The 43,773-nt window shown below is 61.0% G+C and carries 47 protein-coding genes; 25 read left to right on the forward strand and 22 right to left on the reverse strand.

All coding sequences use genetic code 11. The features are described 5' to 3' along the window. Together ACQ7C1_RS29705 and ACQ7C1_RS29710 are read right to left on the reverse strand one after the other, a co-directional pair. On the reverse strand, positions 1 to 1,256 hold a 1,256-nt coding region (locus ACQ7C1_RS29705), incomplete at its 3' end, for a D-tagatose-bisphosphate aldolase, class II, non-catalytic subunit (RefSeq protein WP_430960897.1). 3 nt (positions 1,257 to 1,259) lie between these two features. Further along, complete coding sequence (locus ACQ7C1_RS29710; RefSeq protein WP_430960898.1) at positions 1,260 to 2,243, reverse strand: tagatose kinase; 984 nt, start codon at positions 2,241 to 2,243, stop codon at positions 1,260 to 1,262. 300 nt (positions 2,244 to 2,543) lie between these two features. On the opposite strand from ACQ7C1_RS29710, the gene ACQ7C1_RS29715 reads away from it, so the two are divergent. The 4 genes from ACQ7C1_RS29715 to ACQ7C1_RS29730 all read left to right on the forward strand — a co-directional run bounded on the left by ACQ7C1_RS29715 (position 2,544) and on the right by ACQ7C1_RS29730 (position 6,960). Continuing rightward, positions 2,544 to 3,857, forward strand: coding sequence for an ABC transporter substrate-binding protein (locus ACQ7C1_RS29715; RefSeq protein ID WP_430960899.1), 1,314 nt, complete (start codon positions 2,544 to 2,546; stop codon positions 3,855 to 3,857). 148 nt (positions 3,858 to 4,005) lie between these two features. Then, positions 4,006 to 4,776, forward strand: a complete 771-nt coding sequence (locus tag ACQ7C1_RS29720; RefSeq protein ID WP_430960900.1) for an L-iditol 2-dehydrogenase — start codon at positions 4,006 to 4,008, stop codon at positions 4,774 to 4,776. Between the two features lie 38 nt (positions 4,777 to 4,814). After that, positions 4,815 to 5,825, forward strand: a complete 1,011-nt coding sequence (locus tag ACQ7C1_RS29725; protein ID WP_430960901.1) for a zinc-dependent alcohol dehydrogenase family protein — start codon at positions 4,815 to 4,817, stop codon at positions 5,823 to 5,825. 124 nt (positions 5,826 to 5,949) lie between these two features. After that, positions 5,950 to 6,960, forward strand: a complete 1,011-nt coding sequence (locus tag ACQ7C1_RS29730; RefSeq protein WP_430960935.1) for a LacI family DNA-binding transcriptional regulator — start codon at positions 5,950 to 5,952, stop codon at positions 6,958 to 6,960. Positions 6,961 to 6,969: 9 nt separating this feature from the next. Here the strand turns inward: ACQ7C1_RS29730 and ACQ7C1_RS29735 are convergent, their stop codons facing one another. The 5 genes from ACQ7C1_RS29735 to ACQ7C1_RS29755 form a co-directional block, all read right to left on the reverse strand. Further along, entirely contained in the window at positions 6,970 to 8,859 is a 1,890-nt protein-coding gene (locus ACQ7C1_RS29735; RefSeq protein WP_430960902.1) for a bifunctional sugar phosphate isomerase/epimerase/4-hydroxyphenylpyruvate dioxygenase family protein, read from the reverse strand. Continuing rightward, positions 8,856 to 9,743 (reverse strand): shikimate dehydrogenase, encoded by an 888-nt coding sequence (locus ACQ7C1_RS29740; RefSeq protein ID WP_430960903.1) that lies wholly within the window; start codon positions 9,741 to 9,743, stop codon positions 8,856 to 8,858. Before ACQ7C1_RS29740 ends, ACQ7C1_RS29735 begins: the two co-directional genes overlap by 4 nt. Before the next feature lie 63 nt (positions 9,744 to 9,806). Then, complete coding sequence (locus ACQ7C1_RS29745; protein ID WP_430960904.1) at positions 9,807 to 10,823, reverse strand: TRAP transporter substrate-binding protein; 1,017 nt, start codon at positions 10,821 to 10,823, stop codon at positions 9,807 to 9,809. A gap of 71 nt (positions 10,824 to 10,894) precedes the next feature. Then, a complete protein-coding gene (locus tag ACQ7C1_RS29750) occupies positions 10,895 to 12,175 on the reverse strand; it encodes a TRAP transporter large permease subunit (RefSeq protein WP_430960905.1) in 1,281 nt (426 codons plus the stop codon). A 10-nt stretch (positions 12,176 to 12,185) separates the two neighbouring features. Then, positions 12,186 to 12,749 (reverse strand): TRAP transporter small permease, encoded by a 564-nt coding sequence (locus tag ACQ7C1_RS29755; RefSeq protein WP_430960906.1) that lies wholly within the window; start codon positions 12,747 to 12,749, stop codon positions 12,186 to 12,188. 279 nt (positions 12,750 to 13,028) lie between these two features. Between ACQ7C1_RS29755 and ACQ7C1_RS29760 the strand changes: the two genes are divergently transcribed. Continuing rightward, positions 13,029 to 13,667, forward strand: coding sequence for a TetR/AcrR family transcriptional regulator (locus tag ACQ7C1_RS29760; RefSeq protein ID WP_430960907.1), 639 nt, complete (start codon positions 13,029 to 13,031; stop codon positions 13,665 to 13,667). Positions 13,668 to 13,680: 13 nt separating this feature from the next. Here ACQ7C1_RS29760 and ACQ7C1_RS29765 read toward each other — a convergent pair whose 3' ends face one another. The 5 genes from ACQ7C1_RS29765 to ACQ7C1_RS29785 all read right to left on the reverse strand — a co-directional run bounded on the left by ACQ7C1_RS29765 (position 13,681) and on the right by ACQ7C1_RS29785 (position 18,424). After that, positions 13,681 to 14,703 (reverse strand): sensor histidine kinase, encoded by a 1,023-nt coding sequence (locus ACQ7C1_RS29765; protein ID WP_430960908.1) that lies wholly within the window; start codon positions 14,701 to 14,703, stop codon positions 13,681 to 13,683. Then, positions 14,703 to 15,407: a response regulator gene (locus ACQ7C1_RS29770; RefSeq protein ID WP_430960909.1), complete on the reverse strand. Its 705-nt coding sequence runs from the start codon at positions 15,405 to 15,407 to the stop codon at positions 14,703 to 14,705. The genes ACQ7C1_RS29765 and ACQ7C1_RS29770 overlap by 1 nt, the downstream gene beginning before the upstream one ends. 46 nt (positions 15,408 to 15,453) lie before the next feature. Next, positions 15,454 to 16,950, reverse strand: coding sequence for a DUF4173 domain-containing protein (locus tag ACQ7C1_RS29775; RefSeq protein WP_430960910.1), 1,497 nt, complete (start codon positions 16,948 to 16,950; stop codon positions 15,454 to 15,456). A 410-nt stretch (positions 16,951 to 17,360) separates the two neighbouring features. Beyond that, a complete protein-coding gene (locus ACQ7C1_RS29780; RefSeq protein ID WP_430960911.1) occupies positions 17,361 to 17,549 on the reverse strand; it encodes a hypothetical protein in 189 nt (62 codons plus the stop codon). A gap of 155 nt (positions 17,550 to 17,704) precedes the next feature. Then, positions 17,705 to 18,424, reverse strand: a complete 720-nt coding sequence (locus ACQ7C1_RS29785; RefSeq protein ID WP_097599080.1) for an Ig-like domain-containing protein — start codon at positions 18,422 to 18,424, stop codon at positions 17,705 to 17,707. Positions 18,425 to 19,055: 631 nt separating this feature from the next. Between ACQ7C1_RS29785 and rpsU the strand changes: the two genes are divergently transcribed. The 4 genes from rpsU to ACQ7C1_RS29805 all read left to right on the forward strand — a co-directional run bounded on the left by rpsU (position 19,056) and on the right by ACQ7C1_RS29805 (position 20,660). Next, the gene (rpsU, locus tag ACQ7C1_RS29790; RefSeq protein WP_011427834.1) at positions 19,056 to 19,289 is read left to right on the forward strand and encodes a 30S ribosomal protein S21; all 234 of its coding nucleotides are present in this window, start codon (positions 19,056 to 19,058) and stop codon (positions 19,287 to 19,289) included. A gap of 45 nt (positions 19,290 to 19,334) precedes the next feature. Then, positions 19,335 to 19,529, forward strand: coding sequence for a hypothetical protein (locus tag ACQ7C1_RS29795; protein ID WP_097599081.1), 195 nt, complete (start codon positions 19,335 to 19,337; stop codon positions 19,527 to 19,529). A 10-nt stretch (positions 19,530 to 19,539) separates the two neighbouring features. Beyond that, positions 19,540 to 20,118: an alpha-ketoglutarate-dependent dioxygenase AlkB gene (locus tag ACQ7C1_RS29800; RefSeq protein WP_430960912.1), complete on the forward strand. Its 579-nt coding sequence runs from the start codon at positions 19,540 to 19,542 to the stop codon at positions 20,116 to 20,118. Between the two features lie 62 nt (positions 20,119 to 20,180). Then, the gene (locus ACQ7C1_RS29805) at positions 20,181 to 20,660 is read left to right on the forward strand and encodes a pyridoxamine 5'-phosphate oxidase family protein (protein ID WP_285193953.1); all 480 of its coding nucleotides are present in this window, start codon (positions 20,181 to 20,183) and stop codon (positions 20,658 to 20,660) included. 29 nt (positions 20,661 to 20,689) lie between these two features. On the opposite strand, the gene ACQ7C1_RS29810 is transcribed toward ACQ7C1_RS29805, so the two are convergent. After that, positions 20,690 to 21,601: a LysR substrate-binding domain-containing protein gene (locus ACQ7C1_RS29810; RefSeq protein WP_430960913.1), complete on the reverse strand. Its 912-nt coding sequence runs from the start codon at positions 21,599 to 21,601 to the stop codon at positions 20,690 to 20,692. 97 nt (positions 21,602 to 21,698) lie between these two features. Here ACQ7C1_RS29810 and ACQ7C1_RS29815 point away from each other — a divergent pair, with 97 nt between their 5' ends. Next, positions 21,699 to 22,574, forward strand: a complete 876-nt coding sequence (locus ACQ7C1_RS29815) for an aldo/keto reductase family oxidoreductase (protein WP_430960914.1) — start codon at positions 21,699 to 21,701, stop codon at positions 22,572 to 22,574. Positions 22,575 to 22,704: 130 nt separating this feature from the next. Here ACQ7C1_RS29815 and ACQ7C1_RS29820 read toward each other — a convergent pair whose 3' ends face one another. The 8 genes from ACQ7C1_RS29820 to ACQ7C1_RS29855 all read right to left on the reverse strand — a co-directional run bounded on the left by ACQ7C1_RS29820 (position 22,705) and on the right by ACQ7C1_RS29855 (position 31,071). After that, positions 22,705 to 22,896, reverse strand: a complete 192-nt coding sequence (locus tag ACQ7C1_RS29820; protein ID WP_221127249.1) for a hypothetical protein — start codon at positions 22,894 to 22,896, stop codon at positions 22,705 to 22,707. Between the two features lie 157 nt (positions 22,897 to 23,053). Then, complete coding sequence (ppk2, locus tag ACQ7C1_RS29825) at positions 23,054 to 23,968, reverse strand: polyphosphate kinase 2 (RefSeq protein WP_183699941.1); 915 nt, start codon at positions 23,966 to 23,968, stop codon at positions 23,054 to 23,056. A 154-nt stretch (positions 23,969 to 24,122) separates the two neighbouring features. After that, positions 24,123 to 25,775: a GMC oxidoreductase gene (locus ACQ7C1_RS29830; protein ID WP_430960915.1), complete on the reverse strand. Its 1,653-nt coding sequence runs from the start codon at positions 25,773 to 25,775 to the stop codon at positions 24,123 to 24,125. 84 nt (positions 25,776 to 25,859) lie between these two features. Beyond that, complete coding sequence (locus ACQ7C1_RS29835; protein ID WP_430960916.1) at positions 25,860 to 26,942, reverse strand: ABC transporter ATP-binding protein; 1,083 nt, start codon at positions 26,940 to 26,942, stop codon at positions 25,860 to 25,862. Between the two features lie 8 nt (positions 26,943 to 26,950). Continuing rightward, positions 26,951 to 27,835, reverse strand: a complete 885-nt coding sequence (locus ACQ7C1_RS29840; protein ID WP_085780761.1) for a carbohydrate ABC transporter permease — start codon at positions 27,833 to 27,835, stop codon at positions 26,951 to 26,953. Further along, positions 27,835 to 28,722 (reverse strand): carbohydrate ABC transporter permease, encoded by an 888-nt coding sequence (locus tag ACQ7C1_RS29845; RefSeq protein ID WP_430960917.1) that lies wholly within the window; start codon positions 28,720 to 28,722, stop codon positions 27,835 to 27,837. The genes ACQ7C1_RS29840 and ACQ7C1_RS29845 overlap by 1 nt, the downstream gene beginning before the upstream one ends. A 105-nt stretch (positions 28,723 to 28,827) precedes the next feature. Continuing rightward, positions 28,828 to 30,060, reverse strand: coding sequence for an ABC transporter substrate-binding protein (locus ACQ7C1_RS29850; RefSeq protein WP_430960918.1), 1,233 nt, complete (start codon positions 30,058 to 30,060; stop codon positions 28,828 to 28,830). A 57-nt stretch (positions 30,061 to 30,117) separates the two neighbouring features. Beyond that, positions 30,118 to 31,071, reverse strand: a complete 954-nt coding sequence (locus ACQ7C1_RS29855; protein ID WP_430960919.1) for a sugar phosphate isomerase/epimerase family protein — start codon at positions 31,069 to 31,071, stop codon at positions 30,118 to 30,120. Between the two features lie 220 nt (positions 31,072 to 31,291). Here ACQ7C1_RS29855 and ACQ7C1_RS29860 point away from each other — a divergent pair, with 220 nt between their 5' ends. The 10 genes from ACQ7C1_RS29860 (at position 31,292) to ACQ7C1_RS29905 (ending at position 39,240) form a co-directional block, all read left to right on the forward strand. Further along, positions 31,292 to 32,362, forward strand: a complete 1,071-nt coding sequence (locus ACQ7C1_RS29860; protein WP_430960920.1) for a LacI family DNA-binding transcriptional regulator — start codon at positions 31,292 to 31,294, stop codon at positions 32,360 to 32,362. Between the two features lie 137 nt (positions 32,363 to 32,499). Continuing rightward, entirely contained in the window at positions 32,500 to 32,778 is a 279-nt protein-coding gene (locus ACQ7C1_RS29865; protein WP_064695094.1) for a CopG family ribbon-helix-helix protein, read from the forward strand. Next, positions 32,766 to 33,056 (forward strand): type II toxin-antitoxin system RelE/ParE family toxin, encoded by a 291-nt coding sequence (locus tag ACQ7C1_RS29870; protein ID WP_430960921.1) that lies wholly within the window; start codon positions 32,766 to 32,768, stop codon positions 33,054 to 33,056. Before ACQ7C1_RS29865 ends, ACQ7C1_RS29870 begins: the two co-directional genes overlap by 13 nt. Positions 33,057 to 33,254: 198 nt before the next feature. Next, a complete protein-coding gene (locus ACQ7C1_RS29875) occupies positions 33,255 to 33,674 on the forward strand; it encodes an acetyl-CoA carboxylase biotin carboxyl carrier protein (protein WP_430960922.1) in 420 nt (139 codons plus the stop codon). After that, a complete protein-coding gene (gene accC / locus ACQ7C1_RS29880) occupies positions 33,674 to 35,068 on the forward strand; it encodes an acetyl-CoA carboxylase biotin carboxylase subunit (RefSeq protein ID WP_430960923.1) in 1,395 nt (464 codons plus the stop codon). Before ACQ7C1_RS29875 ends, accC begins: the two co-directional genes overlap by 1 nt. Next, positions 35,065 to 35,487, forward strand: a complete 423-nt coding sequence (locus tag ACQ7C1_RS29885) for an acetyl-CoA carboxylase (RefSeq protein ID WP_430960924.1) — start codon at positions 35,065 to 35,067, stop codon at positions 35,485 to 35,487. Before accC ends, ACQ7C1_RS29885 begins: the two co-directional genes overlap by 4 nt. After that, positions 35,484 to 36,191 (forward strand): 5-oxoprolinase subunit PxpB, encoded by a 708-nt coding sequence (pxpB, locus tag ACQ7C1_RS29890; RefSeq protein ID WP_430960925.1) that lies wholly within the window; start codon positions 35,484 to 35,486, stop codon positions 36,189 to 36,191. The genes ACQ7C1_RS29885 and pxpB overlap by 4 nt, the downstream gene beginning before the upstream one ends. Continuing rightward, complete coding sequence (locus ACQ7C1_RS29895; protein WP_430960926.1) at positions 36,188 to 37,183, forward strand: biotin-dependent carboxyltransferase family protein; 996 nt, start codon at positions 36,188 to 36,190, stop codon at positions 37,181 to 37,183. Before pxpB ends, ACQ7C1_RS29895 begins: the two co-directional genes overlap by 4 nt. Positions 37,184 to 37,208: 25 nt before the next feature. Then, a complete protein-coding gene (locus tag ACQ7C1_RS29900) occupies positions 37,209 to 37,976 on the forward strand; it encodes a 5-oxoprolinase subunit PxpA (RefSeq protein WP_430960927.1) in 768 nt (255 codons plus the stop codon). Between the two features lie 61 nt (positions 37,977 to 38,037). After that, complete coding sequence (locus ACQ7C1_RS29905) at positions 38,038 to 39,240, forward strand: pyridoxal phosphate-dependent aminotransferase (protein WP_430960928.1); 1,203 nt, start codon at positions 38,038 to 38,040, stop codon at positions 39,238 to 39,240. 13 nt (positions 39,241 to 39,253) lie between these two features. Here ACQ7C1_RS29905 and nac read toward each other — a convergent pair whose 3' ends face one another. Next, on the reverse strand, positions 39,254 to 40,159 hold the full coding sequence (gene nac / locus ACQ7C1_RS29910; RefSeq protein ID WP_430960929.1) for a nitrogen assimilation transcriptional regulator NAC: 906 nt from the start codon (positions 40,157 to 40,159) through the stop codon (positions 39,254 to 39,256). Between the two features lie 256 nt (positions 40,160 to 40,415). Here nac and ACQ7C1_RS29915 point away from each other — a divergent pair, with 256 nt between their 5' ends. The 5 genes from ACQ7C1_RS29915 to ACQ7C1_RS29935 form a co-directional block, all read left to right on the forward strand. Then, a complete protein-coding gene (locus ACQ7C1_RS29915) occupies positions 40,416 to 41,195 on the forward strand; it encodes an SDR family oxidoreductase (protein ID WP_430960930.1) in 780 nt (259 codons plus the stop codon). Next, positions 41,192 to 41,899: an amino acid ABC transporter permease gene (locus tag ACQ7C1_RS29920; protein ID WP_430960931.1), complete on the forward strand. Its 708-nt coding sequence runs from the start codon at positions 41,192 to 41,194 to the stop codon at positions 41,897 to 41,899. The genes ACQ7C1_RS29915 and ACQ7C1_RS29920 overlap by 4 nt, the downstream gene beginning before the upstream one ends. Next, entirely contained in the window at positions 41,896 to 42,654 is a 759-nt protein-coding gene (locus tag ACQ7C1_RS29925) for an amino acid ABC transporter permease (RefSeq protein WP_430960932.1), read from the forward strand. The genes ACQ7C1_RS29920 and ACQ7C1_RS29925 overlap by 4 nt, the downstream gene beginning before the upstream one ends. Further along, positions 42,651 to 43,415 (forward strand): amino acid ABC transporter ATP-binding protein, encoded by a 765-nt coding sequence (locus ACQ7C1_RS29930; protein ID WP_430960933.1) that lies wholly within the window; start codon positions 42,651 to 42,653, stop codon positions 43,413 to 43,415. The genes ACQ7C1_RS29925 and ACQ7C1_RS29930 overlap by 4 nt, the downstream gene beginning before the upstream one ends. A gap of 31 nt (positions 43,416 to 43,446) precedes the next feature. Next, on the forward strand, positions 43,447 to 43,773 hold a 327-nt coding region (locus tag ACQ7C1_RS29935; protein ID WP_430960934.1), incomplete at its 3' end, for a transporter substrate-binding domain-containing protein.

Consider the following 43,773-nt stretch of genomic DNA (forward strand, 5'->3'; position numbering starts at 1 on the left):
CCGCAGGCCCTCTGGTAATCAGCCAGCACACGGTCGACCGCGGTAATCAATATAGTCTCTGGATCGCCGGCTTCGGCCGCCGAAAACTGCGGCAGATACTGGTGCAGCAGCGTCTCCGGGATCGTCTTTCCGCGCAGTGAGCCGAGCAGTCTCTCGAACGCCTTGTCGGCCTCGGGCCTGTTCCAGTAATAGCGGATACGATCGCTGTAGCTGTAGTGCCGTTGCAGACGCAAAGCCGTCTCGTCGCCGTGATAATGGACCTGCCAGTCGCCGGGTGCTGCCAGCATCAGTGCCTCCATCGCGGCCGCAAGCGGCCTGTTGCCGTAACCGGCTATCATCTCCGAGGCGATCATATCGAGCGCATAGGCGGCCTCACGCAAAGCAAAGGTCAGGCCGGGGCCGACCTTCAGGATCGGGAAGCCGTCTTGGACCAGCCGCGTCAGCGCATCGCGCGTCTGATAATCCGTAGAATGAGCCTCGAAGACGAATTGCGGTTCCTCGTCGAGAAGTGCGGTCAATTCAGTCGCAAGCTCTGGCCTGTAGCCGATGACGTTTTCACTGCCGAATTCGACGCCCGGCTGGACGACGAAGGCGATGACGCGAGAAAAGGCGTCTTCCAATCCTGCCCGCGAAAAGATCTCGCGATGAATGGCGATAGTCGAGCGTGCGGCCTCCGGCGCGGTCGGCCGGAGTTCTTCGAGAGCATGATCGGCGCCGCCCGGCACCGGAACCTCCGTGCCGAGAATATAGAGCGGCAGCGGCCCGCCGACCGCCTTCGCAGTCCTTTCGCTGACCTGCGCCAGTCTTGCGGAGCGCTCGGCGATCGTCCGGTCGTCGAGTGCGGTGGGCTCGCCGGCGCAGCCCATCGAAGTGTCAAGATGGATCTTGCCGAACCCCGCTTTGACATAAGCCTCAACCATGGCCTCAGCCTTCTCGAACGCTGCTTCCGGCCTTTCCCTGCGCCATGGATTGGGACCGAGATGATCGCCCCCGAAGATCATCTGTGAACGGTCGAGCCCTTCCTCGGTAGCAACGCGCTCGGCAGAGCGGATAAAGTCTGCCGGTGTCATCCCGGTATAGCCGCCGAGATGGTTGACTTGATTGCAGGTCGCCTCGATCAGCACCGGCCCGCCGTGGCGCACCGCCCGCCGGATGGCGGCCCTGAGGACGAGGGGATGCGCGGAGCAGACGGAGGTAATGCCGACGGGGGTGCCTTCGCGCCGCGCAGTTGCAAGACGGGTCAAAATCCGATCCATCGTCTATCTCCTCGGGGTCACAGTGATGAAGGCCGTCAGTTCGGCAAGGGTGGAAACGCCTTCCATCGGGCCGAGACGGGTCACATTGCGGGCGCCGGCTGCATTGGCATGGAGGAGGGCTGCCTCCGGGGTCATGCCCTTACGGCGACAGGTGAGGTAGGCCGCGCCGAAGCAATCCCCGGCGCCGGTCGGATCGATCTCGTCGACCGCAAAAGCGGCGCAATCGACGCGCGCGAGATCGCGGCCGAAGAAGGACGCGCCCTGTTCGCCCCGCTTCAGGACGATTTCACCGATACCGCTTTCCAGCAACCTTGCGACAGCCCCGGCCTCGTCAGTTACTCCAGCGGCCGTGAAAAGCTCCTCGCCTGATGGCAGCAACAGGTCGGCCGCGGCCAGCACCTTGTCGAAACTTTCCAGGACGCCATGATCCGTTAGCAGCTCCTTACGGAGATTGGGATCCAGAGACACCGATCCGCCGCGGGCGCGCACTGTCTCAATGGCGTCGAGAATCACCTCGCGGGCGCCGGGAATGGAAAGAGCCGTTCCCATGACGTGCACATGGCCGGCGCGCTCGACGAGCGCCTCGGCCGCAGGCGTCAGAGCGATCTGACCGGCAGCGGACCTGGCTATATTGAAGACGAAATCGCGGGCCCCGTCGGATCGATAGCGGACGAATGCGCTGCCGGTCGGCCAGTCCTCTTTAACGGCGACGGCGGAGACGTCGACGCCGTCCCGTCGCAGGCGTTCGATGTTCAGCCGACCGAAATCATCCTTGCCGACGCTGGCGATGATGCCGCCGGCACCGCCCATGCGCGCGACCTGATCGATGAAAATGGCCGGCGCGCCACTCGGATAGGGCCCGGTTAGCGATTGCGGCTGGAGGAAGCCGGCGCCGACCGTGGCCGCCATGATCTCCACCAGAATTTCGCCAATTGTGATCGTCGGTCCGAGCGCCTCTGGCGCAAGTGCCTTGGGACGTGACGGCATCTGCATCTCCTTCAGCGGGCCGATCAATGCCTGCGCTTCCGCGCCATCCGGCAGTATCGCGCCGTTCCATAGTTCGTCAAGAATTAATTTACGTACGGTAATATTTGTGTTGCACCGCAGAAACTTATTTTTTGTTTCCAGTGCATTGCGAAATGACGCAACGCCGCTGAACTTGCACGTCTGTTGCTTCTATCCAGCAGAAGATTAAGCGAGCGGAACGCGCTTGACAACAGATCTGGAGAAGCGGATACAAAGTTTACGCATGTAATATTATGCGTGACATCCGTGGAGGAGGAAACCATGAGCAAGATCATTTGCATCCTTTCTGCATCCATAGCATGCCTCGCGCTGGCCGCCGGAATGGCGGACGCCGAGGAACTGACGATCGCCACCGTGAATAATGGCGATATGATCATCATGCAGAAATTGTCGCCTGAGTGGGAAAAGCAGACCGGCAACAAGGTCAACTGGGTGGTTCTGGAGGAAAATGTCCTGCGCCAGAAGGTCACCACCGATATTGCGACGAAGAGCGGCCAGTACGACATCATCACGATCGGCGGTTACGAAGCGCCGATCTGGGGAAAGCAGGGCTGGCTCGCACCCGTTGGCGACCTCGGCGACGAGTACGACTATGACGACCTGCTCGCCCCGATCAAGACAGGCCTGACCGTCGACGGCAAGCTCTATGCCGTGCCCTTCTATACGGAAAGTTCGTTCACGCTCTATCGCAAGGATCTCTTTGACGCCGCGGGCATCAAGATGCCGGATGAGCCAACCTACGATCAGATCAAGGAATATGCGGCCAAGCTGACCGACAAGTCCGAGGAACAATACGGCATCTGCCTGCGCGGCAAGCCTGGCTGGGGCGAGAACATGGCGTTCCTCGGCACAATGATCAACTCCTATGGCGGGCGCTGGTTCGACATGGATTGGAAACCGCAGATCAATTCCGAGCCCTGGAAGAAGGCAATTACAGACTATGTCGAGTTGATGACCAAATACGGTCCTCCTGGCGCGATCGGTAACGGTTTTAACGAAAACCAGGCGCTGTTTTCGACCGGCCATTGCGCAATGTGGATCGATGCGACCTCGGCTGCCGGCCGCGTTTATGACCCGAAGCAGAGCAAGGTCGCCGACAAGATCGCCTTCACCCGCGCTCCTGTCGCCGTCACCGCCAACGGTTCAAGCTGGTCATGGTCCTGGAACCTGGCGATTCCAGCCACCTCGACCAAACTTGATGCGGCTAAATCCTTCCTGAAATGGGCGACCTCCAAGGACTACGTAAAGATGGTGGGTGAGAAGGAAGGCTGGGTCGCCGTGCCGCCCGGTACACGCAAATCCACTTACGCCCTGGCCGAATATCAGAAGGCGGCCCCCTTTGCCGATACCGTGTTGAAGGCAATCCTTTCGGCCGACCCGGCAAAGCCGACCAAGGATCCTGTTCCTTATACCGGCGTGCAATTCGTCGCCATTCCGGAGTTCCAGGGTATCGGTACCATCGTCGGTCAACAGATCGGTGCGGCATTGTCCGGCCAGCAATCCGTCGATGCCGCTCTCGACAACGCCCAGAAGCAGGTCGAGCGCGACATGAAAAAGGCAGGCTACCCGAAGTGAGTTCGTGCTCGCGGGCGCTGCCGCGAGTTCCTCCCGGAGAGGTTCCGGCAGCGCTGCTGCCGGAACCTTCTGGCTGCCGGAGCCGATAACAGACAGGACGGCCGCCGCGTGGATCTTCCGGCTCTACGCCGGCTGAATGGAGACAGACATGAGACTTAAAGACAAGATCGCCCTGATTACCGGCGGGGCACGCGGCATCGGACTGGGCTTCGCCGAAGCCTTCGTCAAAGAGGGCGCCAAAGTCGTCATCGCCGATATTGACATCGAACGGGCGACGAGATCCGCCGCTGCGATCGGCCCCGCAGCCAAGGCAATGCAGCTTGACGTTACAGATCTTGCTGCGATCGATGCCGTCGTCAATACGATCGATGCCGAGTTCGGCGGCATCGACATTCTGATCAACAATGCCGCCATCTTCGACATGGCACCGGTCAACGACATCACCGAGGAAAGTTATGACCGGGTCTTCTCGATCAATCTGAAGGGACCGCTGTTCATGATGAAGGCAGTCTCGAACGTCATGATCAGGCGGGGCAGGGGCGGTAAGATCATCAACATGGCAAGCCAGGCCGGCCGTCGCGGCGAAGCCTTGGTGCTTCTCTATTGCGCTTCAAAGGCCGCCATCATCTCGGCGACGCAGTCTGCGGCGCTCGCACTGGTGAAACACGGCATCAACGTCAATGCGATCGCACCGGGCGTTGTCGACGGTGAACATTGGGATGTCGTCGATGCCCATTTCGCCAAGTGGGAGAGCTTGAAGCCGGGCGAGAAGAAGGCCGCGGTTGCCAAATCCGTTCCGATCGGTCGTTTCGCCACACCTGACGACATCAAGGGTCTGGCCGTCTTCCTCGCCTCTGCCGATAGCGATTATATTCTCGCCCAGACCTACAATGTCGACGGCGGCAACTGGATGAGTTGATCGCTCTCCCGCAGCCAGGCAATCCAGGAGCCAGCGAGATGGAATCCATTTGTTATACCGAAAAGGGCGTCGCGGTCACCACGGCGCTGCCGCTGCCGGAACTGAGGCCCGGCCATGCGCTGGTGCGCGTGCGCGCGGCCGGCCTCTGCCATACCGATATCGACGTCCTCCATGGCCGTTACGGCGAGGGTCGCTTCCCTCTGGTTCCCTGCCATGAATATGCCGGCGTAGTCGAGGCGGTCGCGGGCGATGTCTCCGGTCTTGTCGTTGGGGCGCGGGTCGTCGTCGATCCCAATCTTCCCTGCGGAGAGTGCCGGGCCTGCCGCAAGGGCCTGACCAATCTCTGCCGCGACCTGAAAGCTTATGGCGTTACGGAGAATGGCGGTTTTGCCGAATACAGCCTGGTCAGGACCGACCATCTGTATGAGATCGGCGACCTCGACTTCTACCTCGCCGCGCTCGCCGAACCGCTCGCCTGCGTTTTAAACGGCCTTGGCAGCGCCGGCCTCCAAGCCGGTCCCGCGGGATCGGAAAACGCATTGGTCTTCGGCGCCGGGCCGATCGGGCTGCTGCTGGCGCTGTCCCTGAAAGCCAAGGGCGTTCCATTGGTAACGGTCGCCGATATCAATGAGGGACGGCTTGCCCTTGCGAAAAAGCTGGGGCTGGAGACGGCCGTCTCAGGATCCGCGTCACTTTCAGGCCTCCGCCGGGCCTTCGATTTCGTCGCCGATGCGACCGGCATCGCTCGGGTCGTCGAAGGCATGATCGACTTCGTCACCGATGGCGGTACGGTTCTTGTCTTCGGGGTCTGCGCACCGGAGCAGCGCATTTCCATTTCGCCCTTCGAGCTTTTTCGACGCCAGATCCATTTCGCCGGCTCCCATTCGCTGAACCGTAACATCCCTGAGGCCCTCGACATCCTCCGAAGGGACAAAGGCGCGATGGCTGCACTGGTTTCCCATCGTCTGCCGCTCGGCGAAGTGCTGCCTTTCATCACCAAGAAATCCGCTGATCCGGCAACGATGAAAGTGCAGTTTTCAGCTGACTAGGTCCGAACTATTGCCGTTATCCCGTTCCCTCGGGTGGAGCGCTTTTCGTTGAGCGATGAGTCATCTAGAAACGGTCAGAGGTGCCGTGTCAGGAGATCAGATGGTGGGAAAGACAATCAAAACCATGGAGGACTTTTCCGAGTTCGTCGGCCTGTCGCGTCCCACCGTCTCCAAATATTTCAGCGATCCGATGTCCGTGCGTCAAAAGACCCGGGAGACGATCGAGCAGGCGCTGAAAAAATCGGGATTTCGGCCGAATATATTCGCCGTCAATCTCAACCGCCGGCGCAGTAACATCCTCGGCGTCATCATTCCCAATTCCACCGACCCCTTCTATATGGCGCTCACCCGCCGCATCGAACTGATCGCCAACGAGACGGGCTTCCTCGCCTTCGTCCTGTCGTCGGACGGCAAGGCCGAGATGGAAGACCGGGCGATCAAGACGCTGAAATCGATGAATGTCGCCGGCGCGATCATCGCTCCGCTCGGCGTCGAGTCGCATCATGCGACGCTCGACGAACTTGGCCGCAGCGTACCCCTCATCTATGTGGACTCGCCGCTCGATGAGACGTCCTCTTTCGTCGGCACCAACAATCGCCAGAGTTTCAGCCTGATCGTCGACTATCTCTGCCGCTCGGGCGAGCCGCCCTGCTACTTCGGCATGCCGCATGTCAACACCAACGCCCTGACACGCCAGACGGCGTACCTGGAGGCGATGGAGCAATTCCGCATGGCACCGAGCATTGTCGAGCTTGCGGATAGCAAGAGCTGGGATTTCGAGCGTTTCGGCTTCGAGGAGGCAACCCGCATCCTGACGTCTGGCCGGGGCTTCCCGACGCGAACCGTGCTCTGCGCCAACGACCGCGTCGCTTTCGGCGTCATCGCCGCCGCCTTCCAGCAGGGCCTCAAGGTTGGCCACGGCCCCAATTGTGACCTGCGCGTGGCGGGACATGACGACCATCCTCTTTCCCGATACGCCTGTCCGCCGATAACGACAGTTGCGCAGAACTATAACGAGATCGGCAGGCTGGCGATCGAACTGCTGCTCGAACGGCTCGGCGAAGGGGAGGGGCCCGCCGCACCGGCGGGCCGCATTCTCCTCAATGCCGAACTGATGCTGCGAGCTTCAGCCTGAGATCGTCTCTCAGGCGCGGGGTAGTCCCGGCGGCCTCAAATGTTTCCTCAGCGCGGCAATCCTGAAGATGGCGTTCGCAGCGCCATAGCCGCGATAACTGCGCCGCTCGACGATCTCGAAGAACAGACCCTCGCCATAGGTCGGGCTGTAGAGCTGGAAATACTCGCCATAATCATCGCGGTCGTAGAGGATGTTGTTGGCCTTGAGGCGATCGGCGAATTCGGCGTCGAGCCCGAAGCGGGCTTCGAGATCGTCATAATAGTTTGGCGAAATAGCCAGCGGGACGAAACCGTTTGCGGCAAGCGCGGCGGCGGTCGCAAAAATGTCGTCGGTCCTGAAGGCGAGATGTTGAATGCCGGAGCCGAAGGTTTCGGCGATGAAGCGGCCGGCCAGCGTGTTGCGGTTTTCCGCGCCGTTCATGGTGATGCGCAAAGAACCTTCCCGATTTTCCACCACCTGGCTGCGGACGATGCCGGAGGGATCAACGATATCAACCATCGGCGTCTTCTCAGCCTCGAGGAGCGAGGTGTAGAACAGCAGCCACGTCAGCAGCGCCTCGTATTTCATCGTCTGCGCCATATGATCGATCGATTGCAGTCCCGCCGGCTGCGGAGCGACATCATCCTCGATCGCATCGAATTCGATCTCCCAGATGCGGCCAAGCTCGGATTTGCGGTCAAGGAAATAGAGGACACCGCCACCGACACCACGCACCGCCGGCATCTCGATCTCGCCGGCATCGAGCGATTGTTCGAAGCGTTCGGCGCCGAGCGCCATCGCGCGTTGCAAGGCCGCCTTGGCATCGTCGACCATAAGCCCGGCGGCGTAGGCCGAAGTGCCGTGCACGGCATAGGAGGCGCTGGCAAAACCTTTCCGCTCGGTATTGACGACGAGATTAATGGCACCCTGGCGGAAGACCGTTACCCGCTTGGTCTTGTGTTTGGCCGCCTTGCGGAAACCGAGGCTCGCAAACAGCGCTTCCAGTTCCGGCGCCTCGTCTTCATCGGCAGTGAACTCGATGAAGGCGATGCCCTCGACGACAGCGCGCGGCGGCATTGAAGGCACAGGCAGGGCGCTCTCCGGCTGCTGCCGCTTCACCTGGTCTCCGAGATAGATCAGCGAACGACGACCGTCGACAGCAATCGCGTTCGGCGAACCGCCGCGGAACTGGTCGTTGAAGATCTCCAGCGAGAGATAGCCGTCATAGCCGGTTGCCGCCACGGCCTTCATGAAATTAAGTACCGGCAGGTCGCCTTCACCAGGCATGTTGCGGAAGTGCCTGCTCCAATAGAGCAGGTCCATGTCGATCGACGGCGCGTCGGCAAGCTGAATGATGAAGATCTTTTCCTTCGGGATCGACCGGATCGAGTTGACGTCGATCTTCCTCGACAGCGTGTGAAAGCTGTCGAGGATCAAGCCGACATTCGGATGATTGGCCCGCCGGACGATTTCCCAGGCGTCGCGGTGATCATGAATGTGGCGGCCCCAGGCAAGCGCTTCGTAGCCGACGCGCAGACCGCGTTTCGCGGCGCGCTCGCCGAGTTCATGAAAATCGGCCGCCGCCCGGTCCAGACCACCGAGCGAAGCCGGCGAAACATTCGAACAGACGAGGACGAGGTCGGTACCCATTTCCTGCATGAGGTCGAACTTGCGCTCGGCCCGATCGAAGGTGCGGCTGCGCAGCGGCTCGGGCATGCCTTCGAAATCGCGGAACGGCTGAAAGAGCGTGATCTCCATGCCGAGATCGTGCACGATCCGGCCGACCTCCTTCGGGCTTTCGTCGAAGATCAGGAAGTCGTTCTCGAATATCTCCACCCCGTCGAAGCCGGCCTTGGCGATCGCCTCCAGCTTGTCACGGAGGTCGCCGCTCAGCGAAACAGTCGCAATCGATGTCTTCATCGCAGTGGTCCTTGCGGGTAGCGTAAAGACGTCATGGTCTTGAAATGCGCGAGCATGCGACCGGCGTCAGGCTCCTTGCCGGTGATCAGACGAAAGGCGCCAACCGCCTGAAAGACCGCCATGCCGCCGCCATCGAGCGTCCGGCAGCCACGCTGCCTCGCCTGCAACAATAGCTCGGTCTCCAGGGGGAAGTACACGATTTCGGCAACCCAATGCCGCCTTTCCAGAAGTTCGGGCGGAAGCGGCGTGCCGGGATATTTGGCCATGCCGGTCGGCGTCGCATGGATCAAGCCGGAAGCCGCCTTCATCGCGACAGCAAGATCGCTGCCGGCGGCGATCGACGCACTGGGAAAGAGCGCGGACATCGTTTCCGCCAGATCGATGGCACGCTCATGCTCGCGATCGAATACCGTCAGCCTCTTCAGGCCGAGCGTCAGGATCGCATAGGCGGTTGCGACACCCGCTCCGCCTGCTCCAAGCTGCACGGCCGAGGAAAGGTCGGCTTGCGGCAGCCCGCGCCGGAAGCTTTCGGCAAAGCCCCACCAGTCTGTATTATGCCCAAAGCGCCTGCTGTCCTTGAGGACCACGGTGTTGACGGCGCCGAGCGCCCTGGCTTCCGGCGACAGCTCGTCGAGCAGGGCAATGACGAGCTGCTTGCAGGGATGGGTGATGTTGAGGCCGGCCAGACCACGCTCTTCGGCATCCGCGACCAGCCGCGAAAGATCGGCAGGCGAGGCATTCAGCTTGACGAGATCAATCAGCTCATAATCGTAGTCCAGCCCCTGGGCCGCACCTTCCTCCATATGCATGGCAGGCGTCAGCGAAGCCTGGATACCGGAGCCGATCAGCCCGGCCTTCAACGGTTTCAGCAGTGTCTCGGCCATACGTCAGTTCCGTTTCTCTCATGATGGTAAAGGCCCGCAGGATCGCTGCGAGCCCTGATTCGCTTACTTGCCGCGAACCGTGTCGAGCTCCTTGAAGAGCTGCGTGACGGTTTCCGCGCCGATCTGAGCGGTGAACTTGTCGATCAGCGGCTTGACGGCCTCGCGCATCTTCTGCGTTTCTTCCGGGCTGAGCTCGACGACTTCCATGCCGGTCTTCTTGATTTCCGCGATCGCGTTGGCATCCTTCTCCCTGGACACCTTGCGCTGATAGTCGCGGGCTTCCGTCGCCGCCGACTGGAAGACCGCCTTTTCCTCATCGTTCAGGCCATCCCAGAACTTCTTGCTGATGAGAACGATCTGCGGATTGTACTGGTGACGGGTGACCGTCATGTACTTCTGCACTTCGAAGAACTTGGCGTTGATGATGTTGGCGGCCGGGTTCTCCTGACCGTCGACGGTGCCGGTCTCAAGCGCTGTATAGAGTTCCGTATAGGGCAGCGGCACCGCATTGGCGCCGAGGCTGTTAAAGAGCTCGATCGGGATCGGCGACTGGATCGTGCGGATCTTCAGGCCTTTAATATCCTCGAGCTTGGTGACGGGATGACGGTTGTTGGTGAGATTGCGGAAGCCGAGTTCCCAATAGCCGAGACCGACGAGGCCGGTATTGGGCAGGAGCTTCATCAGGTCGGTGCCGAACGCGCCGTCCATCACCTTGTCGGCCTCTTCGCCGCTGTTGAAGAGGAAGGGCAGGTCGACCGCGCCGAACTGCTTGACGTTGCTTGCGAGAATACCGGCGTTGAGCACCGTCATCTCGATGACGCCGCCCTGCAGCGCCGACACCGTCTGGACGTCGCCGCCGAGCACACCGCCCGGAAACAGCTTGACCTCGATCTTGCCGCCGCTCTTTTCCTTCACCAGCTCGGCGAACTTCTCCATGCCCATGACCTGGGGATGGCCCTTATTATTGGCGGCGGCGAATTTGAGGCTGTGCTCGCGGATTTCTGCCACGGCAGGGCCGCTTGCCAGAAGCGCAATCGGCAGAGCCAGTCCCAGCGCCAGTTTCGTCAATCTGTTCAGCATGTTTTCCTCCCAGGATAGGACCGGCATCTCCCTCCGGCCGCGTTGAAATTCCATCGCCGTCAGCGGCGAAATCAGTGCCCGAACCAGGCAACCGGGGCGGTCACCAGCGCGGGGAAAAGGACGAGCAGAAAAAGAACGAGCAGTTCGGCGAACATGAAGGGGATGACGCCCTTCATCAGATCCTCCATCGAAAGCTTCGACACGCCGCAGATGACGTTGAGAACCGTGCCGACTGGCGGCGTTATCAGCCCGATCGAATTATTGATGATGAACAGCACGCCGAAATAGACAGGATCGATCCCCGCCTGCTTGATGATGGGCATCAGCACCGGCGTCATGACCAGGATCGTCGGCGTCATGTCCATGGCGGTACCGACGACGACGATAAGCACCATGATGGCAAGCAGCAGCAGTGTCTGATTGTCCATCAGCGGTTCGACGAGCGACGCAAGTTCGCCGGGTACGTCGGCGACGGTGATCAGCCAGGCCGAGACGGCGGCGCAGGCCACCAGAAACATCACCACCGAGGTGATTTTCGCGGCGGCAACGAAGACCTCGAACAGCCGCGACGGCGGCAGCTCCCGATAGACGACCATCGACACGAAGAGCGAATAGACCGCCGCGACGACGCCGGCTTCGGTCGGCGTGAACACGCCGAATTTCAGGCCAACGATGATGATAACGGGAAGCATCAGCGCCCAGATGCTTTCGGCGAATGCCCTCATCCGCACCGCACCGCTCTGCTTCGGCGGCAGAGCGAACTGCTCCTTGCGCGCCACGATTAGCCAGGTGACGCAAAGCGCCGCGCCGATCATCAGGCCGGGGAAAATGCCCGCCAGGAACAGCTTGGTGATCGAGACGCCGCCGATGACGCCATAAAGGATGAAGCCGATAGAGGGCGGGATGATCGGGCCGATGATCGAGGCCGAAGCAAGCAGGCCGCCGGCGCGAGCAGGATCATGGCCCGATTTCAGCATCATCGGGAAGAGCAGGGCGCCAAGTGCGGCCGCATCGGCGACAGCCGAGCCGGAGAGGCTCGACAGCACGCAGGCCGCGAAGATGGCGACGAAGCCGAGGCCGCCCCTGATATGGCCGACCATGGCCATGGCGAGATTGACGATACGGCGCGAAAGACCGCCCGTGTTCATCACCTCCCCGGCGAGAAGGAAAAAGGGCACGGCCATCAGCGGAAAGCTGTCGGCGCCGTTCAGCACGTTCTGCGCGACGATCTGCGCATCGAACATGCCGAGATACATCATCAGCGCCACACCTGTGATGATGAGGGCAAAGGCGATCGGAACGCCGAGCGCCATCGGACCGAGAAGGGCGCCGAGGAAGATCGTGACAGTCATGACGCGCTCCTCAGTGCTTCGGCTTGAGAACGGGGAAGGCCGTCTGCGCGGGATCTTCAAGTGCCGCCTCTTCCTCGCTGTCGCGCACAAGCCCGGCGGTCGTCACATCGATGCGGTCGGTCACGATGGCAAAAGCGTCCCAGAGAAGGATGAAAAAGGCCGGCACGCCAAAGGCGAGCCCCGCGCCGTAGAAAACGCCCATCGAAATGCCGGTCGCCGGGGCCGAGACGTGAAGGTTGATCAGCGTCTGGGCCCAGCTGCCGCTGATCATCAGCCAAGTGGCGACCAGCATCATTCCATAACCGAGGAGCACTGCAAGCTTCGCGAGCGGTTTCGGGAGGCGGATGATGAGGGAGTCGACGCCGAGATGGGCATGCTCGCGCATCGCCACGACGGCGCCGAGGAAAGTCAGCCATATGAAAAAAATGCGCGACAGTTCTTCCGAAGAGGTGATGCCCTGGTTGAAAGCGTAACGAAGTACGACATTGCCGAAAACCAGCAGGACCATACCTGCCAGTAGCAGCGCGATCGTCACCTTCAGCGCGAAGAAATAATATTCGATGATACGGGTCATTCGCTCCTCCCAAGCGTAGCCTTGCCCTTGCCGGCCGACCGTCGTCAGGCCCGCGAATGCACGTCGTGACCAAATATTAGCGTCGCGATCAATTCCTCCACTGTTCGCTTCTCCAAAATGTACTAACTAGTTCGTATGTCAAGCGGCATCTATTGAAACATGCCTGCAACGTGAATAAGACTGGCGGAGACGGGTCCAGAAGACACTTGGTTCGAGTGAAGCCGAAAGCCGGAATTCGAGAAACAAACCAATAAATTAGAAAGTGCGGTAATCAGGCTCATGACGGAACGGGGCGAAAACGGGCGGAAGAACGATCCACAGCAGACGAAGGAAGATATTCTCCTCGTTGCAACCGAGGAATTCTCTACCCATGGGCTTGCCGGCGCCCGCGTCGACTCCATCGCCGAGAAGACGCGCACCTCGAAGCGGATGATCTATTATTATTTCGGCAGCAAGGAAGGGCTCTATCTTGCCGTGCTCGAGCAGTCCTACCGCAAGATACGCTCGCTGGAATCCGATCTGCATCTGTCCAATCTCGAGCCGGAAGAGGCGTTGCGGACACTGATTTCAACGACCTTCGATCACGACGAGGCCAATCCCGATTTCGTCCGCCTCGTCAGCATCGAGAACATCCATCATGCCGCCCATATGCTTCGCTCCGAGGCTATCCGCGATCTCAACGTCTCCGTCATCGAAACCATTGCCGGCATATTGGAGCGCGGCTTCGACCAGGGCGTCTTCCAGAGGAAGGCCGACCCGATCGACATCCATATGATGATCAGCGCCTTCTGCTTCTTCCGCGTCTCGAACCGCTATACTTTCGGCACGATCTTCCGGCGCAATCTCTCCGACGGTGACACCATCGAACGCCATCGCGGAATGATCGCCGATGCCGTCGTCAGCTATCTGAAAAGCTGACGGCGCGATCTCCTCAGCCGCGCTGGGAAAGCAAGGGTATCGCAATTTCAAATTCAGCGCCGACGCCGGTCGTCTGCCGAACGCGGATCGTGCCGCCGTGGGAGCTCAGCATGGTATGGACGATGCCGAGGCCCATGCCGGTGCCGCCCTCTTCGCGGCGGGTCGAGAAGAACGGCTGAAAGATGCGATCGCGGTTTGCCTCGGAAATACCGCTACCATCGTCACGGACGAGAATGAGTGCTGTTCGGGCGTCGGCAGACACTGTGAATTCAAGTAGCGCTGCGCCGTGCTGAAGGGCGTTGTCGGCAAGGTTGGCGAAGACGATGATGGCAGCCTCCTCTGGAAGGGCAATCAATGCCTCCGTATCGCCTGCGCCTAAGATATCTAGGGCAGGAAATCGCTGGCGCAGTAGGGCCATGACGCTTGCAATGCTGCTTCCGCCCCCGGTCATCGGCATTTCCGCCTGTGCAAGTTCCCTCAGCCGCTGCAGCAACGCGTCGAGACGGACAGCGTCAGCGGCGATGTTGTCCAAAAAGCGCAGGCGTTGCGCCTTCGTCATCGGCCTCTCGGCATCATCATCACGCAACAACTCCGCCGCGCCCCGAATGGCCGTCAGCGGCGATTTCAATTCGTGGGACACATGGGCGGCAAAGGAGCGGACATATTCGGTGCGGTCGACCAGTTTTCCCGCCAGATCGAGGAAACTCTGCGACAACACGGCGATCTCCCGCGTCCCATAGCTTTCAAGCGGACGGATTGCTGCCTTGCCGCCGCGGGCGATCTCATCCGTCAGGGCGATCAGGGCGTCGATGGGGCCGGTGATGGTGCGCGTCAGCACATAGGCGACGGCGAGCGTCAGCACGAGGACGACAACGAGCGCGATGATCTCCACCGGCTCCATCCGGTTCGCGCTCGCCTCCGTGGCGCGAAACCAGATGACAATCAGAGCAGGCAGCGCCATCACCGTGAGAAGCACCGCGTAGACGATCAGCGCCAGCGGCGGCCGCCATTTCACCCTGACTTTCGGCGCCGGCATCAGGCCTTCCTCCCAATGTCACCGCCGAGCTTGAAGCCGATGCCGTGAACGGTTGCGATGAGTCCGGAGCCGCCGGCGGCAGCGAATTTGGCCCTGATGTTGCGGATATGGCTGTCGATCGTGCGATCGGCGACATAGGTGCCGGCGCCGTAGGCCGCCTCCATCAATTGCTCGCGGCTGAAGACCATACTGGGCCGTGACAGCAATGCGTCCAAGATGGCGAATTCGAGAGCCGTCATCGCAACAGCGCTCTTGCCGAACATAACAGTCCTGCCGGCGCGATCCAGGCTGAGCTCGCCGGCGACGAGCGTGGCGTGGCGTCTGTCAGGCCCCGCTTCATTGCCACTGCGCTTCAGGATCGCCTTCACCCGCGCCACCAGTTCACGCGGGCTGAAAGGCTTCGTCACATAGTCGTCCCCGCCGATTTCGAGCCCCAATATCCTGTCAATCTCCTCGTCGCGCGCCGACAGAAACAGGATCGGCAATCCTGAGGTCGTGCGGATCTGACGGCAGACTTCCAGACCGTCCATACCGGGCATACCGATGTCGAGAATGATCAGATCGATGTTGCCGCGGCGGAAGGCCGCCATCGCCTCGGTGCCGTTGCGGGCCGCCATCGATGCCAAGTCGGCGCGTTCAAGGGCAAAGCAAATCACATCGCGGATATGAGGCTCGTCATCGACGACGAGAATGCGGGGCGTCATCACCGGTCCTGTACTGGTTGTCGTGCCTGTTGTTATCGTTCTTGCTCTATCTTGCAATGGCTGCAGGGGCCAAAAGATAGGCCTCCAGTCGGGCCACCCGGAAAGTCCAGCTACGCCAATCGCGCGGGTGCTGTTCGAAATCCCTGACGAGGTCGTATCGGATCGATAGCGCCTGATTCCTCTTGTCGACCATGTGGTCCGGCAGCATGCCGAGGTAAAGATCGAGCGCCGGAATGACGGAAGGACCAAGCGAGGAGAGATAGGCAAGGTCGAGCGGCAGGCCTTGCTGGCTGATTTCCTGGCTATGGATAATATTGAAGCGGGCGATGAACGCTGGGAAATCGATGAAGGCGCTGATGTAGAGAACCGTCGCGAGAGAGGCGAGGTTAGCGGCGATCAGCCACTGGTTGGATCGGTTGAGCAGAATGCGCAGCAGGATGAGCACGAGGCCGATGGCGACGAGCCCCATCCAAAGGCCGGCAGCGACACGCAGTTCGGTCAGCGAATAGGCTTCGACATAAAGGCCAAGCCGCAGCATCGATGACAGGCAGAGAAGGACGTTCTGGGCGATCCAGGCATGAACGAGGCCGCGGATGAGCGGACTATAATCGCCGGGTCCGCCGCGCCGCATAGCAACGAGGACAAAGCCGGCGGCCAGAAGCGCGGTCGCAATCAGGGGATAGGCGCCGCGATGTGCATATTCAGCATGGCTCATGTGATCGGGCAGATCCGCGCCGCCCCAGAGATACACGAGATCGAGGAGCGTCTGAACCGCAAAGACGGCATTGAACAGGACGAGCGACCGCAGCAGCGAGGCGTGGCCGAGCAGTGCATTTCTGGCGGGCACTATCATGAAGGCCCTGCCGGCCTGCGACCGCGCAACGCGACGCTTCAGGCGCGGCCGCAGCATCGCCCAAATCACGATGGCGGTTAACAACCAGAAGCCGATCCGCCAGGGATCGAGGAACTGCAGCAGAAGGCCGAAATCGATGCTCCGCAGCGCGATCTCGATAAGCGGGTTGGCAGCAGCAAAGAGAGACACGAAGACCGCTGCGAGAACGACAGGCATGATCCAGAGACCGATGCCCCGCCGAACGCTGACAAGGGAGAGGCGTCTGCCCGGCGTCGCAAGATATTTCTTGATGCTCTCGACAAGCCGCAAAGGAATGACGAGAGCGAACCGAAGAAAGACTCGGGGCAGGGCTGCTAGCCGACGAGGCATCAGCTCGGCGCTGACGAGAGCGACCGACATGAGCCCACCGATCCAAAAGGCAAGGCCCGTGAGTGAAGACGATTCCAGCAGGGGCGCCGAAGCCAGGACCAGAAAGCCTACCAGCAGCGCCGCTTTCGCTGGCGACGGCGTTTTCCGAGACGCGAACAGAATGCCTGCGCAAACGGCGACGGCAAAGAGGAAAAGATTTATCCCGGGCGCGTGGCCAAAGATCAAAAAGTCGGCAAGCGCCACAAGCGCAAGCAGCGTGGCGACCCGGCCGCTGCCGCGCCTGATGGGCATCGGTTGTGTCAGGATGTCGGCTGTGTCCATTGGTGCTCCTCTCGCGGATGCCGATTTTCGATCACGATGAGCGTACTTCCCAACCTTGCCTCGACAGAAACCTCGGTCAGCCACCACCCGTCCTTGCGAAGGCGATCCGGCAAGGGGAATGATGTGAGGCGCAGTGGAATGTCGTTTTTGCTCATGACCGGAAGATGCCGCGCCGGATTGCAGATTTTGTGCAGAGAGTGAGGAGCAATTCAGGAGATTGTCCGATCCGGGAGGTCATGGAGGGTCGCTCCAGCTCACAGCGGGCATGACGGCGGATGAGAATTCACCAATCCCTCGGAAGTGCGACAACGAACGTCACCCGATCGGGTGATGCTTCTGCCGGTTCACGGGGATGCCCAGTCGAAATCAACTAAGGAAGCGGGGGATGTCGCCGGTCGCGAGCGCGGACCTCATCGGTATCGAGGCGCACGCCTGGCATTATGGAGCAACTCGCAGGCTGTCGCGAATGGTCCGAAGAGTTTGAGCAACAACGCTTGCTCCTCGACATCTATCCGATGGCAAGCGCAGAACTCGGTCACCGACCAGACTTTCGTCAGATCGTCCGTTTCGATTTGCTTGGGTTCGATGTGTTCGGTCAAGGGCGTGTCCTCCAAACATCGAGACTACGCCCGCCTCTCTTTTATAAGAACTAGCTAAAAAGGGTTATGTCTGCAAATCTTTGAGGAGCTGCGCATAGAAAAAAGCCCGCCGATTGCGCGGCGGGCATCTTGTCTCACTGATCTATTGCTGCAGATCAAACACCGACGCCGTCGGGATGAGCGTCCGTGCCGAGGATGTTGAGCGTCACCTTGGCCGTGTCCGTATGGCCTTCGCCATCGGAGATCTTGTAGTAGCGGAGAACTTCCGTGTAGGTCACACCTGCATCCAGATCGGCAGTCAGATCATAGGTGAAGGTGCCGTCGGCCTTGACGTGGAACGTGCCGTAGGTGCCCTGAACATCGGTTACGGAATCAGCCTTCGAGTCCACCTGCGTGCTCAGGAACTGACGCAGGAACATCTTGCCGTTGTCGCCGGCGATATCGTTATCGAGGACGTTGCCACCGATCGGGCTGCCTTCGGTGAAGCTGTAGACGTCGTCGACAGCAATCGGCTTCACCTGGGTGACGCCCTGGATGTTCAGCGTGAACAGGCCGACATCGGTATGGCCGCTGCCGTCGGAGATCTTGTACGATACTTTTTCCTGGAGCAGCTCGCCGTTGGTGAAGCCGATTTTGGCTGCGTCGCTCAGAACATAAGTATAGCTGCCGTCCGGCTTGACGAAGAACGTGCCGTACTCGCCCTGGATTTCGGTGATCTGGCTCATGCCGCTCTTGGCGCCAACGCTAGCGCCGTCAAATGCACGCAGGAACAGGTGACCGTTCTCGGATGAATCGTTGGAAAGCAGATTTCCGGAAATTACATCGGTTTCTTGAAATGTTGCACTATCATCAGTTGCGTGAATCAGTGAAGCCATTAGTTTCTCCTAAAATTGTTTATCAGCAGGCCAATTTGACCTCAGCGAGCCGCCCCTTTAACAACTTATTAATAGTACAAGTCAATGGGTTATTTAACGCAAGGTTAACATTCGCCTTTAACGTGTGTCTCCGCTTATAAGACGCTTATTACGCTCTCCGTTTCATTCAAATTTGAAGCAATTTCGACCAATTTACACGCGGTAAACTTGAAAGAAGCTCTGCGGCGACTACGTAATGACGGCGCTTTTCTGGCGCTGCTTTATGGTGCCTGCACACCATTGCAATGCCTGACACCCGCACCTATTTTAAGGCCGACCCCCGATCCCATCGGACACTCAAGCGGTGCCGCCTCGTCAACGAGGGCGAAGGATTGGCGGTGTGCGCCAGCCGGAGCGGTGTGGGCAATCCCGATAACAAGCGATGATGCCGGCTACGATCGGCAGAGGATTTCTTTCGAACGACGAAGATAGCGACTGCGATTGCGGTCGAAGGCCGGCTACTGCGGGGCGGCATGCCGTCGCAAACTGCGGTGAAGGCATTTCACCGCTTAGCCGCAGCGTATGTAGGCGCCGATCGCCGCGCGGTCCGACCGAAAGTCGATCGACAAATCATTAGCAAGGAGAATCCGACATGCAGGTACTCGTAAGAGACAACAACGTCGACCAGGCCCTCAGGGCCTTGAAGAAGAAGATGCAGCGTGAAGGGCTGTTTCGCGAAATGAAGGAACGGCGCGCCTATGAGAAACCATCCGAACGCCGAGTCCGGGAAAAAGCGCAGGCGATCAGCCGGCAGCGAAAGGCTGCACGCAAGAAGATGCAGCGCGAAGGGCTGCTGGTCGGGCGCAAACGGACCGCCGCCCGTTAGACTCCCGCCCCGTTTCAGCAGTTACATTTCTCGAAAGGATAGACAATGGACGAATTGAATAGCCTCACCGTTTCGGAGGAACGCCTCGAGGATTGCCGCGATGTCGTTGAGCCGGATTTGCAGGATCTGATTCAGCGGGCACTGACGTCGGGCTTTTCGCGAGAGGAAATCCTCATAGCAGTCAGCGAACTGGTCGCAGAAGACTTCGCGACGGTTATGGAAACCCCGAGCGTGCATTGAGGAACGAGCGGTGACCGTGATTGCACAGAAGGATCTCTTTGGCGTGGCCGACGACGGCTTTCCCGAGGGTTTCCGATATACCCAGGATATTGTGCCCGTCGATCTGCAGCGCTCAGTTCTCGAAGCGATACCGGCCCTGCCGTTCAAAGCCTTCGACTTCCACGGGTTCGAAGGCAAACGCAGAACGGTCTCCTTCGGCTGGAAATACGACTTCGACAGTCAGCGCATGAGAAAAGCAGGGGAAATACCGTCACTGCTGCTCCCGATTCGGGAGATCGCCGCACGCTTCGCGGATATCGCGCCGGAGGCGCTCGAACATGCTCTTGTGACGGAATACGCACCCGGCGCGCCGATCGGCTGGCACAAGGATAAATCCGTGTTCGGCCGGGTCGTCGGCATCTCCCTGCTTTCGTCCTGCACCTTCAGGTTGAGGCGCCGGAACGGCGACAAGTGGCAGCGGCGATCGCTCCTGCTTGAACCCGGCTCCGCCTATCTCATGGCCGGCGCCTCAAGAACGCTCTGGGAGCATTCCATCCCCCCTGTCGATCGGCTGCGTTATTCGATCACCTTCCGGGAGTTGGCCACCTAAAACCTCGGGAACATCGGCTCCAGCAGATGGTTACTCCGTCTTTCGCACAAATGGAGATGACGATGGCCGAGCAGGATGACGCGACGCGGGTATGGGAATTGATCGACCGAATAGGCTTCTGCATGTTGACGACCCGCAACGGCGACAATCTGCGCGCCCGGCCGATGTCCGCCTATAGCGCGCAGCTTGAAAACGCGGTCTATTTTCTGACTGATCTCGCCAGTAACAAGGACGACGAGGTCGCCCGCTGGCCGAACGTCTGCCTGGCCTTTGCCGACACCAAGGCGCAGAAATATCTTTCCGTGTCGGGGACGGCCGAGGTGCAGAACGATCGCGAGAAGATCCGTGAATTGTGGGCAACGCCGGCAAAGGCATGGTGGGACAATCCCGACGATCCCTCCATCCGCATCCTCAAGGTTACCCCGTCTTCGGCCGAATATTGGGACAGCCCCGGCACCATCATCAGCTATATCAAAATGGCGGCCGCAGCGGTCACAAACAGCAAACCGGATATGGGCGACAACGCCGAGGTCACGCTCTGACGCTAGGCGCGGAGGCTCGCCGACGAACATTAAACCCAGTTGGCCGATGCCTTGACGAAGTCGATGAATGCCCTGAGCGGCGCAGGCACCAGACGCCGGCCGGGATAATAGAGAAACGGTCCTGAAAAGCGCTGCCACCACGGCTCGAGGACGGGCTCAAGTGCGCCGCTGTCGAAATGCGGAAGCAGCCAATCCTCGAAAATGCAGATGATTCCTGTGCCCGCTATCGCCGCGTCGACGGAAAGATCGGTCGCCCCGCCGACCCTGACGATCAATGGGCCGGTCGGTTCGACCCGCACCACCTCGCCGTCCCGCTCATATTCCCATGGCGTCGTCAGCGCACCACTGGCAAAACGGCCCAACAAACAGGCGTGATCAAGGAGTTCACTCGGATGTCGCGGCCGCCCTTGGCGGTCGAGATAAGCAGGCGATGCCGCAGTGGCAAAGCGCTGGTGGCGCGGACCAATCGGAATCGCGATCATATCCTGCTCCAGCCGCTCGTCATAACGGATGCCGGCGTCACACCCGGCAGCGAGCACGTCGACAAAGCTCTCCTCGGCGACGATCTCCAGGCGAATGTCGGGATAGGCGGCGAGGAATGGCGGGATGATGGCAGGCAGCACCAGCCGCGCAGCGCTGACCGGCACATTGAGCCGCAGCGAGCCAGCCGGCCTGTCGCGAAAGCGGTTGACCACGTCGAGCGCGGCCTCCACCTCCGTCAAAGCAGGGCCGAGCCGCTCCAGCAGACCCTTGCCCGCTTCGGTCGTAACGACGCTACGCGTCGTCCGATTGAGGAGCCTGACGTCGAGATCAGCCTCCAGGCGACGCACCGCTTCGCTCAAGAAGGAGGCGCTGCTGCCACTGGCACGCGCTGCCTCGCGAAAACCACCCGCCCGCGCCACTGCGACGAAGGCGTTGAGGTCACTCAGGTCTGCTTTCACTGTTCGCCACTCCGCACGGCCCGTGCGCATTGTACCCAATTATCACACGCACCGCCAAGGAGTAAGTTTAATCTCATCTGTTGAAAGGAGCGCGACCATGTCCATCATCCATCAATCCGGCACATTCAATATCGGCGACCGCAAGGTGAGGCGACTTGGCTATGGCGCCATGCAGCTGGCAGGGCCCGGCGTGTTCGGCCCGCCCAAGGATCGCGGCGCCGCTCTGGCGGTGCTGCGCGAGGCGGTCGCATGCGGCGTGAACCACATCGATACCAGCGATTTCTACGGCCCGCACGTGACCAATCAGATCATCCGTGAAGCGCTCCATCCCTATGGCGACGATCTCGTCATCGTCACCAAGGTCGGCGCCCGGCGCGGCGCGGACGGGTCCTGGATTCCGGCCTTCTCGCGCCAGGAACTGACGCAGGCGGTTCACGACAATCTTCGCAACCTCGGCCTCGAGGTGCTTGATGTCGTCAACCTCCGGATCACATTTGACCTGCATAGCCCGGCCGAAGGCTCGATAGAAGCACCCCTGACGGTTCTGGCTGATCTCCAGCGGCAAGGTCTGATCCGTCACTTAGGTTTAAGCAACGCCACATCGAAACAGGTCGCCGAAGGCCGCGGGATCACCGAGATCGTCTGTGTGCAAAACCAGTACAATCTGGCGCATCGGAACGACGACCGGCTCATCGACGAACTCGCCCGTCAGGGCACCGCCTATGTGCCGTTCTTCCCGCTTGGCGGCTTCACGCCGCTGCAATCGTCCACACTCTCCAATGTCAGCGCACGCCTGAGCGCCACGCCGATGCAGGTGGCGCTCGCCTGGCTGTTGCGCCGCGCAGCCAATATCCTGTTGATCCCCGGCACGTCGTCGCTCGGCCATCTCAGGGAGAATCTCGCTGCTGCCGGATTGGTGCTGCCGGATGATGCCGACGAGGAGCTGAACCATATGGCTGACATCGTGGCTTGACGGCGGCCGCGGCGGTGCAATCGTTAGGCCGTGTTCTAGCGCGGCGTAACGACCTTGCCGGACGTGCTGGCGCAATCTGTCGGTCGGCCGCACCTTGTTGGCTGCGCCAACCGGCCGGTAAATGAAAGCATCAGGATGGCTTCCGTGTCAGAAGCTCATAAGTCACCAAGGCCGCTGACATCGCCAGAAAAACCACGACTGCCAAAGGATAATTGGCACTGGCGTTCGGATCGGCAAGCTTGGGAAGGCCGATAACACTGCCGGCCGCCAGAATCGCCGAGAGCACAACCTCCTGAACGATTAATCTCCAAAAGCCGGTCATGACCAACCTCCCGTCATCTCCTTATTATCGGCCGAAGGACGCTCAGTCTTTATACCTCACGATGCAGCCGTTGGGAAACACGCGTTGACCGCACGGTCCAGTGACCATGCGGTCTCGGTTTCAACGCTTCGGCAGCCAACTTGTTGCGGCTATGCTTTCAATAGCGCTCAGGCACATACATATCAGCCGGAACTGGCGCCCTGATGTAGTCGGCATGACGGATACGATCCGGCAGCTGAATCTCAGGCTTCGGCACGTCCTCGTAGGGAATCTGATCAAGAAGATGGGCGATGCAGTTCAGCCGCGCCCTCTTCTTGTCGACGGCCTGCACCACCCACCAGGGCGCCTCCTTGGTGTGTGTGCGCGCCAGCATTTCTTCCTTGGCCTTGGTATATTCCTCCCAGTGGATGCGGCTTTCCATGTCCATCGGCGAAAGCTTCCACTGCTTCAGCGGATCGTGGATGCGCATCTTGAAGCGGAATTCCTGTTCCTCGTCGGTGATCGAGAACCAGTATTTGATCAGCACGATGCCGGATCGGACGAGCATCCGTTCGAATTCAGGCACCGAGCGGAAGAACTCCTCGAGTTCGTCAGGAGTGCAGAAGCCCATCACGCGCTCGACGCCGGCGCGATTGTACCAGCTGCGGTCGAAGAGCACGATCTCGCCGGCGGTGGGAAGATGCGGGACATAACGCTGGAAATACCATTGATGGCGCTCCCGTTCGGTCGGCGCAGGCAGTGCCACTGTGCGGCAGACGCGCGGGTTGAGCCTTTGGGTTACGCGCTTGATCGCGCCACCCTTGCCGGCCGAATCCCGGCCTTCGAAAAGCACGACCACTTTCAATTGCTTGTACTGGACCCAATCTTGCAGCCGTACCAGCTCATGCTGCAGCCGGAACAGCTCGCGGAAATAGATCTTCCGATCGAGCGTCTGCTCCGCCGGTTCGGTCATTCCTTCGACGACTAGATCGTCCAGCCGGTCTTCCTCCAGCTGCATTTCCAGCTCCTCATCGAAGCTGTCGGCGATTTCGGCCTTTATCCGGCTGAGCTGGTCCTGATGTGTTTTAGACATGGGCTTTCCCTTCCTGCTCATTTGACAGGAGCATGTCACTGCAAAGTTTGTGTGACGGTTGGATAACCCCAAGCTCGTTCACTTGTTCTCCCCTCTCGTCATTCCGTATGCCGAAGATCTTTTCGATGCCGGTCGCACCGAGACCGACGCGTGCCTAGAGCAGCCCCGTCTTATAGCGGTCGACGAGGTTGCGGCAAGCGCGGATCGTCAGCGCCATGACGGTGAGCGTCGTGCCGGCGATGCCGCTGCCCGGAAAGGCGCTGGCGTCGGTGACGATGAGGTTCGGAGCATCCCACAGTTGATTGTAGGGATTGAGCACTGAAGCTTCCGGGCTTTCGCCCATGCGCGCACCGCCGGTTTCATGAATTGCTGCGCCCATGCACATGGTCTTGCGGAACCATGTGCGGAACATGAAGCGGCTGAAGGCATCGGCGTCGGGAAAGGCGCCTCTGCCCATCTCCTTGAGGCCGGTGGGCGATCCGATGAATTCAAGATCGCCGCCGACCTCTTTGACCATGGCGATCAACGTCTCCTCCTGCCGGCGGAGCAGCCGCCGCTCCTCCTCCTGCATGACGCAGCGAATGTGTGGCACCGGAATGTTCCAGGCGTCCTTGCGCTTGCCATCGAGGGTGATGCGATTGTTGGCATAGGGCAACATGCGGCCGAAGCCGAAGAAGGCCAGGCGCGCATCGGTCTCCCCTGAAACCGGTGCCCTGCCGATGCTGCCCTGATAATCGAAATCGCCGCGGGCGACGTCACCCTCGCCGAAGCGCGGGATGAAGATCCCACCCGACGGATTGTAGAAGGGATCGACAGGAGCGGAATCGTCAGTGGCCCAACCCTTCGCCTTGGAAAAGGAACCGAAGGCGAGGCAAGGAAGCTGATCCATGAAATAGCGTCCGAGCGCGCCCGAGCTGTTGCCGAGGCCGTCAGGATGTCTTGCCGACGCCGAATTCAGCAGCAGGCGCACGCTCTCGATCGGCGAGGCAGAGAGCACGATCGTCGCGGCACGCGCCGTCGAAACCTTGCTCGTGTTGCGATCGATGAATTCCGCACCGGTGGCGCGGCCGGTTTTTTCGTCGGTGGTGATGCGACGCACGACGGCGTCATAACGGACCGTCAGCCGGCCGCTCGCCTTTGCGTCCCGCAGCGGTCGCGGCATGCGTTCGGCGTCCGGCGCGATATAGCGCCAGGAGATGACGCGCCGGTCCGGCCAGCGGCTTTCTACAGCCTGCTTGAATATCTGCTCGGCGGGCGTGAGGCTTGCCGGCTTCGCATAGACGCCGTCCGGCAAGGTCGGCACATCGTCCTTGTTGCCGTAGAGCTCGAGATAGGCCTCGACTTCGTCATAGAAGGGCGCAAGCTCGTCATAGGAGATCGGCCAGTCCACGCCCCTTCCGGTGCGCGATCGGATCTTGAAATCATCGTCGGTCCAGCGCAGCAGCACGCGGCCGAAACTGTGCAGGCGCCCGCCGCCCTGGCGGCCGCGGATCCAGAGAAAGGGCTCGTTCTTCGGCGTCGTATAGGGGTTCTTGCGATCGTTGACGAAGAAGTGGCTGAAGCGCTCGGTAAAGAAGGCCGCCCGCGCCTGGATCGGCTGGCCCTTCAGGGTGGCGCGCGCACGCTCCCATATATTGATGCTGCTTGCCGGCGCCTTCTTGCGCGCCGGGTCGAAATCCCCGGGGCCGACGGCCGGCCCAGCCTCGAGCAGCAGCACCGACAGACCCTTGGCCGTCAGCTCTTTGACCGCGAAGGAACCCGCCGCGCCGGAGCCGATCACCAGCGCATCATAAACGATCTCAGACATGTCTTTTCAAATCCTGTCCTGGAGCAATTCCTCAATGCAGCGCAAAGCACATCCGAAATTGCGGGAAAGCAAAGGAATGGCGCGTCAAAGCCGCGATCCATCGGCAGCGAAGAGTGACGCCTTGGTGATATCAAGGCCCGGAGCCATGGCATCGCCGGGCTTGAATTCGACGTCGCCCATGAAACGAAGGGAGAGACTGTGCTCCGCCCAGTCGAACCAGACGACGGCATCCGAACCCATCGGCTCGACGACGGAAACACGGCCAGCAATCGTGGGAAGCCCGCTTGCCGCCCCGTCGAGCACAAGGTGCTCAGGGCGAAAGCCTAACGTAACAGGTCCTTCCACGGCAGCCGTGCGGAAGGCATAGTCGGTGAGGTCGACGGCTAGGCCGTTGCTTCTGAAGACGGGTGCTCCGCCGCCGCGCTCGATCCGGCCCTCGACGAAATTCATCGCCGGAGCACCGATGAAGCCGGCGACGAAGAGATTGGCCGGACGGCGGTAGATCTCGGCCGGCGAAGCGAGCTGCTGGATCACGCCGTCGCGCATGATGGCGATGCGGTCGGCGAGCGTCAGGGCCTCGACCTGATCGTGGGTCACGTAAATCATGGTATTGCCGAGGCTTTGATGCAGCTTCTTGATCTCGACGCGCAATTCGTTGCGCAGCTTGGCGTCGAGATTCGACAGCGGCTCGTCGAAGAGGAACACATCCACTTCTCGCACCAGTGCCCGGCCGATGGCGACGCGCTGGCGCTGGCCGCCGGACAGCTCGGCAGGACGCCGGTCGAGCAATGTGTCGAGATGGAGGAGCGCGGCCGTGCGGGCGACGCGTGCCTCGATCTCGGCCTTTGGCAGGCCTGCGACGCGAAGCCCGAAGGAGAGGTTCTTGCGGACCGACATGCGCGGGTAGAGTGCGTAGGACTGGAAGACCATGCCGATGCCACGGTCCTTCGGCTCCTCCCAGCTGACATTCTTGCCCGAGATCCAGATTTCGCCTGCAGTAATGTCCTGCAACCCGGCGATGGCGTTCAGAAGCGTGGACTTGCCGCAGCCCGAAGGGCCGAGCAGCACCAGGAATTCGCGCGGCGCGATATTGATCGACATCTTCTCGATCACTGTATGGTCGCCATAGGCGATCTTCAGATCCTTGACGGAGACGGCAGATTGCATGGAATACGTTACCCCTTGACTGCGCCGGCGGCGATGCCGCGCACGAACCAGCGGCCGGACAGGAAATAGATGGCGAGCGGAACGATGGCGGTCAGGATCGTCGCCGCCATGTTCACGTTATAGGTGCGCTCGCCCATCGTGGTGTTGACGATGTTGTTGAGCTGCACGGTCATCGGCAGGTTGTCCCGGCCGGCGAAGACGAGGCCAAGCAGGAAGTCGTTCCAGATGCCGGTGAATTGCAGCATCGAAACCACGACCACCATCGGCACGGCGATCGGCAGCATGATCTCGAAGAAGATGCGCCAGAAGCCAGCGCCGTCGACGCGCGCGGCCTTGCAGAGCTCCTCCGGCACGCTGACGAAATAGTTGCGGAAAAGCAGCGTCACCAGCGGCAGTCCGAAGATGACATGGACGAGAATGATGCCGGCGAGCGAATTATAGAGACCGATATTCGCCATGGCGCGAACCATCGGATAGAGGAAGATCTGATAGGGGATCAGACCACCGGCCATGAGCAGGCCGAAGAGCGCATTTGCCCCACGAGGCCGCCAGAGCGACAGCGCATAGCCGTTGACGGCGCCGATGAAGACCGAGAGCGCGACGGATGGAACGGTGATCGCCACCGAATTCCAGAAGCCGCTACGAATGCCGACGCAGACGGTTCCCATGCAGGCGCCCGACCAGGCGGTCACCCAGGCGGAGAAATCGAGCGTGGCAGGCAGGGCAAAGATCTGCCCGAGCCGGATTTCGTCCATCGACTTCAGCGAAGTGACGACCATCGTATAGAGCGGCAGAAGGAAGAAAAGCGCAGCGCCGACCAAGAAGGTATAAAGGCCGATGCGTCCCGCCGTGATCCGTGCCGGCTTCGGCCCATTCGGGTGAGGCTGGTTCATCACGCCCCTCCCTTCGCCTGGTTGCGCATGTGCATCGCGTAACGGAACGGCGCGACTGCGATGACGACGCCGAGGACGAGCACCGTCGCGCCTGCTGTGGCAAGGCCGAGGTTCTGGCGCCCGAACAGATTGTCCATGATGAATTTCGCCGGCACTTCGGTCGCATTCCCGGGGCCACCATTGGTCATGGCGACGACGATGTCGTAGGTCTTGATCACGCCCATGGCGAGCAGCATGCCGGCAGCGGCGAGCGCCGGCCCGAGCTGGGGCAGAATGATGGAGACATAGATGCGCCAGACGGGAATGCCGTCGATGCGCGCCGCCTTCCACTGCTCGGCCTCGATGCCGCGTATGCCGGCAAGCGCAATAACCATGACGAGCCCCGCGCCCTGCCAGACGCCGGCGAGCACGAGCGCATAGATCGCCATGTCGCGATTAACCACCCAGTCGAGCACGAAGCTTTCCCAGCCGAGCGAACGCACGCTTGCCTGAATGCCGAGTGTGGGATTGAGCATCCATTGCCAGATCAGCCCCGTCACCACGAAGGACATGGCGTAGGGATAGAGGAAGATCGTCCGAAAGGCGCTTTCGAAGCGGATCTTGCGGTCCAGTGCTGCGGCCAGCAGGAAGCCGAGCACCAGACAACCGGCCACATAGAGGACACCGAAGATCAAGACGTTTTGCAGCGAGGCGAGCCATTTGGCGGATGCGAAGAGCTTCGCATACTGTGCAAAGCCGACATAGGTCGAGGACGGAAAGAGTGTGGAGTTGGTGAAGGACAGCCGGATCGACCAGGCCATGGTGCCGATGAAGACCACGACCGCGGCGAACCATGTCGGCAAGAGGGCGATGGTCGCGGAAAGATTACGCTTGCGTTTGACGGACATCGGCCAGCTCTTTGACGGATGGAAAGCGGAACACCCGCCGCCGCGTAGCACGCAGCGGCCGGCAGCCGTGGCCATCGGGGTCGGCCCGACACCACGGGCACGATCCTACTCGAAGATGGCGAAGAAGTTTTCGGCAGCGGTCCCCGCGTCGTTCGAACCGCCGCTCCAATATTCGTCTACGAAGTCGTCGAGCGCGCCGACCTGCTGGGGCGTGAGCACGATCGCCTGATCCGGCACGATGGCGCCGGCGCTCATCAGTTCGAGACCCTTTTGGGCGCAGGCATCGAGTTTCGACTTGTCGACATCGGAGCGCATCGGAACCGAGCCCTTCTTGAGGGCGAATTCGACCTGGACGGTCGGGTCCATGACGACCTCGGCGAGAAGCTTCTGCGCCTTGTCGGTCTGGGCGTTGCCGGTCTTCGGGAACCAGAGGGCATCGGCGATGTAGACCATACCTTTGGATTCAGGAGCGATCATGCAGCCATAATCCTTGCCCGGCTCCTGGCCGGCGACGGTGAATTCGCCCTTGGCCCAATCGCCCATGAACTGCACGCCGGCCTTGTCGGTGATCAGCATGGCGGTTGCGTCGTTCCAGTTGCGGCCGGCCGCACCCGCATCGACATAGCCGCGCAGCTTGCCGAGGATTGCGAGCGTCTTCTTCACGCCCTCGACGGATGCCTCGCTCTTGTCCTTGTCGGCATAGATCTTCAGGAAGCCGTCGGTCCCGACCTGCGAGAGCAGGATCATGTTGAAGACCTTGGTCTGCTGCCAGGGCTGGCCGCCCCAGGCGACCGGGATGATGCCGGCGGCCTTGAGCTTGTCGAGATCGGCGAAAAACTCGTCCCAGCTCTTCGGTTCCTGCCCAATACCAGCCTTGCCGAAGGCTTCCTTGGAATAGAAGACCCAGCTTTCGCCATGAGCACCTGTTGGAGCGAGATAGACCTTGCCGTCATAGGAAATGAGATCATGGATCGATTTCGGCAGGGAATCAGCCCATTTGCCGGCGGCGGCCACGTCGTCGATCGGATTGAACAGCCCCTGGCTGACGAAATCGGCGGCGGCAAGACCGATGACGCCCTGCTTGGCGCCCGGCGCGTCACCGGCAACGATGCGGTTCTGGAAGGCGGCATCGGCCGCGCCGAAACCGGCGATCGAGGAATCCTTCCAGACGCCGCCGCGCTTTTCGAATTCGCTTCTGATGACGTTCAGGGCCGCGGCTTCGCCGCCCGACGTCCAGGAGGACATGATCTCGATCGTTGGCTTGTCCTCGGCATGCGCCGCGGCGAAGAAACCGGCGAAAGCCACGCCGGCAAGAAAAAGCTTCATCATGGTCTTCATTGTTCCACCTCTTGAAAATGCCCTCTTGGCGGGGCGTTTATCGTCTTCGGAATAATATCAGCGATAGATCGGCAGGAGTGCCTGCCGGACGAGCGTGAGCCCGTTGACGATGTCGCGGACGGGATCCGGCGCGGCATCGAGTTCGAGGATCGCCCAGCCTTCATAGGCGCGGTCGCGCAGCAGCCGGATCCAGGCCGGCCAGTCGACCCGTCCGAGGCCGAAGCCGCAGAAATAGGGCTGGTGGCGTTCGTGGATGTGCTTGTCGATTGGGGTGTCGGCAGGCATCGGACCGACCGCATCCTTCCAGTGAGCGATGATCATCCGCTCGTGATGGCGATCGACGAGCTGGACGGGGTCGGAGCCGGCAACGATGATATGGGCCGTGTCGGGGCACATATGCACATAGGCCGGATCGGTCAGCAGCATCATCAGGTCGACGTCTCGCGCCGCGGCAAAGACCGAATGCGCCTCCGTGTGCAGCGCAAGCCGCACGCCCTTGGCATAAAGGGTCGCGCCGAGTCGGTTCAAGAAATCGGCGATCGTCTTGGCGCGGTCGAAATCATGGAACTGCACCGGTTGGGCGCCGAGCGTCTGGCGGAGGGGCGCGCCGATCACCATGATGTCGCTGCCGCAGGCTTTCAGGAAATCGGCATATTGTTCCGCCTTGTCGATCAGCGCGCGCTGGGCTTCAGGGTCGGTAAAGTCTCCCGCTGCCTCGAGCTCTGCAAAGAAGCCGCTGCAAAGCGTCAGCCCGCGCCTTGCCAGTTCGGCGGCAAAGCCGTCAATCGAACCATAGGTCTTGATCGCGTCCTGCCAGTTGAAGGGAGAGAAGGTCAACTCGACACCGGTGACGCCGGAAGTCTGGACGCTGTCGAGGATCTTGTCCCAGAAGGCGCGCGGCGCGGCGCGTGCATGGTCGACAATTGCATCATGGCTGCCGACGCCCCAGAAGCCGGGATGGAAGAACGTCACGAGATCGACGCCGAAGCGTAGTCTGTCGTCAGTGGCCATAACCTATCCATTCTCAAAGCACGATCCATCTGCATGCGAAGCAGCGGCTACGCATTCAATAAATCATGCATTTTCAAAGCATTAAAAATGGCAATCGTTTGCCATGCACAAATGATAGCCAAGCTGGTTTTTTAAGCAAGCGATTTTTGGCAAACGTTTGCTATAAATCGTCACCTGCCTTAGAATCGCAAATCGAAGCATCCGGGAGGCGGAATTAAAGGTGAATAAAAACAAAGATGTGGCGGCAGAAGAGCCGTCCGGCGCGTTGATGGCCGACGTTGCGCGGCTCGCCGGTGTCGCGATATCGACGGTCAGCAGGGCGCTTGCCAATCCCGGACGGGTCAACGAGAAGACCCGCGCCAAGATCAATGCGGCCGCTAGGCAACTCGGCTACACGCCGAACGCGATGGCGCGCGGCCTGAGGGTTGGGAAATCCAATACCATCATGATCATTTTGCCGGGTTCGCCTTATTACGGCGCCTCGCAGATCATCCCGCAGGTCCTGCAAAGCATCAATAAATCCCTGATCCAGAGGGGGTATAACTTGATGATCGCCAATCTCGATCGCGAGGAAGCTTCCGAACGGCACATACTTGATCTTGCCTTCAGCGGCACGGTTCGGGGAGCCATTATCTTCTCGTCGAAACTTCCGGAGATCGAAGGACGTTCGCCTGCGGGGGCAGGCCTGCCGATCGTCTCGATGTTGTTCGACATGAGTGATGCCGGTTTGCCGAGCGTCGTCACCAACGACCGGGAGGCAATCCGTGACGCGACGATGGAATTGATCCGTTCGGGTCATCGGCGCTTCCTCTATATAGCCGGCCCCGAGGGAAACTACCACGACGTCGAGCGCTACGCCGGGGTCATTGAGGCTCTACGCACAGAGGGACTTTCCGAGGAAGCCGTGTCGAGATCTGGCGGCGACCTCGAATACCAGCATGGCTTCGAGATCGGCATTCGCGCAGCCGATGATTTCATGAAGCTCGCCGTCAGGCCGACGGCTGTCATCGCAACGAGCGATGACATGGCAATCTCGTTCATGAGCATTATTCAGCGCAAAGGCCTTGTTATTCCAGAGCACGTATCCGTCGTTTCCTTCGACGGCTCCCCGGTCTGCGAATTCTGTTCGCCGCCGCTCTCGACGATCAAACAGCCCGTGGAAGAGATGGGACGCGCGGCCGTGGAACTCCTGCTCGGCGCCATCGGCCAGAGGCAGGATGCGGCAACGATGCGCACCGTCATCCGCAGCGAGCTTATCCTGCGGGAGAGCATTGCCCCTGCGAAGGATTGACGATGCCGGAACCAACCGCGCACAGAAGCACATGACCGTAAGAATAGGTGCTGCGCGATGGGTAAATTCATTCGTAGACAAATACCGCAGGGAAGCCTAAGTTAGCGTCAGGTATTACCTGTAGCTAAGGACACCTTATGGCATCGCCAACCTCGCTCAAGCTCGATGATGAGTTGAAGGGCCGCGTCCAACAACTGGCCGAGGCTCGCCGCCGTTCGTCCCACTGGATCATGCGTGAAGCGATTGCGCAATACGTCGAGCGCGAGGAGAAGCGCGAGGCGCTGCGACAGGAGACGCTTGGTGCCTGGAATGAATTTGAAGCGACGGGACTGCATGTCACCGGCGCCGAGGTCGAAAAATGGCTTTCGACTTGGGGAACTGACGACGAGTTGCCCGCACCCGAATGCCACAAGTGATCTTCTCCCCGGCCGCAATCCGCGATCTTGAGCGGCTTCGGGAATTCTTGCGACCGAAAAAGCCATCAGTCGCCAAGCGGGCAGGCGAAACTATTCTCAAAGGCGTGAGCGTCCTCGGTGCGCATCCCCATATAGGACGCCTCATCGAGGATATGCCCGAGCAATACCGGGAATGGCTCATCGATTTCGGAGATAGCGGGTACGTCGCTCGTTATCGTATGGATGGCGACATTTTGACGATCCTCGCCGTGCGGCATCAGAAGGAAGCAGGGTTCTGACCAGGATTTCGAGGGTCCCGCACCTGTCGTTGAGGGAATTCACAACCAACGGGCGGGATGTCCCATAGGGTACAGACTGCGCTCCATCAAAACTTCGTCTGACCCCATCGCTCCGCCCGTCGTGCTACGAAATCACAACACCGGGCGATCTGAAACTTCGGCTATGCGCGGTGGGATTTTGAAGTTCCGAGCACGCACATGGACCTCTCGAAGATCAAGACGCTGATCGACTTTGTCGGACGATCTAATATTACCGAGCTGACCGTGACGGAAAAGGACGTGACGGTTCGGATTTTCCGAACGGCGGCGGGGCAGGAGGCTGTCGCCGAACCCGAGCAAAAGCCGAGACCAATCGCCGGTGCGCCCTTGGGCGTCGAGCAACCGTCCTATGCGGTGACGGCGCCTGTTTTCGGCGTTCTGCACAAGGCCCCGGCGCCCGGGGAACCGCCATTTGTCGCGATCGGAGACGCGGTGGAGGAGGGGCAGACACTCTTCATCATCGAGGCGATGAAGGTCTTCAACACGATCACCGCACCGCGGGCCGGGCGCATCATGCGCCTGACCGAAATAGACGGCGGCGAGGTCGAGACCGGCGACCTGCTGGCGGAGATTGCCTGATGTCGGAAACACCTGAACAATCAGCTGCCTCAGGGCGCCGCTTCGATTCCGTCCTCATCGCCAATCGCGGCGAGATCGCAGCACGGATCCAGCGTGCCTGTCGCGAACTCGGCCTTACGACGGTCGCCATCTGCTCCGAGGCTGACAGGGAGGCACCCTACGGCAGCACCGTTGACAGCTTTCTCTGCATCGGCCCGTCGAGTGCGGCGAAAAGCTACCTCAATCAGGATGCCATTCTTCTCGCGGCGCGCCTGACCGGTGCGGGCGCCATCCATCCCGGTTACGGGTTTCTGTCGGAAAATGCGGCATTCGCGGACGCCGTCGAAAAGGCCGGGCTGGTCTTCATCGGGCCGACCGCTTCGTCGATCGCGACCATGGGCGACAAAATCGCGGCGAAGCGGGCGATGATGGCAGCCGGCGTGCCCTGCGTTCCCGGCCCGGATACCGCGCTGCCCGACGATCCCACATCGGTCGAGCGAATAGCGCTGGAGATCGGATATCCCGTCATCATCAAGGCGTCAGGCGGCGGCGGCGGCCGCGGCATGCGTGTGGTGCCGGAGGCCGGCCAGTTGCAGGAAGCGATCGCGCTGACGCGGGAAGAGGCCCGCAAGGCCTTCGGGTCGCCCTCGCTCTATATGGAGAAGTTCCTCCAGCAGCCGCGCCATATCGAGATACAGGTTCTTTGCGACGATCACGGCAATGCCGTGTGGCTGGGGCACCGGGACTGCTCGATGCAGCGCCGCCATCAAAAGGTGGTGGAAGAGGCGCCGGCGCCCGGTATCGCGTCGGATATCATCCAGCCGGTCGGCATGGCCTGCGTAGAGGCCTGCCGGCAGATCGGCTACCGCGGCGTCGGAACCTTCGAATTCCTCTATGAGAACGGCGCCTTCTATTTCATCGAGATGAACACGCGGCTTCAGGTCGAGCATCCCGTCACCGAGCTGACGAGCGGGGTCGATATCGTCCAGGCGCAGATAAAGGCGGCCCAGGGCGAGGTTCTGGACCTCGCCCAGGGCGATGTGGCATGCCAAGGCCATTCTTTCGAATGCCGTATTAACGCCGAAGATCCCGACACCTTCCTGCCGTCGGCAGGTGTCATCACCCATCTGGCCTTGCCTGAGGGTTCAGGTATCCGCGTCGATACGCATATCCACGCCGGCTACAAGGTCTCGCCCTATTACGACTCGCTGATCGCCAAACTGATCGTGCATGCGCCGACGCGGGCGCAAGCCATGGCAAGAATGTGCGACGCGCTTGCCGGCACCGAGATCGAGGGGATCGCCACCAATATTCCCTTCCTGCGCGCTTTGTTCGAAGACCATGCTTTCGCGCGTGGCGAGACTGACATTCACTATCTCGAACAATGGCTGAAGCTGCGGAGGGCGGCGGCATGAGCGCGATCGATTTCAGCGATCCGACGACCATCGCGCTGCTTACCGAAGCGCTGACGGCCGCCGGAGTGGGCGGGCTGGAAATCTCCCGTCCGGGCGCACAGCTTCGCATCGTCATTTCAGGGGAGGGGGAGGCGCGGATCAGCGCGACGGAAGCGACGCCGCGCGCGCCGGGCTCCGCGCAGGCGGTCGTCAAGGCGCCGATGGCGGGCCGCTTCTGCGTCGACCATCCCGCCGCCGCCTTGCCGCAAGATCTGCCGCGATCCCTGTCCGTCGCCGATATCCTCGGCTTCATCAGGGTAGGGGACGTGCTGCTTCCCCTTCGCGCCGGCCGTTCTGGTGTTCTGACCAGACTGCTCGCCGCACCGGGCGCGCTGGTTGGTTACGGCGACCCTCTGTTCGAAATCAGGTTCTCATCATGATCGTCACGACGACCAGGCACGCATCGCAACGCGAGATCGTTCCGGCCACCAAGAGCCGGGCACGGGTTTCCTCGATCGGCGCCAGGGCCTTTCTGCTCGAGGCGCCCGGTGAATTCGACCTTGCCGCGCAGCGGCGGATCTGGGCTCTCTCCCGGACCGTGAAAGGCTGGACCGACCTTGCGGAAGACATTCCGGGGATGACCAACCTGCTGGTGATTTTCAAGGAGACGCCCGAGGACCCCGATGCGGTGGTCGCGCGGCTGCTGGAGGCCTGGGCGAATGCTGAGAGCATCGATCTCGATGGCAAGACCATCGAGATCCCCGTCCATTACGGCGGCGAATATGCGACGGATCTTCCGGCCCTTTGCGATCTCTCGGGCCTGACCGATCGCGAGGTGGTGCGCATCCATCATCAAGCGACCTACCGCGTTTTCGCTTTGGGAAGCGCTCCCGGCTTCGGCTATCTGCATGGCCTCGACCCACGCATCTACATGCCACGGAAGACCGTGCCCTCGCTGAAGATGGCGAAGGGCTGCGTGACCATCGGCGGCATGCAGACCGGCGTCGCAATGCTGACAGGCCCCAACGGCTGGAATTCCATAGGCTTCGCGACACTTGAGATGTTCGATCCTGCCTCGCCGTCTCCGGCCATGATGGCGCCGGGAGATACGGTGCGGTTCCTGCCGGCGAGGATCGAGCTATGATCGAGATCTTGGAAAGTGGCCCTTTCAACACGGTGCAGGATCTCGGCCGTTTCGGCTATCGCGATATCGGCGTATCGGCGAGCGGCGCGATGGATCCGCTTGCGGTCCGAATCGGCAATATTCTCGTCGGCAACGACGAGAATGCGGCTGTGATCGAGGTGCAGACCTTCCCGTTCAGCCTGCGTTTCCAGAGGCGCACCGTCTTTGCCGTAACCGGCGCCGACGGCAAACCTCAGCTCGAGGGATCGGAACGGCTTGCCTGGTGCGCCCAGATCGCCGAACCCGGACAGGTTCTCGAGCTGAGGCAGCCGCCGCGTCTGGCACGCTCTTACGTTGCACTCGGCGGCGGGCTGGATGTTCCTGTTATCATGGGCTCGCGCAGCACGTCGCTCCGCGGCGGCTTTGGAGGCAATGCAGGCCGGCCACTGGCGAAAGGCGATCGGATCGTGGTCGGCGAGGACCCGGAGATTGCCATGCTGCCGGCCACGGGGCTCGCCGTCGTCGAACCGGCGACAGCGCTCAGCGATGTCTTTCCGGCCCTAGTCGATGGCGTATTGCCGATCCGCGCCCTGCCGGCAGGCGAGCATGAGCTTTTCACCAAAGACGGCGAAGCCTTCTGGAGGCAGACATGGAGGATTTCCTCCCGAAGCGACCGGACCGGCTACCGCTTGTCAGGCGAACCCATCAAGCCGGTGGCATCGATCGAGATGCGCTCCCACGGTGTCGTTCCCGGTGTGATTCAGGTGCCGCCCGGCGGCGAACCGATCGTGCAGATGAGCGATGCGAACACCGCCGGCGGATATCCGAAAATCGCCGGCGTGATCGAATGCGATCTCTGGCGGCTGGGACAGGCCCGCATTGGTGCCCGCCTGTGCTTTGTTCGCTCGACACACGCCGAAGCGCGCGCTGTCGAACAGGCCGTCACCCGCTATGTCGATGACGTCAAACAGACGTCCCGGATGGTCAAGCGCGCTTTGCAGGTGATGGCCTAGAAGACACCGTCAAAAGGAGGAACTCATGAAGATCGATCTGAATTCCGACATGGGCGAAGGATTTGGCCCCTACCGGCTGTGCGACGACGAAGCGATGATGAAAATCGTCTCCTCGGCCAACATCGCCTGCGGCTTCCACGGCGGCGATCCCGACACAATGGGGCGCATGGTCCGGCTCGCCAAACAGAACGGCGTCGGCATCGGCGCCCATCCCGGTCTGCCCGACCGGTTCGGCTTCGGCCGGCGCGAAATACCGTTTTCGGCGGACGAACTCCGCCAGCAGATGCTCTACCAGCTCGGCGCCCTGATGGCGATCGCCAGAAGCGAACAGGTCACTGTGTCCCATCTCAGCTTCCATGCGGCGATGGGCAATATGGTGAACCGCGATCCTGTTATCGCCGACCTGATGATGGATGCGATCGCCACCGTCGATCCCGGTCTCGTGGTCTTCGTCACTTCGGGCAGCGAGATCGAATTGGCGGCCAGACGTGCGCGCCTGAAGACACTGGCACTTTTCCTCGCGGACCGTGCCTATGATGCCGACGGCAAACTCGTCCCGCGCGCGCTGCCGGGCGCCGTCATCAAGGACGAAGCCTCAGTGCGCGCGCGCGTGCGGCAATTCCTGCTCGACGGAACTGTCCGAACGATCGACGGAGCCGTGATCGCCATGCCGGCGCGCTCCATTCTCGTTCACAGCGATACGCCCGGCGCCCTCGAACTTGCCGGCATCGTGCGCGGCGAGATCGAAGCCACCGGCGCCACGCTCGCTCCCGCCGCCGAACTCGCCGAATGACATAATCCCGATCGCCTGCCGGCGATCCATAACGCCAATCCCTCATCGAAGGACCATTCCGATGTCCATCAAAGCCGACCGCCTGAAAAACGTCTCTATTTCAGCATCCGCCGCCATGACTCAGCGCGCAAGAGAGCTCGCCGCCAAAGGCATCCAAGTCGTCAGCCTCTCCTCCGGCGAACCAGATTTCCCCACTCCGGCGCACGCAATCGAAGCGGCGCATGCCGCAGCGCTGGCGGGGGATACGAAATATCCGCCGATGGACGGCACGCCGGCGCTCAAGGCCGCGATCATTAGAAAGTTCAAGCGCGACAACAATCTCGACTACGACGCCAGTCAGATCGTCGTCTCGGGCGGCGGCAAGCAGGTGATCTTCAATGCGATGCTAGCAACCTGCAATCCGGGCGACGAGGTCGTCATTCCGACACCCTCCTGGGTGAGCTATGCCGACATCGTCAAATTCGCCGGCGGCGTCCCGGTCGCCGTTCCCTGCCATGAGCAGACCGGCTTCAAGCTGCGCCCGGAGGATCTGGAGGCGGCGATTACGCCACGCACCAAATGGCTCTTCCTGAATTTCCCGAACAATCCCACCGGTGCGGCTTGTTCCCGGGCCGAGATGGCCGCCATCGCCGAGGTCATGCTGCGTCATCCCCACGTCTGGATCATGACCGACGACATCTACGAGCACCTAGTCTATGACGACTTCCAGTTCTGCACAATGGCGGAAGTCGAGCCGAGGCTTTACGATCGCGTGCTGACGATGAACGGCGTCTCCAAGGCTTACGCGATGACGGGCTGGCGGCTCGGCTTCTGCGCCGGGCCGAAAGAGTTGATGGCAGCTATCAGCAACGTCAACGGACAGAACGGCGGCGGCATCGCGACGCTGACCCAGGCGGCCGCGAGCGCAGCGCTCGACGGACCTCAGGATCTCCTGAAGGAGCGGGCGGCGATCTACAAGAAGAGACGCGACTTTGTTCTGGACAAACTGTCGGAGGTGGAGGGGCTGCGCTGCCACAAGCCCGAAGGTGCCTTCTACATCTATCCCAACATTTCAGGGCTGATCGGTAAGACCAGCAGAGGTGGAAGAAAGATCGAGACGGATGTCGATTTCGTCATGGCGCTGGTCGAAGAACACCATGTTGCGACCGTGCAAGGCGCGGCTTACGGCATGAGCCCGTTCTTCCGCATTTCCTACGCGACGAGCATGGAGAAACTCGCCGACGGCTGCGCCCGCATCGCCGAGTTCTGTAAGGATATGCGCTAACCGGCAGCCTGCCTCAGGCTTTCAGCCGCGCTGTGAGCTCGAGGAGAATATCTCGGACGGCAAGGGCCGGCTCCGACAGGGGATTCTGGTCGGAAACGCAAAGCGACAGGGTTTCCTCGATCCGCGGAGAGACGAGCCGGCAGATCAGCGGCTCGCTCGATTCCGATACGATACGATCGGCAATGGCTTTCGGCATGATCGTTGCGCCGAGACCGCGGCCGACCGCGCGCCCCAGGGTGCGGACGATCTCGACTTCCGCCACGACTTTCAAATTGGTGCGGGTGCGCGTGAAGGCCGTATCGACTGCGCGGCGGACAAAATTATAGGCCGGCGGCAGCAGCATCGGTATCCCGTCGAGAGTGTTGACGGAGACGGGTTTTGCATCCGCGTCGATCGCAAAATCGCGATGCGCGACCAGGAAAAATTCCTCGCTGAGGATCGGTTCGAACCGCACGCCTTTGATTGGTCCGGTTCCATGCAGAAGGGCTATCTCCAGCCGGCCGTTCATGATCATCTGGCTATAGGTCTGGCCCACACTTTCGGTCAGATGCAACAGGATGCCGGGATGCCGCTTCCGGGTCTCTGCCAGCAGATCGACCGACAACGTGGCAGCGCTGCTGAAAGGGACCAGACCGACGGAGACACGCCCTGCAAGGGAATTGCCGGCCGCAGAAGCATCCGCTTGCGCCTGCTCCATCTGCCGGAGGATAATCTGTGCGTGGCGATACACCGCATGGCCCGCATCGGTCATGCTGACGCCCTGCTGGCTGCGGATCAAAAGCTTCTGGCCGAAATGCTCCTCCAGTCCCGCCAGCTGCTGACTGAGCGCCGGCTGGGCGATATGCAAAAGATCCGCCGCGCGCGTGATGCTGCCGCTGTCGACGATCACGATGAAGGATTTGAGGCGTCTGATGTCCATGGGGATCGGGGAACCGTTCTGATCTGCTGGGATGGCATGTTTGCAGACGCGTATAGCTTTTGCAACGCGACGCGATCGTCAACCGGCCGGGCCTTGCTGAGGTATGGATACGGCAAATAGCGCCGACATCGCATCTTTCTGTTCTTCGGCAGCCGCGCAAAGCTCCATAACCGTTGCTTATTGCTCCAGAGATAATCGGTCTTAGGCAAGGGGTTGAAGCTTCGCTACTCTCTCAATCAACAACAAGGGAACGACAATGCCATTCTCCGACTACAAGACCGCACTGGTAACCGGCGCCTCCTCCGGAATCGGCGCAGCCGTTGTCGAGCGGCTCTGCCGGGAGAACATCGAGGTCCACGCGGTTGCCCGCAGCACTGAGGCGCTGCAGCAGCTGGCCGCGCGGACGGGCTGCATCCCTCATGTCATCGATGTGACAGACCGAAAGGCAATGGCCGAGCTCACGGCTCAGTTGGAATTCGACATTCTCGTCAACAATGCCGGCGTCGACCGGCCGAAGAAATTCCTGGAAGCCGACGAGGGCGATATCGATCTCATCGTCGACGTCAATCTCCGGGCCGTTCTGCACCTCTGCCGCCTGGTGGTGCCGGGCATGGTGGCGCGCGACCGCGGCCACGTCATCAACATCTCGTCGATCGCCGGCGCCTACAATTTCGGCGGCAACTCATCCTATCACGCCACCAAGGCAGGCGTGAGCATGCTGTCCAACCAGCTGCGCATCGACGCTTTCGGCAAACGGGTGCGGGTCACGGAAATCTGCCCCGGCCGGGTCGCTACCGATATCTTCAATCACGTCCATGGCAATGACCCCAGCGTCCGGGAGCGGTTCATCGAGGGTTTCGAATTGCCGCAGGCGGCCGATATCGCCGATGCGATCGCCTTCGCCATCGCAGCCCCGGTCGCGGTCAACATCGGACATATGGAGATCACCCCGACGCTGCAGGTCATGGGCGGCCTGCAGACGGCCAAGCCGCAGTCTGTGGCGAAGACGGATCAATCCGGGGAACCAAAACCGTGAGCGGCTTCGACCTTTCGGCGATCCTCGGAAATCCGGAATATGCCGCCATGCTGCTGCATGGCATCGAGATGACCTTCATCATCTATGCCGGTTCCTGGTTGCTGGCGATGACGCTGGCACTTCTGCTGCTGGGTCTGCGCCTGTCGCCCTTTCGCTTCGGCGATCCGTTGGTCGCCGCTTACGTTTCCTATCACCGCAACGTCCCGACGCTGGTGCAGCTCATGCTCTGGTATTTCGGGATCTTCACGCTGATGCCGAGCGGTATCGCGAATTGGCTGGCAAGCCACAATGCGGAGTCCATCTTCGCGGTGATCGGGCTGGGGCTCTGCCAGGCGGCCTATTTCAGCGAAGATCTTCGTTCGGGCGTGCGTTCGGTCAGTGACGGCCAGATGCAGGCAGCCCGTGCACTGGGCCACGGCTACGTCTCGGCGATGCGTTTCGTCATCATGCCGCAGGGCGTGCGCAACGCTCTGCCGCCGCTCATCAATCACAGCGTCTCCCTGTTCAAGAACAGCAGCCTCGCCGTCGTCATCGGCGCGTCAGAGCTGACGCATGCCGTCAAGGAAATCGAGAACCTCAGTTTCCGCACCTTCGAGATCTACCTGATCGGCACCGCTCTCTACCTCTTCTTTTCCCTCGTGATCATGAGCATCGGCGCCTACCTGTCGATGCGCGCCGATCCTGCCCGGAGTGCCCGCGCATGATCCAGGACATGATCGCCATCATCAAAGACTATTGGCTGCTGCTCCTGATCGGCCAATATCCGAACGGACCGCTCGGCGGGCTTGCCAATACGCTGATCCTTTCGGCGCTCAGCATCGCACTCGCTTTTCCGGTGAGCATCCTGTTCGCAATGGCGCGGCTCTCCAGGTCGCCGCTGCTGCGTTGGCCGGTCACCGCGCTCGTCTATTTCACCCGTGGCGTACCGCTCCTGATGCTCATCCTGTGGAGCTATTTCCTGGTGCCGCTATTGACCGGCGCCGATGTGCCAAGCTTCGTCACCATGCTGACGACGCTGGTTGTCTATCAGAGCGCGTTTCTCAGCGAAGTCGTCCGCGCCGGCATTGTCGCGCTCGGACCCGGCCAGATGGATGCCGCGCGTGCGCTTGGCCACGGCTATATGGGCGCGATGCGTTACATCATCCTGCCGCAGGCGCTCTACAACATGATCCCGAGCATCCTCTCCACCTTCGTCTCGACGATCAAGGATACGACGCTCGGCTATGTGATCAATGTGCCGGATCTCACCTTTGCGGCGAGCCAGGTCAACAACCAGCTCCTGACGCAGCCCTTCCAGGTCTTCCTTATCCTGGCGATCGTCTACTTCATCATCTGCTGGACGCTCACCTACTTCGCAAATCGCCTCGAGCGGCGCATCACGCGGCGGCGTGCGGGACTCCTCAATGTTCCCACGGCCTCCTTGGTCACGCCAGCGAAAATCGTATCGGAGCAGTTATGACCATGTCAGTTTCCGCGCAGCAAGCGCAGACGATCCGGCTTTCGCAGGTCTGCAAGAGCTACGGCGACTATCCGGTCCTGAAGGACATCGATGCTGAGGTCGCGCGCGGCGAGGTGGTCGTGATCTGCGGTCCATCGGGCTCCGGAAAATCGACGCTGATCCGCACGATCAATCGCCTGGAGGAGATCAACAGCGGGTCGATCACGCTCGACGGACAAAACATCCACGCGCCGATGCGGGCAAAGGAGCTCAACGCGATGCGCAGCCGGATCGGCTTCGTATTTCAGAACTTCAACCTCTTTCCGCATCTTTCCGTGGCAGAAAACGTCTCGATGTCGCCGATCCGGGTGAAGGGCGTAGCGCCCGAAGTCGCGCACGAGAAGGCGCTCAAACTTCTCGACCGCGTCGGCCTCGCCGACAAGGCCCGAGCCTATCCCGGCCAGCTCTCGGGCGGCCAGCAGCAGCGTGTGGCGATCGCTCGTGCCCTCGCGATGGAGCCGCCGGTGATGCTGTTCGACGAACCGACCAGCGCGCTCGACCCCGAAATGGTCGGCGAAGTGCTCGCCGTCATGAAGAGCCTGGCGTCGGAAGGCATGACCATGCTCTGCGTCACCCACGAAATGGGTTTCGCGCGCGAGGTCGCCGACCGGATCTGGTTCATCGATGCCGGCCAGATCATCGAAATGGCGACGCCTGAGGACTTCTTCAGCAATCCGACCCATCCCCGGGCTCAGCGTTTCCTAGCTGATCTCAGGCATTGATACCAACCACCAAAAACAAAGGAGAACAGCAATGAACTGGAAATACCTCAGCCTTACCGTCGCATTCGCCGGCCTGGCCGCCGCCATGCCTGCAAAGGCCGATCAGCTCGACAGCATCATGTCGGCAAGAACGCTACGCTGCGCGACTTTCGCCGACGTTCCCCCCTTCGCTTCGCCCGATCCGAAGACCCGCGAAATGGCCGGTTTCGACGTCGATCTCTGCGGCGCCATCGCCAAGGAACTCGGCGTCAAAGCTGAAATCAAGCCTGTTTCGGTCGAAGCCCGCGTGCCCGAGGTCAAGCTTGGCCGCGTCGACATCACCGTAGCCAATCTTGCCTATACGCTGAGCCGCGCCGAG

It is taken from the genome of Rhizobium sp. Nf11,1, assembly GCF_050587665.1.
Lineage (GTDB): Bacteria > Pseudomonadota > Alphaproteobacteria > Rhizobiales > Rhizobiaceae > Rhizobium.

Excerpts from the sequence above, each read along its gene's own strand:
- ACQ7C1_RS29915 (WP_430960930.1), top strand. The coding sequence starts at position 40,416 with ATGCCATTCTCCGACTACAAGACCGCACTGGTAACCGGCGCCTCCTCC.
- ACQ7C1_RS29715 (WP_430960899.1), top strand. The coding sequence starts at position 2,544 with ATGAGCAAGATCATTTGCATCCTTTCTGCATCCATAGCATGCCTCGCG.
- ACQ7C1_RS29925 (WP_430960932.1), top strand. The coding sequence starts at position 41,896 with ATGATCCAGGACATGATCGCCATCATCAAAGACTATTGGCTGCTGCTC.
- ppk2 (WP_183699941.1), bottom strand. The coding sequence starts at position 23,968 with ATGTCTAAAACACATCAGGACCAGCTCAGCCGGATAAAGGCCGAAATC.
- ACQ7C1_RS29710 (WP_430960898.1), bottom strand. The coding sequence starts at position 2,243 with ATGCCGTCACGTCCCAAGGCACTTGCGCCAGAGGCGCTCGGACCGACG.
- ACQ7C1_RS29815 (WP_430960914.1), top strand. The coding sequence starts at position 21,699 with ATGTCCATCATCCATCAATCCGGCACATTCAATATCGGCGACCGCAAG.
- ACQ7C1_RS29745 (WP_430960904.1), bottom strand. The coding sequence starts at position 10,823 with ATGCTGAACAGATTGACGAAACTGGCGCTGGGACTGGCTCTGCCGATT.
- ACQ7C1_RS29895 (WP_430960926.1), top strand. The coding sequence starts at position 36,188 with ATGATCGAGATCTTGGAAAGTGGCCCTTTCAACACGGTGCAGGATCTC.
- ACQ7C1_RS29840 (WP_085780761.1), bottom strand. The coding sequence starts at position 27,835 with ATGAACCAGCCTCACCCGAATGGGCCGAAGCCGGCACGGATCACGGCG.
- ACQ7C1_RS29805 (WP_285193953.1), top strand. The coding sequence starts at position 20,181 with ATGGCCGAGCAGGATGACGCGACGCGGGTATGGGAATTGATCGACCGA.
- ACQ7C1_RS29875 (WP_430960922.1), top strand. The coding sequence starts at position 33,255 with ATGGACCTCTCGAAGATCAAGACGCTGATCGACTTTGTCGGACGATCT.
- ACQ7C1_RS29835 (WP_430960916.1), bottom strand. The coding sequence starts at position 26,942 with ATGCAATCTGCCGTCTCCGTCAAGGATCTGAAGATCGCCTATGGCGAC.
- accC (WP_430960923.1), top strand. The coding sequence starts at position 33,674 with ATGTCGGAAACACCTGAACAATCAGCTGCCTCAGGGCGCCGCTTCGAT.
- ACQ7C1_RS29830 (WP_430960915.1), bottom strand. The coding sequence starts at position 25,775 with ATGTCTGAGATCGTTTATGATGCGCTGGTGATCGGCTCCGGCGCGGCG.
- ACQ7C1_RS29850 (WP_430960918.1), bottom strand. The coding sequence starts at position 30,060 with ATGAAGACCATGATGAAGCTTTTTCTTGCCGGCGTGGCTTTCGCCGGT.
- ACQ7C1_RS29770 (WP_430960909.1), bottom strand. The coding sequence starts at position 15,407 with ATGACGCCCCGCATTCTCGTCGTCGATGACGAGCCTCATATCCGCGAT.
- ACQ7C1_RS29775 (WP_430960910.1), bottom strand. The coding sequence starts at position 16,950 with ATGGACACAGCCGACATCCTGACACAACCGATGCCCATCAGGCGCGGC.
- ACQ7C1_RS29820 (WP_221127249.1), bottom strand. The coding sequence starts at position 22,896 with ATGACCGGCTTTTGGAGATTAATCGTTCAGGAGGTTGTGCTCTCGGCG.
- ACQ7C1_RS29750 (WP_430960905.1), bottom strand. The coding sequence starts at position 12,175 with ATGACTGTCACGATCTTCCTCGGCGCCCTTCTCGGTCCGATGGCGCTC.
- ACQ7C1_RS29905 (WP_430960928.1), top strand. The coding sequence starts at position 38,038 with ATGTCCATCAAAGCCGACCGCCTGAAAAACGTCTCTATTTCAGCATCC.
- ACQ7C1_RS29785 (WP_097599080.1), bottom strand. The coding sequence starts at position 18,424 with ATGGCTTCACTGATTCACGCAACTGATGATAGTGCAACATTTCAAGAA.
- ACQ7C1_RS29930 (WP_430960933.1), top strand. The coding sequence starts at position 42,651 with ATGACCATGTCAGTTTCCGCGCAGCAAGCGCAGACGATCCGGCTTTCG.
- ACQ7C1_RS29755 (WP_430960906.1), bottom strand. The coding sequence starts at position 12,749 with ATGACCCGTATCATCGAATATTATTTCTTCGCGCTGAAGGTGACGATC.
- ACQ7C1_RS29870 (WP_430960921.1), top strand. The coding sequence starts at position 32,766 with ATGCCACAAGTGATCTTCTCCCCGGCCGCAATCCGCGATCTTGAGCGG.
- ACQ7C1_RS29760 (WP_430960907.1), top strand. The coding sequence starts at position 13,029 with ATGACGGAACGGGGCGAAAACGGGCGGAAGAACGATCCACAGCAGACG.
- ACQ7C1_RS29845 (WP_430960917.1), bottom strand. The coding sequence starts at position 28,722 with ATGTCCGTCAAACGCAAGCGTAATCTTTCCGCGACCATCGCCCTCTTG.
- ACQ7C1_RS29730 (WP_430960935.1), top strand. The coding sequence starts at position 5,950 with ATGGAGGACTTTTCCGAGTTCGTCGGCCTGTCGCGTCCCACCGTCTCC.
- ACQ7C1_RS29720 (WP_430960900.1), top strand. The coding sequence starts at position 4,006 with ATGAGACTTAAAGACAAGATCGCCCTGATTACCGGCGGGGCACGCGGC.
- nac (WP_430960929.1), bottom strand. The coding sequence starts at position 40,159 with ATGGACATCAGACGCCTCAAATCCTTCATCGTGATCGTCGACAGCGGC.
- ACQ7C1_RS29725 (WP_430960901.1), top strand. The coding sequence starts at position 4,815 with ATGGAATCCATTTGTTATACCGAAAAGGGCGTCGCGGTCACCACGGCG.
- ACQ7C1_RS29765 (WP_430960908.1), bottom strand. The coding sequence starts at position 14,703 with ATGCCGGCGCCGAAAGTCAGGGTGAAATGGCGGCCGCCGCTGGCGCTG.
- ACQ7C1_RS29740 (WP_430960903.1), bottom strand. The coding sequence starts at position 9,743 with ATGGCCGAGACACTGCTGAAACCGTTGAAGGCCGGGCTGATCGGCTCC.
- ACQ7C1_RS29795 (WP_097599081.1), top strand. The coding sequence starts at position 19,335 with ATGGACGAATTGAATAGCCTCACCGTTTCGGAGGAACGCCTCGAGGAT.
- pxpB (WP_430960925.1), top strand. The coding sequence starts at position 35,484 with ATGATCGTCACGACGACCAGGCACGCATCGCAACGCGAGATCGTTCCG.
- rpsU (WP_011427834.1), top strand. The coding sequence starts at position 19,056 with ATGCAGGTACTCGTAAGAGACAACAACGTCGACCAGGCCCTCAGGGCC.
- ACQ7C1_RS29865 (WP_064695094.1), top strand. The coding sequence starts at position 32,500 with ATGGCATCGCCAACCTCGCTCAAGCTCGATGATGAGTTGAAGGGCCGC.
- ACQ7C1_RS29885 (WP_430960924.1), top strand. The coding sequence starts at position 35,065 with ATGAGCGCGATCGATTTCAGCGATCCGACGACCATCGCGCTGCTTACC.
- ACQ7C1_RS29900 (WP_430960927.1), top strand. The coding sequence starts at position 37,209 with ATGAAGATCGATCTGAATTCCGACATGGGCGAAGGATTTGGCCCCTAC.
- ACQ7C1_RS29855 (WP_430960919.1), bottom strand. The coding sequence starts at position 31,071 with ATGGCCACTGACGACAGACTACGCTTCGGCGTCGATCTCGTGACGTTC.
- ACQ7C1_RS29735 (WP_430960902.1), bottom strand. The coding sequence starts at position 8,859 with ATGAAGACATCGATTGCGACTGTTTCGCTGAGCGGCGACCTCCGTGAC.